General features: G+C 35.2%; 55 protein-coding genes, 6 pseudogenes and 2 riboswitches (1 of these 63 running past the window's edge). Of the genes and pseudogenes, 24 read left to right on the forward strand and 37 right to left on the reverse strand.

Annotated elements, in window-relative coordinates; all coding sequences use genetic code 11:
* Positions 1 to 113 precede the first annotated feature (113 nt).
* The 7 genes from ACQKNC_RS00005 to dacB all read right to left on the reverse strand — a co-directional run bounded on the left by ACQKNC_RS00005 (position 114) and on the right by dacB (position 10167).
* Positions 114 to 2720 carry a cation-translocating P-type ATPase gene (locus ACQKNC_RS00005; protein ID WP_427422870.1) on the reverse strand — a complete coding sequence of 869 codons (2607 nt, stop codon included), beginning with the start codon at positions 2718 to 2720 and terminating at the stop codon, positions 114 to 116.
* A 767-nt stretch (positions 2721 to 3487) separates the two neighbouring features.
* Positions 3488 to 3745, reverse strand: coding sequence for a hypothetical protein (locus ACQKNC_RS00010; RefSeq protein WP_427422871.1), 258 nt, complete (start codon positions 3743 to 3745; stop codon positions 3488 to 3490).
* A gap of 593 nt (positions 3746 to 4338) precedes the next feature.
* A complete protein-coding gene (locus ACQKNC_RS00015; RefSeq protein WP_427422872.1) occupies positions 4339 to 5529 on the reverse strand; it encodes an MFS transporter in 1191 nt (396 codons plus the stop codon).
* 66 nt (positions 5530 to 5595) lie between these two features.
* A riboswitch (purine riboswitch) is annotated at positions 5596 to 5695 on the reverse strand.
* A 476-nt stretch (positions 5696 to 6171) separates the two neighbouring features.
* Positions 6172 to 6729, reverse strand: a complete 558-nt coding sequence (gene lepB / locus ACQKNC_RS00020; RefSeq protein ID WP_427422873.1) for a signal peptidase I — start codon at positions 6727 to 6729, stop codon at positions 6172 to 6174.
* Positions 6730 to 6876: 147 nt separating this feature from the next.
* The gene (locus ACQKNC_RS00025) at positions 6877 to 6987 is read right to left on the reverse strand and encodes a transcriptional regulator (RefSeq protein ID WP_427422874.1); all 111 of its coding nucleotides are present in this window, start codon (positions 6985 to 6987) and stop codon (positions 6877 to 6879) included.
* Between the two features lie 340 nt (positions 6988 to 7327).
* Positions 7328 to 8263 (reverse strand): LCP family protein, encoded by a 936-nt coding sequence (locus ACQKNC_RS00030; RefSeq protein ID WP_427422875.1) that lies wholly within the window; start codon positions 8261 to 8263, stop codon positions 7328 to 7330.
* 470 nt (positions 8264 to 8733) lie between these two features.
* Positions 8734 to 10167, reverse strand: a complete 1434-nt coding sequence (dacB, locus tag ACQKNC_RS00035; protein ID WP_427422876.1) for a D-alanyl-D-alanine carboxypeptidase/D-alanyl-D-alanine endopeptidase — start codon at positions 10165 to 10167, stop codon at positions 8734 to 8736.
* A gap of 174 nt (positions 10168 to 10341) precedes the next feature.
* Here dacB and ACQKNC_RS00040 point away from each other — a divergent pair, with 174 nt between their 5' ends.
* Positions 10342 to 10713 (forward strand): hypothetical protein, encoded by a 372-nt coding sequence (locus ACQKNC_RS00040; protein WP_349658265.1) that lies wholly within the window; start codon positions 10342 to 10344, stop codon positions 10711 to 10713.
* 71 nt (positions 10714 to 10784) lie between these two features.
* Here ACQKNC_RS00040 and ACQKNC_RS00045 read toward each other — a convergent pair whose 3' ends face one another.
* Together ACQKNC_RS00045 and ACQKNC_RS00050 are read right to left on the reverse strand one after the other, a co-directional pair.
* Positions 10785 to 12518 (reverse strand): ABC transporter ATP-binding protein, encoded by a 1734-nt coding sequence (locus ACQKNC_RS00045; RefSeq protein ID WP_427422877.1) that lies wholly within the window; start codon positions 12516 to 12518, stop codon positions 10785 to 10787.
* Positions 12515 to 14257, reverse strand: a complete 1743-nt coding sequence (locus ACQKNC_RS00050) for an ABC transporter ATP-binding protein (RefSeq protein WP_427422878.1) — start codon at positions 14255 to 14257, stop codon at positions 12515 to 12517. The genes ACQKNC_RS00045 and ACQKNC_RS00050 overlap by 4 nt, the downstream gene beginning before the upstream one ends.
* Positions 14258 to 15771: 1514 nt before the next feature.
* Between ACQKNC_RS00050 and crcB (ACQKNC_RS00055) the strand changes: the two genes are divergently transcribed.
* From crcB (ACQKNC_RS00055) to ACQKNC_RS00080, 6 genes are all read left to right on the forward strand, one after another.
* Entirely contained in the window at positions 15772 to 16134 is a 363-nt protein-coding gene (crcB, locus tag ACQKNC_RS00055) for a fluoride efflux transporter CrcB (protein ID WP_427422879.1), read from the forward strand.
* Entirely contained in the window at positions 16131 to 16460 is a 330-nt protein-coding gene (gene crcB, locus ACQKNC_RS00060) for a fluoride efflux transporter CrcB (protein ID WP_427422880.1), read from the forward strand. The genes crcB (ACQKNC_RS00055) and crcB (ACQKNC_RS00060) overlap by 4 nt, the downstream gene beginning before the upstream one ends.
* Before the next feature lie 29 nt (positions 16461 to 16489).
* Positions 16490 to 16837, forward strand: coding sequence for a hypothetical protein (locus ACQKNC_RS00065; protein ID WP_427422881.1), 348 nt, complete (start codon positions 16490 to 16492; stop codon positions 16835 to 16837).
* An 808-nt stretch (positions 16838 to 17645) separates the two neighbouring features.
* Positions 17646 to 18107, forward strand: a complete 462-nt coding sequence (locus ACQKNC_RS00070; RefSeq protein ID WP_427422882.1) for a hypothetical protein — start codon at positions 17646 to 17648, stop codon at positions 18105 to 18107.
* Between the two features lie 666 nt (positions 18108 to 18773).
* On the forward strand, positions 18774 to 19271 hold the full coding sequence (locus ACQKNC_RS00075) for a hypothetical protein (RefSeq protein ID WP_427422883.1): 498 nt from the start codon (positions 18774 to 18776) through the stop codon (positions 19269 to 19271).
* Between the two features lie 130 nt (positions 19272 to 19401).
* Positions 19402 to 19510: riboswitch (SAM riboswitch) on the forward strand.
* 109 nt (positions 19511 to 19619) lie between these two features.
* Complete coding sequence (locus ACQKNC_RS00080) at positions 19620 to 20903, forward strand: Na+/H+ antiporter NhaC family protein (protein ID WP_427422884.1); 1284 nt, start codon at positions 19620 to 19622, stop codon at positions 20901 to 20903.
* 406 nt (positions 20904 to 21309) lie between these two features.
* Here the strand turns inward: ACQKNC_RS00080 and ACQKNC_RS00085 are convergent, their stop codons facing one another.
* The 6 genes from ACQKNC_RS00085 to ACQKNC_RS00110 all read right to left on the reverse strand — a co-directional run bounded on the left by ACQKNC_RS00085 (position 21310) and on the right by ACQKNC_RS00110 (position 24013).
* A complete protein-coding gene (locus tag ACQKNC_RS00085; protein WP_427422885.1) occupies positions 21310 to 21780 on the reverse strand; it encodes a peptide-methionine (S)-S-oxide reductase in 471 nt (156 codons plus the stop codon).
* 229 nt (positions 21781 to 22009) lie between these two features.
* On the reverse strand, positions 22010 to 22243 hold the full coding sequence (locus tag ACQKNC_RS00090) for a hypothetical protein (protein WP_427422886.1): 234 nt from the start codon (positions 22241 to 22243) through the stop codon (positions 22010 to 22012).
* A 17-nt stretch (positions 22244 to 22260) separates the two neighbouring features.
* The gene (locus ACQKNC_RS00095) at positions 22261 to 22425 is read right to left on the reverse strand and encodes a hypothetical protein (protein WP_427422887.1); all 165 of its coding nucleotides are present in this window, start codon (positions 22423 to 22425) and stop codon (positions 22261 to 22263) included.
* Between the two features lie 245 nt (positions 22426 to 22670).
* A complete protein-coding gene (locus ACQKNC_RS00100; protein ID WP_427422888.1) occupies positions 22671 to 23216 on the reverse strand; it encodes a DUF2812 domain-containing protein in 546 nt (181 codons plus the stop codon).
* Positions 23206 to 23532 (reverse strand): PadR family transcriptional regulator, encoded by a 327-nt coding sequence (locus ACQKNC_RS00105; protein ID WP_427422889.1) that lies wholly within the window; start codon positions 23530 to 23532, stop codon positions 23206 to 23208. The genes ACQKNC_RS00100 and ACQKNC_RS00105 overlap by 11 nt, the downstream gene beginning before the upstream one ends.
* A gap of 172 nt (positions 23533 to 23704) precedes the next feature.
* Positions 23705 to 24013 (reverse strand): antibiotic biosynthesis monooxygenase family protein, encoded by a 309-nt coding sequence (locus tag ACQKNC_RS00110; protein ID WP_427422890.1) that lies wholly within the window; start codon positions 24011 to 24013, stop codon positions 23705 to 23707.
* 91 nt (positions 24014 to 24104) lie between these two features.
* Between ACQKNC_RS00110 and ACQKNC_RS00115 the strand changes: the two are divergent.
* Positions 24105 to 24789, forward strand: a pseudogene (locus tag ACQKNC_RS00115) (ArsR/SmtB family transcription factor).
* 38 nt (positions 24790 to 24827) lie between these two features.
* Here the strand turns inward: ACQKNC_RS00115 and ACQKNC_RS00120 are convergent.
* Positions 24828 to 25022: pseudogene (locus ACQKNC_RS00120) on the reverse strand (IS5/IS1182 family transposase); the annotation flags it as partial.
* A gap of 235 nt (positions 25023 to 25257) precedes the next feature.
* A pseudogene (locus ACQKNC_RS00125) lies at positions 25258 to 25884 on the reverse strand (DMT family transporter); the annotation flags it as partial.
* 134 nt (positions 25885 to 26018) lie between these two features.
* On the opposite strand from ACQKNC_RS00125, the gene ACQKNC_RS00130 reads away from it, so the two are divergent.
* Together ACQKNC_RS00130 and ACQKNC_RS00135 are read left to right on the forward strand one after the other, a co-directional pair.
* Positions 26019 to 26690 (forward strand): response regulator transcription factor, encoded by a 672-nt coding sequence (locus ACQKNC_RS00130; RefSeq protein ID WP_427422891.1) that lies wholly within the window; start codon positions 26019 to 26021, stop codon positions 26688 to 26690.
* Complete coding sequence (locus ACQKNC_RS00135) at positions 26690 to 27925, forward strand: sensor histidine kinase (protein ID WP_427422892.1); 1236 nt, start codon at positions 26690 to 26692, stop codon at positions 27923 to 27925. The genes ACQKNC_RS00130 and ACQKNC_RS00135 overlap by 1 nt, the downstream gene beginning before the upstream one ends.
* Positions 27926 to 27961: 36 nt before the next feature.
* Here ACQKNC_RS00135 and ACQKNC_RS00140 read toward each other — a convergent pair whose 3' ends face one another.
* Genes ACQKNC_RS00140 through ACQKNC_RS00155 form a run of 4 tightly spaced genes read right to left on the reverse strand, consistent with a single transcriptional unit; the run spans position 27962 to position 30337 of the window.
* Positions 27962 to 28516, reverse strand: a complete 555-nt coding sequence (locus tag ACQKNC_RS00140) for a ferric reductase-like transmembrane domain-containing protein (protein ID WP_427422893.1) — start codon at positions 28514 to 28516, stop codon at positions 27962 to 27964.
* Positions 28517 to 29416, reverse strand: coding sequence for an FAD:protein FMN transferase (locus tag ACQKNC_RS00145; RefSeq protein ID WP_427422894.1), 900 nt, complete (start codon positions 29414 to 29416; stop codon positions 28517 to 28519).
* Between the two features lie 13 nt (positions 29417 to 29429).
* Positions 29430 to 29672 (reverse strand): hypothetical protein, encoded by a 243-nt coding sequence (locus ACQKNC_RS00150; RefSeq protein ID WP_427422895.1) that lies wholly within the window; start codon positions 29670 to 29672, stop codon positions 29430 to 29432.
* 11 nt (positions 29673 to 29683) lie between these two features.
* On the reverse strand, positions 29684 to 30337 hold the full coding sequence (locus tag ACQKNC_RS00155; RefSeq protein WP_427422896.1) for a copper amine oxidase N-terminal domain-containing protein: 654 nt from the start codon (positions 30335 to 30337) through the stop codon (positions 29684 to 29686).
* A gap of 301 nt (positions 30338 to 30638) precedes the next feature.
* Between ACQKNC_RS00155 and ACQKNC_RS00160 the strand changes: the two genes are divergently transcribed.
* The 6 genes from ACQKNC_RS00160 to ACQKNC_RS00185 all read left to right on the forward strand — a co-directional run bounded on the left by ACQKNC_RS00160 (position 30639) and on the right by ACQKNC_RS00185 (position 35017).
* The gene (locus tag ACQKNC_RS00160; protein WP_427422897.1) at positions 30639 to 31106 is read left to right on the forward strand and encodes a LytTR family DNA-binding domain-containing protein; all 468 of its coding nucleotides are present in this window, start codon (positions 30639 to 30641) and stop codon (positions 31104 to 31106) included.
* Positions 31107 to 31187: 81 nt separating this feature from the next.
* The gene (locus tag ACQKNC_RS00165; RefSeq protein ID WP_427422898.1) at positions 31188 to 31706 is read left to right on the forward strand and encodes a hypothetical protein; all 519 of its coding nucleotides are present in this window, start codon (positions 31188 to 31190) and stop codon (positions 31704 to 31706) included.
* Between the two features lie 24 nt (positions 31707 to 31730).
* A complete protein-coding gene (locus tag ACQKNC_RS00170) occupies positions 31731 to 32117 on the forward strand; it encodes a DUF3021 family protein (protein WP_427422899.1) in 387 nt (128 codons plus the stop codon).
* A gap of 519 nt (positions 32118 to 32636) precedes the next feature.
* Positions 32637 to 33074, forward strand: coding sequence for a LytTR family DNA-binding domain-containing protein (locus ACQKNC_RS00175; protein WP_427422900.1), 438 nt, complete (start codon positions 32637 to 32639; stop codon positions 33072 to 33074).
* 12 nt (positions 33075 to 33086) lie between these two features.
* On the forward strand, positions 33087 to 33527 hold the full coding sequence (locus ACQKNC_RS00180; RefSeq protein WP_427422901.1) for a DUF3021 family protein: 441 nt from the start codon (positions 33087 to 33089) through the stop codon (positions 33525 to 33527).
* 185 nt (positions 33528 to 33712) lie between these two features.
* Positions 33713 to 35017 (forward strand): alpha/beta hydrolase family protein, encoded by a 1305-nt coding sequence (locus ACQKNC_RS00185; protein WP_427422902.1) that lies wholly within the window; start codon positions 33713 to 33715, stop codon positions 35015 to 35017.
* Positions 35018 to 35290: 273 nt separating this feature from the next.
* Here the strand turns inward: ACQKNC_RS00185 and ACQKNC_RS00190 are convergent, their stop codons facing one another.
* Both ACQKNC_RS00190 and ACQKNC_RS00195 read right to left on the reverse strand, forming a co-directional pair.
* Complete coding sequence (locus ACQKNC_RS00190) at positions 35291 to 37243, reverse strand: LTA synthase family protein (protein ID WP_427422903.1); 1953 nt, start codon at positions 37241 to 37243, stop codon at positions 35291 to 35293.
* Between the two features lie 741 nt (positions 37244 to 37984).
* The gene (locus ACQKNC_RS00195) at positions 37985 to 38299 is read right to left on the reverse strand and encodes a hypothetical protein (RefSeq protein WP_427422904.1); all 315 of its coding nucleotides are present in this window, start codon (positions 38297 to 38299) and stop codon (positions 37985 to 37987) included.
* Between the two features lie 593 nt (positions 38300 to 38892).
* Here ACQKNC_RS00195 and ACQKNC_RS00200 point away from each other — a divergent pair.
* From ACQKNC_RS00200 to ACQKNC_RS00210, 3 pseudogenes are all read left to right on the forward strand, one after another.
* Positions 38893 to 39189 (forward strand): annotated as a pseudogene (locus ACQKNC_RS00200) (transposase); the annotation flags it as partial.
* Positions 39173 to 39488, forward strand: a pseudogene (locus ACQKNC_RS00205) (transposase); the annotation flags it as partial. The pseudogenes ACQKNC_RS00200 and ACQKNC_RS00205, both read left to right, overlap by 17 nt.
* 211 nt (positions 39489 to 39699) lie before the next feature.
* Positions 39700 to 39820: pseudogene (locus tag ACQKNC_RS00210) on the forward strand (transposase domain-containing protein); the annotation flags it as partial.
* A gap of 22 nt (positions 39821 to 39842) precedes the next feature.
* Here the strand turns inward: ACQKNC_RS00210 and ACQKNC_RS00215 are convergent.
* From ACQKNC_RS00215 to ACQKNC_RS00240, 6 genes are all read right to left on the reverse strand, one after another.
* Positions 39843 to 41111 carry an MFS transporter gene (locus ACQKNC_RS00215; RefSeq protein ID WP_427422905.1) on the reverse strand — a complete coding sequence of 423 codons (1269 nt, stop codon included), beginning with the start codon at positions 41109 to 41111 and terminating at the stop codon, positions 39843 to 39845.
* 31 nt (positions 41112 to 41142) lie between these two features.
* Positions 41143 to 41463 carry a DsrE/DsrF/TusD sulfur relay family protein gene (locus ACQKNC_RS00220; protein ID WP_427422906.1) on the reverse strand — a complete coding sequence of 107 codons (321 nt, stop codon included), beginning with the start codon at positions 41461 to 41463 and terminating at the stop codon, positions 41143 to 41145.
* Between the two features lie 20 nt (positions 41464 to 41483).
* Positions 41484 to 42134, reverse strand: a complete 651-nt coding sequence (locus ACQKNC_RS00225; RefSeq protein WP_427422907.1) for an ArsR/SmtB family transcription factor — start codon at positions 42132 to 42134, stop codon at positions 41484 to 41486.
* Between the two features lie 145 nt (positions 42135 to 42279).
* The gene (locus ACQKNC_RS00230; RefSeq protein ID WP_427422908.1) at positions 42280 to 43467 is read right to left on the reverse strand and encodes an MFS transporter; all 1188 of its coding nucleotides are present in this window, start codon (positions 43465 to 43467) and stop codon (positions 42280 to 42282) included.
* Positions 43468 to 43807: 340 nt separating this feature from the next.
* Entirely contained in the window at positions 43808 to 43963 is a 156-nt protein-coding gene (locus tag ACQKNC_RS00235; RefSeq protein ID WP_198516273.1) for a hypothetical protein, read from the reverse strand.
* 449 nt (positions 43964 to 44412) lie between these two features.
* On the reverse strand, positions 44413 to 45360 hold the full coding sequence (locus ACQKNC_RS00240) for a bile acid:sodium symporter family protein (RefSeq protein ID WP_427422909.1): 948 nt from the start codon (positions 45358 to 45360) through the stop codon (positions 44413 to 44415).
* A 134-nt stretch (positions 45361 to 45494) separates the two neighbouring features.
* Between ACQKNC_RS00240 and ACQKNC_RS00245 the strand changes: the two genes are divergently transcribed.
* Positions 45495 to 46520: an S-layer homology domain-containing protein gene (locus tag ACQKNC_RS00245; protein WP_427422910.1), complete on the forward strand. Its 1026-nt coding sequence runs from the start codon at positions 45495 to 45497 to the stop codon at positions 46518 to 46520.
* A gap of 400 nt (positions 46521 to 46920) precedes the next feature.
* Here ACQKNC_RS00245 and ACQKNC_RS00250 read toward each other — a convergent pair whose 3' ends face one another.
* A complete protein-coding gene (locus tag ACQKNC_RS00250) occupies positions 46921 to 47811 on the reverse strand; it encodes a LysR family transcriptional regulator (protein WP_427422911.1) in 891 nt (296 codons plus the stop codon).
* 114 nt (positions 47812 to 47925) lie between these two features.
* Between ACQKNC_RS00250 and ACQKNC_RS00255 the strand changes: the two genes are divergently transcribed.
* Positions 47926 to 48483 (forward strand): flavodoxin family protein, encoded by a 558-nt coding sequence (locus tag ACQKNC_RS00255; protein WP_427422912.1) that lies wholly within the window; start codon positions 47926 to 47928, stop codon positions 48481 to 48483.
* A gap of 474 nt (positions 48484 to 48957) precedes the next feature.
* On the opposite strand, the gene ACQKNC_RS00260 is transcribed toward ACQKNC_RS00255, so the two are convergent.
* Positions 48958 to 49380, reverse strand: coding sequence for a pyridoxamine 5'-phosphate oxidase family protein (locus ACQKNC_RS00260; protein ID WP_427422913.1), 423 nt, complete (start codon positions 49378 to 49380; stop codon positions 48958 to 48960).
* Between the two features lie 161 nt (positions 49381 to 49541).
* On the opposite strand from ACQKNC_RS00260, the gene ACQKNC_RS00265 reads away from it, so the two are divergent.
* The gene (locus tag ACQKNC_RS00265; RefSeq protein WP_427423494.1) at positions 49542 to 50168 is read left to right on the forward strand and encodes a YczE/YyaS/YitT family protein; all 627 of its coding nucleotides are present in this window, start codon (positions 49542 to 49544) and stop codon (positions 50166 to 50168) included.
* Positions 50169 to 50292: 124 nt separating this feature from the next.
* Here the strand turns inward: ACQKNC_RS00265 and ACQKNC_RS00270 are convergent, their stop codons facing one another.
* The 3 genes from ACQKNC_RS00270 to ACQKNC_RS00280 all read right to left on the reverse strand — a co-directional run bounded on the left by ACQKNC_RS00270 (position 50293) and on the right by ACQKNC_RS00280 (position 52920).
* On the reverse strand, positions 50293 to 50925 hold the full coding sequence (locus ACQKNC_RS00270) for a 50S ribosomal protein L25/general stress protein Ctc (protein ID WP_427422914.1): 633 nt from the start codon (positions 50923 to 50925) through the stop codon (positions 50293 to 50295).
* 238 nt (positions 50926 to 51163) lie between these two features.
* Complete coding sequence (locus ACQKNC_RS00275) at positions 51164 to 52081, reverse strand: S-layer homology domain-containing protein (RefSeq protein WP_427422915.1); 918 nt, start codon at positions 52079 to 52081, stop codon at positions 51164 to 51166.
* 134 nt (positions 52082 to 52215) lie between these two features.
* The gene (locus ACQKNC_RS00280) at positions 52216 to 52920 is read right to left on the reverse strand and encodes a YjjG family noncanonical pyrimidine nucleotidase (protein WP_427422916.1); all 705 of its coding nucleotides are present in this window, start codon (positions 52918 to 52920) and stop codon (positions 52216 to 52218) included.
* Between the two features lie 265 nt (positions 52921 to 53185).
* On the opposite strand from ACQKNC_RS00280, the gene yfkAB reads away from it, so the two are divergent.
* On the forward strand, positions 53186 to 54298 hold the full coding sequence (yfkAB, locus tag ACQKNC_RS00285) for a radical SAM/CxCxxxxC motif protein YfkAB (protein WP_427422917.1): 1113 nt from the start codon (positions 53186 to 53188) through the stop codon (positions 54296 to 54298).
* 207 nt (positions 54299 to 54505) lie between these two features.
* On the opposite strand, the gene ACQKNC_RS00290 is transcribed toward yfkAB, so the two are convergent.
* The 3 genes from ACQKNC_RS00290 to ACQKNC_RS00300 form a co-directional block, all read right to left on the reverse strand.
* A complete protein-coding gene (locus tag ACQKNC_RS00290; protein WP_427422918.1) occupies positions 54506 to 55525 on the reverse strand; it encodes an Rpn family recombination-promoting nuclease/putative transposase in 1020 nt (339 codons plus the stop codon).
* Positions 55526 to 55847: 322 nt separating this feature from the next.
* Positions 55848 to 56855, reverse strand: coding sequence for an LLM class flavin-dependent oxidoreductase (locus ACQKNC_RS00295; RefSeq protein WP_427422919.1), 1008 nt, complete (start codon positions 56853 to 56855; stop codon positions 55848 to 55850).
* A gap of 75 nt (positions 56856 to 56930) precedes the next feature.
* On the reverse strand, positions 56931 to 57356 hold the full coding sequence (locus ACQKNC_RS00300; protein WP_427422920.1) for a hypothetical protein: 426 nt from the start codon (positions 57354 to 57356) through the stop codon (positions 56931 to 56933).
* 215 nt (positions 57357 to 57571) lie between these two features.
* Between ACQKNC_RS00300 and ACQKNC_RS00305 the strand changes: the two genes are divergently transcribed.
* A protein-coding gene (locus tag ACQKNC_RS00305) for a TSUP family transporter (RefSeq protein ID WP_427422921.1) crosses the window boundary here: on the forward strand, positions 57572 to 57671 show its beginning. Its footprint extends 668 nt past the window's final position; the window shows 100 of its 768 coding nt (coding positions 1–100); it begins with the start codon at positions 57572 to 57574; the stop codon falls past the right edge of the window.

The raw sequence follows: 57671 nt of genomic DNA on the forward strand, positions 1-57671 counted from the left end.
CTATCTGGAGACAACATAAAAAATAGAGAAATCCGAATTTGAATGAATTCAAATTCGGATTTCTCACTAATTGAAGCTAGTTATGTCCCAGCCTCTTCAATGTTTTTTCCTCATTATCGTCTTCTCACGAACAACAGCTTGTACCACTGATTCACGATGAACGGTAGCACAGACAAGCTATAAATAAAGCCTAATTGTGCGGTACTTAATGTTGCCACTTCAAACACACCTGTAAGCATTGGAATAAACAATACTGCGTGTAAACTTAAAAAACCGATTAAGAATGCAAGCCAAGTATATTTATTCGAAAATATCCCAATGGCGAAGATTGACTCTTTAGCTCTGGAGTTGAAGCCATGCACTAATCGTGACAAGCATAAAGTTGTAAATGCCATAGTGCTCGCCGTTAAAGTGTCTCCCGTTGACAATCCGATTTCAAAGGCAACCGTTGTAGAAATTGCAATTAGTAATCCTTCGAGGACCACTTGAGTAGTAAATGCTTTATTTAATAATGGTGTATGAATATTTCGAGGCTTGTCCTTCATTGTTTTTTTGTTATTCGGCTCTAGGCCGATTGCAATCGCCGGTAAACTATCCGTTAGTAAGTTAATAAATAATAGATGCACAGGCGCAAAAGGAACTGGCAAACCTAATATTGTTGCATATAAAACAACAAAAATAGCACCCGCATTCCCAGATAATAAAAACAAAATAGCGTTTTTAATATTCGTATAGATACTCCTACCGTTTGCAATAGCCTTAACAATCGTTGAAAAATTATCATCCGTTAATATCATAGAGGAGGCATCCTTGGCTACCTCTGTGCCGGTAACTCCCATTGCCACACCAATGTCGGCCTGTTTTAGGGCAGGGCCATCATTAACACCATCCCCTGTCATGGCGACGACATGCCCTTTTTCTTGCCACGCTTTCACGATACGAATCTTTTGAGCGGGTGTTACGCGGGCATAAACAGAAAAATCTTTAACCTTTTCTTGAAGCTGTTGATCTGTTAGGCCTTCTATTTCATGCCCTTCAATCGCTTCAGAGGGATCATTTAAAATCCCGATCTGATTGGCAATAGCCGTTGCCGTAATTTTATGATCCCCTGTAATCATCACCGGTTTGATACCAGCTTTTATACATTTTTCAACAGCACCTTTAGATTCTTTTCTTGGAGGATCCATCATCGCGACTAACCCAACAAAGATTAAATCTTTTTCAGCCCTTACATCGATTGTTTGATTTCCCTTTACCTCTTTGTAGGCAACTGCTAGCACCCTTAACCCATTCATAGAAAAATTGCGATTTACCGCTTCGATTTTTTGGCGTTGTTGTTTTGTAATATTAAATATACCATGTGAAGTTTCTATTTTCACAATTTTAGGAAGAAGGACATCTAGTGCTCCTTTTGTAATCATGATAGATTGCTGATTGATATTATTTACAGTACTCATGAGCTTTCTATCTGAATCAAAAGGGATTTCGGCCACTCTTGGATAATGATCTCTTACCAGTAATTCATCAAAACCATATTGCTTCCCTAATTTTACAAGTGCAACCTCAGTAGGATCCCCGATTTCCTTACCGTCCCGTTCCACAGCATCACTACATAGTATTGCCTTTAACATAAGATCTTTCTCAACAGTATTTCTAGTGTGTAGCTGATCATGTGGAATAACTTTTTCATCCACATATACCTCTTGTACAACCATTTTATTTTCAGTTAATGTTCCTGTTTTATCTGAACAAATGACAGATACACTTCCAAGACTTTCAACAGCATATAGCTTTCGAATAATGGCATTTTGCTTTGCCATTTTTTGTGTCCCAAAAGCTAGCACAATGGTAACAATTGAGCTTAATGCTTCTGGAATTGCTGCAACGGCAAGTGAAACAGCAAACATAAACGATTCTACAAGCGCACGTCCTCTAATAAGGTCAATCACGAAAATAGCTAAACAGATTAACGTAATCCCTAAAGCTAATTTTTCTCCGAAATGATCCAAACTTACTTGTAAGGGTGTTTTCTTCTCTTTCGCAGTATCTAGTAAATTTGCAATTTTGCCGATTTCAGTTTGCATTCCGATAGCTGTAACCATGACAATACCACGACCAGTTGTCACGAAGCTTCCAGAGTATACCATGTTCTTTTTATCAGCAACAGTTACATTGCTTTCCTTGATAGCATCGATACTTTTCGCTACAGCGATTGATTCACCTGTTAGCGAGCTTTCATTGATATGCAAATTATGACTTTCTAATAATCTCCCATCTGCATTGATATAATCGCCAGCCTCCAAATAAAGAAGATCTCCAACGACTATATCTTCCGAAGAAATCTCTATTAACTGATTATTTCGCATTACCTTGGCAATTGGAGAGGTTAAGGCTTTTAAATTATCCAAAGACTGTTCTGCCTTAACATGCTGTACAGTGCCTAGGATAGCGTTTAATATAACGACAATCATAATCACAACCGTGCTTCCTACTTCCCCTAATAGAAATGAAACGAAAGCAGCGATGAGTAAAATAATGACTAATAAATCTTTAAACTGTCCAAAAAAAACGGCAAATGCACTTGTTTTTTTCCCTTCCTCTAATACATTATAGCCGTATACTTCTTGCCTCTTTTGAACGTCAAAATCACTCAATCCTTGATCTGTCACGTTCAAAGTTCTCATAACTTCAGCTGATGATTGTTGATGATATTCTGACATTCGATTCCCCCTCCATTTGAAATTATTAGACAATCATGCCAATTAAGTAACTCACAGCAACCACTCTATACTGAATTCCTTCTCACTGACTAAATTCAGGAGAAAATGCTGTTATTAGGTTCATCACCAAAAGTTGAGAATACATTCGATCACTTATGCCTCGGCATAAGTGCGTCCGGAATCGGCGTCACAGATGAGCCTCCTCGTGCCGGTAGAGAAACACATCCTGTGATAATACCTTCGAGACCAACATCCTTTTAGCCCAAGAGCTTAAAGGAACGCACCTATGAAAGCGCCCAGTAGGCACGGAAATCAACCTACTTTATGGTGATGAGCCGGTTATTAGTTAATAAGTTAGATTCCCATCAGTAGACCCCTTTGAAATATCTATCTTAGGCGGAGTAAAAATTATATGTCCTAAAAATAGTATTGAATCATCAGACTCTCTATCTACTCGAGCCCCTAAAATACTTTAACTACAACAATCTATTCCTTGCCCTATTCCAGTATGATAATAATCGATATAGAAATTAAATATTTGTTTAATAGGTGAACATATAAGATAAAATGAAACTTTAATCAGTGGGGTTTTTTCATCCTTACTGACCTTCACCAGATAAATTCGCGATGACAATGAAGCCCTATTGGACAAAAGAACCTCCTCTTACTAGCTATGTGAGCACTAAAAAAAGACATTTGGAATATGACTATTCCAAATGTCCTTCGTCCCATGCATAGACTCCTTATAGGCAAGCCTTGCAATTATTTTATTGTTCTAGTTGTCTCTCTTTATTCGTGACTAATAAATAATCGAGTGCACTCATTCTAGTAAGCTTATGAGTAAACTTTATAGCATCTGCTTGAGAGTCAAACATAAAGTTTTCGAGTTCGTCTGTTGGTATATATTGATCAGAGATTTTTCGTTTTAGTTTTCGTACAGATAAAGTATGTGAATCCTCTTCATATAAAATAATAGCACCCACATTTCGGTAAAGCGTCTGGTCAATCGTTGCAACAATTTTCACATTTGATCCTTTAAATTCTGATCAATTATGCCTCGGCATAATTGCGTCCGGAATCGGCTTTGTGCTTGCACAAAGAACTCCTTTCCGATTCCGTGACATCCGCCGGAGGATTTACCAACCTCCTCTAAACTTACATTCTATATATATATATATATATATATATATATCATTGTCCTTCTTTTTCAGCAGTATTTTCTGGATATTCCATCCAAAAAATCCACTCTAAAAGTTCAACACCTTAACGTGTGGTTGATTTCCGTTCCGGCTGGGCGCTTTTATCGCTGCCGCTTCGCTTTCGCACAGATAAAACATTTGTTGCTGTCGCTTCGCTTTCGCACAGATAAAACATTTGTTGCTGTCGCTTCGCTTTCGCACAGATAAAACATTTGCCGCTGACGCTTCGCTTTCGCGCAGAGCAGAGCTTCCTGGGGGCGTCCGATGAGCCGCTTAAGCAGCAGGTTCCACCCTCTGAAAGAGAACCACATCCTCATTCATTTCACTCCCTTAGAGGTAAGAGCCTTCTACTGAATGAAGATAAATGACATACGTTTGAACAAATGTCATCACAACTTTTGGTGATGAGCCACTCTAAACTATAAATTGTTGTGAACCGATTTCAACCCTAGCTCAGTCTCCTGTAAACCTGGCGCTCTTTTTAGAGAGAAAATGGCACAGCCTAGAGCACATAAAACTAAAATGGCACCGAAGCTAGCTAAATGCGTAGCTGATCCTGTAACAGCATACATAGCTCCACCAACAGCTGAACCTATGGATATACCAAGTTGTAATGCAGCTGTATTTAAGCTTTGTTGAATATCAGATGTTTTTGGATCAGTTTCTATTAAATAATTTTGTAATGGAGGCGTAAGTGCCCAGCTAAGCGCACCCCATAAAATTGTCATAACTAAAAAGAGCGGTAAAGCAACAATCGTGTATGGAAGAATAAATAATACAACGGCAAATGTAGATACAATAATTAAAATGGCTTTCCCAGTACCAATTTTGTCACTTAGCCAACCACCTAGAGCGTTCCCACTGACAGATGCTATTCCAAAGATTAGATAACAAATACTAATCCAAGAGGCACTCATATCAAATGATTCTACTAAAAATGGTGTTAAATAAGCATAAAGCATATAATGACCAGCCAGCATAAACAGTGTTGTTAATTGTGCACTAAAGATTTTTAAATTTGCTAATGATTTAATTTGAGCCTTTAATGGGACAACTTCCACAACTGGCATTTTTTCAAGCAGTAACGCAATAAGAATCATAGATGCAGTGGAAAGAAGCGCTATTCCTAAGAACACAGTCCGCCAACCAAATGCTTCTGACACAAATATCCCCATTGGCACACCGATGACAAGTGCCGAACTTACACCTATGAAAACAAGTCCTAAGGCTCTTGCACGATGTCTTGGTTCAACAATTTTTGTTGCAATCGTTAAGGATAAGACGATGACCAATGCAGTACTCATCGCTGTGAAAATTCTAGCAATCATGACGATCAAGAATGTCGTACTAAAATACGTCATAAGATTACCTAAAGTAAAAATAAATAAAGAAATAAGATAAAGGCGCTTCCTTTCCACTTTTGCGGTTAATGATAAAAGGACAGGCGCTGATATTGCGTAGACAAGAGCAAATATTGTAATTAATTGTCCCGCTGTTGCTAAGGACACATTTAAATCTTTTGCAATTGTTGGTAATATACCACCAACAATCAGTTCCACCAATCCTACTGCAAAGGTAGTAGCGGCAAGAATATATACTCTCCAATTCATAATAATCACCCTTCATTTACACTTTCATTTTTGTAGGGAGATTTAAATAAAAAAAATCCTGACTACAAAAATAAAGCAAATTTTTGTAGTCAGGATTTTATGGTTCCTGGTAGAGACCCTCAATCCATATCATTGAGGTTATACAGATCAAATATTCACGTTAGCTATATTAGCATATCGAATTTTCCATGACAACAATTTTTTTATTATTATTTTCATCTCTCTTATCCTTGTCACCCACAAAGTCGATCCACTATAGCACTTTCAATCATTGAAATGCAAACGCTTACGTAATAAAAAATCATTTCAAAAAGAGAAATTTTAGATTTTACTTATATTTTTTAAAGTTTGACCATACATACTAATATAACAGAACATTGTGAGGTGATTGTTTGCGTATATTAGGTTTAGTATGCTATTTTTTAATGTTGTTTTATGGTGTAGAACCAGTAATAGAAGAGCTCTCAATCGATAAGCCAGCAATCATTTCTCCTAGTCTGAGCAAACAGCAAATCCCCATAAAAGAAACTGTTGAAAATTCAACAGTTTGTGTCTATTACCCCTCTTATAAAGTTTGCAAAGTAATAAATTAACAAAGAGGCTACCAACGTAGCCTCTTATCACTGAAGGACCAAATTTATTTTATTTTGGACCGATATGGAAACGATTAAACGGATATATTGTTAATTTAGCTTCACCATAGATGGCATCTTTAGAAATTAAGCCATAATGGCGACTATCGGAGCTTTTTAAACGGTTGTCCCCAAGTACAAAATACTTACCCTCAGGTACCTTTTTTTCATTAAGTAATTGCTCTAACGTGAAATTTTCTGTAATACGTAATTGATTAGGATCATCTGTTTGACGATTCACATAATCTTCCTTGTAAGCTTTGCCATTTACATACAAAACATCGTCCTTCATCTCAACTGTATCACCTGGTAAACCAATCACACGTTTAATATATAGTTCATCTTCTGTTGGTGATTGAAAGACAATTTGATCAAAGCGATCAATTTTACTCATTTTACTTACAATTATAATATCCTTATCGTGATAAGTTGGGTACATAGAAGCGCCTTGCACTTTAATCGGTGCAAATAAAAATTGCTTACAGCCTAAAACAACTATAGCTGTAATCACAATAATTTTAAGATAGGATATTAATTCTTTTTTGAAACTTGTTTTCTCTTCTTGCATGCTCATTCCCCGATACTGTTTTTTTATAGTATAACATTTTCTACAGTATATTGACGAATTAATCACATAATTTGTTTCAAGTCCACAAAAAATAGACAAAGCTATTTTATAACTTTGTCTAGATCATTCTATACTTTTGTTTTTCGATTAAGAATGGCTACTTTGCGTAGAAGAGTGATGCTGCTCAGTAAACAAGTCTACTGCTAAAACAATACCGGTATGTAGTGCAACTACTAATAAAATTGTGCCTATAATCATCACAATCACTCCCTCAACCATTTCTAATATAATTATACACCAAATTTTCTGATATTTCAAACATTTGATGAAATAAAAAAAACCATTCAACTAGGCATGCACCCTACCTGAATGATTTTTTATGTTTTACATGAAAATTTTTAAGCACAATAGTTGTAAATGTCGCATAGTTGAATTGACTGGATTTTTTTGAACTTTACGCTTAGGTACATAGCTTTGCATGCAATTATTTAGAGCTGTATACCTAAGCACCTGGGTCCTCCCATTCATTTTTGTCCCTCCTTTCATTGTCAAAAGATTTACAGCTACCATATTCATTTAAATTTTCACTCCTTAGAATTTATTGCAAATGGGCTTTTAATTCCGATTTTATTTTTTCTAGTTCTGTATCTTCAGGGATGAAATACCAAATGTGGTCAATCTTTTTGCCATTTCCCTCTTTAAATGATAACTGCTCAATTTTACCATCCATTTTTTTATAAATACTTTGTAGTTGGATTAAGTCCTTCATTGTGAAATTCATACGAACATTCTCTCCTACTACATCAAGCATATCTGTAGCCTTTAATAATATAGAAGGTGTCGTCGAGGCTTTCTTCAGAACCGCCTCAATAATTTGTCGTTGGCGAATTTGACGACCAAAATCACCACGGGGATCTTCATAACGAATACGTGAAAAAATCAGTGCCTTATCACCGTCTAACGTTATCTCCCCCTTAGGGTAATGATAAGAGTCATAGGTTAAATCCATGTCATTATCAATTGTTACGCCACCAATCGTGTCGATAATTTGCAGGAAGCCCTCCATATTAATAAACACATAATAATCAATTGGTATATCTAAAAAATGCTTCACTGTATTCACCGCCATTGGGACGCCTCCAAATGCATAGGCATGGTTGATTTTATCGACGGAATCATGACCAATAATTTCTGTACGAGTATCTCGAGGTATACTGAGCATCTTCATCGTGTGTTTTTCAGGATTCACTGTAATAACAATCATCGTGTCTGAACGTCCACTATCATTTTTACGTTGATCTACTCCAAGCAATAACACAGAAAAAGGGTCTTTCTTCGTAACTATTTTTTGTTCTTTATTGTCATCACCTGTCGTTTCAATTAGTGGTGTATTTATTTTATTCATTGTTTTTTGGATAGTGTAATAAGCAGTACCTATAAAAATTAAAAATATTGATAATAAGCTACCTACTATCCAAAGCCAAATTTTCTTTTTGCTCTTTTTTCCCTTAGAGCGTGTCTTGTTTTTTTCCATACATAAGTCCTCTCTTGCAAAATTTGCCCCTCTTTTTGACGTTTTAAGTTGGAAAAAAGTTAATATGCCTAATTATATGCATATTGGACGAAAAAAAGACGTACACTAGTATTTACTAAATGTACGACAAAGTATTCCTCTATTTGTAAATTATCCCTCATTCAATAGTGTCAGCTAAATTTATGAAAAAGCGCCTTACATAATCCCACTATGTTTTATACGAAATTAGCAATCTTCATCCCCATTCATCTCACGACCAATTAAGGCTGCAGATTAGCTGACGCATTTGCTTTGTAAATAACAGTAGAAAAAGGCTCAAGACAGCTTTAACAGTGTCTTGAGCCTTTTTGCAGACGTCATTATAAGATTAATCATCATACACTTTTGCACATGCTTGTACAAAGTAGAATAATAATATTCATTTACTGTAACCTTAAACCAATTGTCGCTAAACAAATTGTTCAGCATCCTTACATTTCGTTTGCAATCTGCTTAACAATTTCATCAATGGTTGGGATAGCTGAAGTTTTATTGGCCTGTGTCAAAATACTAAAGATATACCACTTGCCACTTTTTCCTTTTACATAGCCACTCAAAGAATATGTTCCAGTAATATAGCCTGTTTTAGCAGAAACACTATAGCCCTTCATACGATTTTCTAAAGTCGCACCAACAAGACTGCCCTTTCTTCCTGCATGCGGTAATGCATCTAAATAAGAGTTATACCAGGATTTACTTCGAACTTTATATAATAATAGACTTTCTTGCATACTGTTTACTCGATTTTTGTGACTTAAACCTGAACCATCTTCAAAATACCACTGCTCCATATCAAGCCCAATATCACTACCATATGTACGAATCGCTTGAATGCCAGCCGACCAGCTTCCTTCCCCAAGTAACTCTCGTCCAAGTTGTTTAGTAAACATATCACCCATGCCATTAATGCTTAGCTTTAAATACTTAAAGTTAATATCCTGTAATGGTTTTGAATATGAATTACCTACACGCTGTGCATTCTCAGGTACTTTCCCTGTTTCAAGAGGCATTGTTTGGATACCTTTTGCTACTAATTTTTCTCGAAATACATCAAGTGTATATAGAGTTGGATTATAGACAGTTACATATGTACTTTTCTGTGAACCTGCTGGTAAGTTACCAGTTACAACGATACGCTCTGTACCGTATTCTCTTGTAATTTTCACAGTACTTTTCTCGCCCTTTTTAACAACTTTTGTTTTGTTAACAACCGGAATAGTACTTGCAAACGGAACAAGCTGAACATTAGCCGCAGTGCCGGCCTTTGAGCCTGTCACTTTCACTTGCACAGTTGAAATATCATATTGATCATTTGGCGAAATCGTTAATGCCGAAATACGCGAAGCATAAGGTTGATCCTCTTCTTGAGGTACAATTCCCTTCGGTAAACGATCTGCATCAAACCAAGTATCATCCCCGATTAAGGAACCTGTAATTTTCGAGATACCCATTTTTTTCAACCCATTGGCAAACGATTCTAAATGACTAGGTAAAAGCGTTGGATCTCCCCCACCTTGTAAATAAATATTACCCTGAAGAACACCATCTTCAATTGGTCCATCAACATATGTCGTTGTAGCAAAGCGATAATCAGGTCCTAGTAAATCCAATGTAGCGGCGCTAACTAAAAGTTTATGCGTAGAAGCAGGGCGTATCATCTTATCACCATTTTTATTGTAAAGGACATTCCCTGTTTCTATATCTCGTACAGTAATGCTATACTCGTTGTTCTTCCAATTTTTAGAAATTACACTATTCACTTTCGTTGTCATTGTTTGCTCACTAGCACTTGCCTTCACAACAAAGGTGATTGGCGTACAACAGACCATTAAAATAATCATTAAAAAAAATTTTTTCTTTTTCATAGACCCTCCAGTTTGCAAATTTCTACTTTTCATGCCTTAATTCTACGGAAAAATTTAGCATTTTACAATAAAACACTTTTTTATTTTACAAAGAATAATATGTCATCTTTTTTATTCGACAAGAATAAACTGTAGTAGCTAGCTAAATCATTTCGGGAAAGGAGTTGTTTATAAATGGGTGCTAAATGGATAAAGATTTCAGTCTTATATTTAGTGATTGTTTTGGCGTTTGGACTGTTTATGCATTATACAATTCAACTCGAATGGACGGCGACACACGCACACATCGGTGTAGTAGGTTGGCTGACAACTGGTTTAATCGGTTTAATTTATTCAATATATAAAGATGCAGCCGAGACAGGACTGGCCAAAGCACAATTTTGGTTCTACAATCTTGGATTACCGTTCCTCTTGGTCGGTATGATGATGGTTCATATAGATGTACCGAGCTGGTTATTTGAGCTCTTTGTATCTGGTGGCGGTATCGCAGTGGCAATTTCAGTGCTGTTCTTTTTTGTCAATGTCTTTAAAAATGTAAAATCTTAAATAGAAAGCCCCGCTTTTTCCAAAAAAGCGGGGCTTTATTTATACCATTATCCCTATAACCATTTAAATTATTATTGCAATGAATTCGCCTGCATTTGATACATTTTTTCGTAAATGCCGCCCTGTTCTAATAGCTCATCATGTGTGCCACGCTCAACAATCTTACCTCGATCTAAGACAAGAATACGATCTGCATTTTTAATAGTAGAAAGTCGGTGAGCGATAATGAATGTTGTACGTCCTTTTTTCAGGACATCCATCGCATGCTGAATAATCTCCTCTGTTTCCGTATCTATATTAGAAGTAGCCTCATCTAAAATTAAAATAGCTGGGTCAAAGGCAAGCGCACGCGCAAAGGAAATTAACTGACGCTGTCCAGATGACAGTGTGCTCCCCTTCTCAATAACAGGCTCATCATAGCCATTTGGCAAGTTCGCCAAAACACGTTCCCCACCAACAGCCTTTAATGAGGTTTCTATTTTTTCACGTGAAATTTTAGGATTATTCAGGCTGACGTTCGAAGCGATAGTACCTGTAAATAAGTATGGGTCCTGCAGAACAATACCCATATGTTCACGCATTGTTTGACGAGGAACCGAGGTGATATCAATTCCATCAATCGTAATTTTTCCTTTAGATGGGTCATAGAAACGGAACAATAAGTTCATAATAGAACTTTTCCCGGACCCTGTATGACCTACTAAGGCAATTGTTTCACCTTGGTGTGCTTCAAATGATAGATTTTTTAATACATATTCATCATTTTTATAAGCAAAGGAAACATCTTCGAACACCACATTTCCTTTATATCTAGGTAAACTTTTTTCAGATACCGGCTCCCCGTTAATATCTAACACTTCAAAGACACGCTTTCCTGCAACAAGTGAGCGCTCAAGCTGAGAGAATTGATTGACGATATTCGTTATCGGATTAAATAATCTCGTTAAATAATCGACAAAGGCATATAATGTCCCCGCAGAAATAACTTCCGTTGCCGTAAATGACTGTGTACCAAAGTAGAAAATAAAGATCGTAAACATAAGAAGTCTTAATGTATTAACAAGGTTGAAAGATGTTGCAGAATCAAGGAAGAGCAGCTTACGTTCATAAGCATAATGCTCATTATTCATGTCATCAAATTCCTTCGTCATTTGCTGCTCACGACGGAATGCTTGAATAATCGTCATCCCTTGAATCGATTCATTAATCATTGCGTTAATATCGGCAATTTTCGTTCTAATAACATCATTATATTTCGAAGCAACTTTACGGTATAAAATCATCCATAAATAAACGACTGGTACCATAGCCAATGCTAGGAACGCCATTTTCCAATTTAAAATGAAGAGTGCGATATAAACACCCACAATAGAAATTAAACTCGTAACGAAGTTTGAAAGTACTTGAACATATAAATTTCTAACAGCCTCAGTATCATTCGTTACACGGGCTACAATTTTCCCTGCTGGTAAATTATCGAAGTATTGAATTGGCAAGGTTTGAATATGCTCAAATACATCCTTACGTAATTTTTGTACAACACGGTTGGCACCCATTTGTAAATAGATATACATAAAATAGCGTAAAACAGCTGTAGCTATTGCTAAAAGTAAATATACAACTAATAGCCACGCAATTGGTTTTAATTCAATGCGGCCAATTGTCATGTAATTATCAATGATATGCTTCGCAATAAACGGCCCAACAAGCTCCGTAAAAACGGCAATTGTTAAGAAAAATAGTCCAAGTAGTATTGGTTTTTTAAAATACATTGCATAGCGTGTTAAACGTTGACTCGTACTCATGAGGCACCTCCTTCTAGCTGCTGACGGTCAAATTGCTCTTTATACCATCCTTGTTGTGAAAGAAGCTGCTCATGTGTTCCCTGCTCTACAATTTGGCCTTCATCTAGCACGATAATTAAATCGGCGTGCTGAATTCCTGATAAACGATGCGTAGTAATAATCGTCGTTTTGTCTTGTCGTTCTCGCTGTATATTTTCAATAATTCGTGCCTCTGTTTTGGCATCTACAGCAGAAAGCGAGTCATCAAGCATTAAGATTTCAGGGTCTTTAATAAGAGCACGCGCAATTGAAACACGTTGCTTTTGACCACCTGAAAGAGATACACCCTTTTCACCAACAAGTGTCTCAAGACCCATTGGTAAATTTTTTAAATCCTTTTCAAAATATGCTGCACGAATCGCCTGATGCAATTCAGCCTGTGTAGCATCTTCTTTCCCAAATAAAATATTTTCACGAATGGTACGTGAGAATAGAACATGATCCTGTGGAACATAACCAATCCAGTCGAGTAACTGTTCCTTCGTTTGTGCAGTAATATCTACTCCATCAATCGATAGCTGTCCTTCGCCGATTGGATACTCGCGTAATAATTGCCGCAGGAAGGTCGTTTTTCCCGCTCCTGTTTTACCAACAATTCCAAGAGTTTGCCCCTTTTTCAATGACAGCGAAATTTGCTGGAGATTTTTCACCTGACTCATTGGATATTGGAATGTTAAATCTTCAAACCCAATCGCATTTGGTGTCATAATCATTTGTGGATTCGCAATATTCCGAACATCCGCCTCATAGTTTAGCGTTTCCTGTACACGATCAAGAGAAGCGTTACCTTGCTGCATCACATTTATTAGTTCACCAATTGCAAATATTGGCCAAACTGCTAGCCCCAAGTAAACATTGAACGTTACAAGCTGCCCAACTGTCATAGCATCTGCCGCTACTAGATGAGCACCATAGCCAAGCGCTACAACATAACTAATCCCAGTACCGACCTTTGTAATCGGTCCGAATAATGCGTTAATTTTTGCAGTATGCATATTTTTTTCATACACAACCTCGCTCATCTCCGCAAAATTTGTTTCGTCCTTTTTTTCTTGTACGTATGCCCGTACAACTCGCACACCTGCAACCGACTCTAGAACACTATCATTCAACTCTCCAAAAACATCCTGCGCCTTCATATAGCGTTCATGCACAATCTTCCCTAAATATTGAATTAAGATGGCCATGATCGGCACTGGCAGCATTGCAAAAAAAGTAAGCTTCCACGAAATCATAAAACCCATGGCAAAAATAATAAAGCCCATGTAGATTGTGGAATCAATCAGTGTCATAATCCCAAAGCCAGCAGTCAACGACACTGCGTTTAAATCATTCGTCGCACGTGCCATTAAATCTCCGGTACGGTTTTTCTCATAAAAAGTTGGTGTCATGCGCAAAAAATGCTGCATAAGGTTTCGACGTAAAATTTTCTCTAGGTTAATAGCCCCTTCAAATAATCTGAATTGCCACACAAAATTAAGGACATAACCCCCAATCATGATACACACAAAAATCAAAATATACTTCGTTAAAAGAGCTGGCGTCATTTCTCCAGCAGTCAATATATCAATTATTGACCCTAGTAAATACGGTGGAACAACTTCTAAGCCACTTGCTATCATTAATAGCACGACCGCTATTGTATATTGCTTCCAGTATTTCTTAAAAAACCAGCTTAATTTACTTAAAACATCAAACATACTTTATAACCTTCTTTCTCTAGTGCTGTTAAAGCTGTGCTACCCACTATCCAGAAATACCTTGATGAAAATCATTTTTTGTACTTCGTTTCGCATACACATACACTCCTTTTTTATTGTCACTACAACCCTTTTTTGCAACAAAAAAGACACATACCCAAAAAAAGAGCATGTGTCTCTTCATAAAAGGCCAGGAGTTACCCATGCCCTTTATTTGCAACGCAAAATAAAAAGTTAGAAGACATGGACAATGTATGCAGTTGTACTTTGATATGATACTGATAAAATTAACATCGTCATGCCCTCCTTTACTTAAGATTGTTATAGTGTTCTTGAAGATTATCACACTTTAGAAATATTTGTCAACCAACTTACTGTTATTTTTTAGGTTTTTCAGGAAATAATTAACGCTTTAAAGTAACGAATTGCTAAATTTACAATCTAGAAACAAGAAGTAAATCCAGAAATTTAGAATTAAATACTACGATTTCAGCGGATGTTTGGACACCTGCTGAAAAGTTCTGGAAGGCCCTAGCGAACAAAGCCAGTTCGATAGGGTCCAAATCGATTTATCGGAACAATCTTGAGATTTATCGGAACAAATTTTTGATTTATCGGAACAATTCCACGATTTATAGGAACAAGTTCAAGATTTATCGGAACAATTCTGTGATTTGTCGCATAACTTTAATTTATTGCTCAACTTTTTTAATTTATCGCCCAACTTTCTAAATTTATCGCCCAACTTTCTAAATTTATCAACCAACTTTCTAAATTTATCACCTAACTTTAATTTATCGCCCACTTCACAAAAAAAACAAAGAACCGCTAACCGTTGCGAGCCAGAAAAGGGAGTTGAGTACAAGCGGCAGCCTGTAATCTAACTAGTCTTTCCCCTCTCGAATAGCAAATATAGAGATTTTTGCTCACTATAACATCTATCGGTGTACTAGTAATATGCCAATGCCACAAACTCCGTCCTTAGCAAGTTGAATATAAGAGACACTAACACTAAGCTGAAATGTCGTTTACTGTTTTGAATTTTACGGTGTGCTTTCTAAGCCCCCAGCCCTATAACAATTACAACAACAATAATTATTTAGTAATTTATTATTTAGTAATTAATTATTAATTAGTAGTGACGGGTTTTCCCCTCATGGATTTTCCGTCAACGGATTAACCGTTATCGGATTTTCAGTCAACGGTGTAATTAGTGTTTGAATCCTAATAATTATGCCTCCTTGTTAGTTATATACATATTAAGAGATGATATAGGGACATTAACTACGGCGTATTTTGGCAGAAATTATAAGAATCTTAATCGGCGATATAATAAAATAATATTCAAGAAGTCAAAATAAACTATAGAACGAAAACATTTGAACCAAAGTTGGTAAAACAGTATAAGCTATAATGTTTGAGATCTCTTTGATATTTTTGAACTGAAACATATCTAAAATAATTATCACGTGATACACTTTTCCATATAGACATTTTAATAAGGAGTCTTTACGTTGAAATCATTTTTAGCTGTTGGGATTGGCGGATTTTTGGGTGCCATCTGTCGATATAGCCTCGGTTTAGCACTTTCAAATAACGGTAGTTTTCCATTTGCGACACTTTGCATAAACTTAATCGGCTGCTTTTGTTTAGCATGGCTATTTACTACGTTTACAAAGCGTACGCCTGTTATTTTAGGAATTGGGACCGGCTTTTTTGGAGCCTTTACGACCTTTTCGACTTTTTCTTTAGAAACGCTATTACTTTTGCAGGATAGTAAGTGGCTACAAGCTGTTCTTTATATTTTAATGAGTGTTTTTGGCGGTTTAGCTTGTGCATGGCTAGGATTTAAGCTAGCAAAGGGGCGCATCGTATGATAGTTGTTGGTATCGGTGGATTTTTGGGTGCACTAACGAGATTTTATCTAGGTAAATTGATTGTCCATACATACCCATGGGCAACATTTTTGATCAATATAACGGGTTCTTTTGCCCTTGGCTTTCTATTTGCATTACATCCAAGTGATTGGATATGGCATTTTATAGGGCTTGGTTTTTTAGGAGCTTATACGACTTTTTCAACATTCGGTTTTGAATGTTTGACGCTTTTGGAGCGGAAAAAATGGAGACAAGCGATTATTTATATATGCACTACAGTTTTATTCGGTTTACTTTTCGCGGCACTTGGCTTTTTCCTTGTGTAGCAGCATTTTAAGAAGCTAGAGGTGATTTTTTGACACAGCCATCCATTGAACAATTACAAGCACTCGAAGCTGAAATTGAACAAACACTTTATACTTTAATCGACCTAGAACTCGAAGAAAACTTTCCAGAAATGAATACACGCTTTGCACAATTGCTTGCAAAGGTTCAAGCAGCTCAATTAATTGATTATAAGCTTGATGTCCTCGTTGATCCTCAAGCATTTGCAACAGAAACTTGTATTCTACTGCAAAGTTTAATAGAGACAAAGAATAGACCACATAAAAGGCAACGCCTTCTAACACATCGTATGATTTTAAAAATATGGCTACGTAAAAATCAACGCTTTATGACTGAATTTTTACCTCAAATGTTTTAGGCTTTTTTTCAGAAGATCGCGCTCTTTGGTAAAATAAATTCCTTTTTGAAAAGCTTCAATAGATTGGTCAAAGTAGTATTGTATTTAGGGGCTTCCTTTGAAAAAAGGAGTCCTTTCGTTATGTAGCTAAAGGAGCAACATTCTACATAAAAGAGTTTCAGGGTTCAACGGTAGTTCCTCCAAGCTCTAATCAAATCGTAAATGATTCACTATGATCAATTACATGTGCAATGACTTCATCACCAGGTTTTCGAAGCCATTCATCGACCAACTCTTCATCTGTATCTAAATCCGTATCATTTTTAGGTAAAAAGCAAATCTTCTTTTTAAATACTCGTCCATCTTTTTTAACAATTTCAAAAGTAATATAATTTAATATAGTATGGAAAAACTACTGTTCTTCGGTAACAATAACTTTCAATAAATCTCGGGTTTTTCTTACTTCCAATATGCAACTAATCATTATTTAACCTCCTTCTTCTACTTGTTAAAGCGATGCTGATGAAGTTACGGCTAACTCTACATTCACACACATGAGTAATAATTACTCGCTCCATTTTTTCATTAAATATTTCTGCTTTGTAGCTATTCTCAAAGTGAACCACCCTCTATTAACTCAACTAACAACCTGTCCGTTCTGCAATACTTCAAGATCTATTCCTCAATCTGTGATTTCAAGCTCCAAGAAGAGTATTTTTTCTGAATTTTATCAATTTTTGTTCAATTATAAACAAAAGTTGATTTTTAAATTTTTACAGCTAATGGTATGTTAATAACATACCCGGGGAAAAAGTAAAGGAGAATGATTATGAAAACAAAAAGATTAATAATGACAATTATTTTCACATTACTATTAGTCCCTATTAGTTTTACTCACACTGTTGAAGCAACATACGAACCTAGTCAACAGGAAATTGATCAATTAGCAAAGGAACTAGAATTCATGTTTGAAGAAGCTGCATATAAAAATAGTAATGGTGACTTTGTTGACTTTAATTTTAAATTATTAAAAGAAAAATACGGTTCTGATGATCAAGTTATACTTGAATTAGAAGAACTTGTTAAACCTAATTCTTCAGTAATCCAAGCAAGAACTGCTGCAGTTGATCGTTGTATAGAAAGGAAAATTAAGGCGGCTTATCAAGAATATTTTAGTGTTACAGCAATGGTTACAATTGTTAACTATATAAAAGAAAAGAATTATAAAAGTGCTGCTGAGAGAATACTTAAAGCCGGAGTAAGGGGTAATATCGTTGGAATAACGGCTTAAATAACATATTGGCTAGTTACTTGTATCTATGAGGAAGAAGGCTGGTTTTAAAAAGGAGCTTCAGTGAAAAAAATTACATTTTATTTAATATTTTTCTTAATTGCATTTTGTATATTGTTAATTACAAACTACTTTATTTTTGGAGATTGGTTGATTATTGATAAATTATTTCACAGTTTTATACTTACTATAATATTAATGTTTTTCGATTGGGCATTTGATAAACCTAGAAAAACAAAATAGTAATTTAAAAACTAAAAAAGATAATACAAGTATTTGATAATTTTTCATTAATTATCAAAACACACCCTAAGTATTGTCTAGCTACAGCTCTCTAACAAAAACTCACATTTCATCAAAAGGTGCCAGTATGGATCAAATTAATACTTCCGAAGCACCAAAACATTTTCCAATAATATGTAAATTAGTAATTGTATAATTCAGTTTTTCATTTGAGGTGACTTATATGGAGTTTATCAGAAAACACATATATATTATTCATTTCATATTACTATTTATAACTTTACCGGTCTGGGATTATTTCAGACATGGTAGTTGGAATTTTCGTTATAACTTTTTCTTTTCCATATGGGTTGTAATTGTTTTTACGTTTTTTAATTCACTATTCAGTTTTAAAAAAAATGAAAACAAAAAGGAGAAAAAAGAATGAAGAATCTTCTAACTAAAGTAATAGCGTCTCTACTTGTATTCTCTTTAGTAATATCAGCCTTTTCACCAACAACATTGGCGAAAAACAAAAAGGCAAACACAGAAGTTGATGAACAGCAAGTACAAGAATTAGCTGAAGCACTTGAATTTGTATTTGAACAAGCGATAGTGATGAATGAATTTGGACAAGCTGTAGGTCTGGATTTTGACAAAATTGAAGGAAAGTATGGTATAAGTCCCGATTTAGAAAAAGCTATTGATGAAAATGAAGTTGTAACCAAAACTCGAACAGCTGCAGTGGACCGTTGTTTAAGTAACAAAATAAAAAATTATTTCACTGCTGAAGATTTTCTTCCTACAGCTGTTATTAATTCTGTAATAGCTTTAATTCTGGAGAAAAATTACACTTCCGCTGCGTTAAAAATAATTAAAGCTGGTGAAATGACCCTCTCCATTCTCCACCAATACGCTCAAATCTCAATACCCATAATTTAGCACTTTACTCTTTGGTCGCCTTAACGCTGACTTTTCCGAGAGTTTTTTATACTTTGATTAAAAATATGTTGCAAATATTGATTTTTTATTTTATTCTAATATTATTGTGAAAAAAATATAATATTTTTGCTTCTTATCAAGAGAGATGGAGGGACTGGCCCGATGATATCTCGGCAGCGGAACTTAGTGATTTAAGTTACTGTGCCAAATCCAGCAAGCAATGGCTTGATAGATAAGAGGAGCGTTTTATAGATATAAGGCCTCTTCTTGTTGTTTCAAGATGAGGTCTTTTTTATGTAAAAAAATGGGCTAAGGACGTGTCCCTTTTTAATTTTTGGAGGTAGAACAATGAAGAATGAGAATCCATGGGCACTGATCCCATTTGTTGTTTTTTTGATTTTATTTATTGGCTCAGGGGTTATTACAGGTGATTTTTATGCCTTTCCTGTCATTGTAGCCATTGCCATTTCGGGCGCTGTGGCTCTGGCGATGAATCGAAAAGAATCGTTTTCGCGAAAGGTTGATATTTTTTGCAAAGGCGCAGGAAATTTAAATGTCATGCTGATGGTTGTTATTTTTCTCTTGGCTGGGGCCTTTTCAGAGGTAGCAAAAGGTATGGGGGCAGTGGACTCCACTGTTAACTTTGCTTTGTCGGTCATTCCGGAAAACCTGCTTGTCGTAGGCTTGTTCATCATTGCCTGCTTTATCTCCCTATCAATGGGTACATCGGTAGGAACAATTGTTGCACTGGCGCCAATTGGAGTTGGGATAAGCGAGCATACAGAGTTTTCCATGGCTTTAGTAATGGCGGCGATTGTTGGAGGTTCGATGTTTGGCGATAATTTATCCTTTATTTCAGATACAACAATTACTGCCGTTCGTTCACAAGGCGCACAAATGAAGGATAAATTTAAGGTGAATTTTTGGATTGTGTTACCGGCAGCTATTGTAACGAGCATTATTTTAGGGTTAATCACAATGGGTGAAACGACAGCACAAGTAGAGCATTTAAGCTATAGTTGGGTAAAAATTGTTCCCTATGTGTTAGTTATTATCTTTGCGTTAGTTGGAATGAATGTTTTCCTTGTTCTAGCATTTGGGATTGTTCTCGCCGGGGCTGTTGGTTTAGCAGATGGTAGCTATCATTTAATGAGCCTTTTGCAAAAGATTGGCGAAGGAATGTCAGGCATGTATGAAATGGCATTTCTTGCGATATTAATAGCTGGAATGGTGGAGATTATTAAGTTTAACGGAGGAATTGACTTTCTGCTTCACCTTGCGACACGAAGAATAAAATCGAAAAAGGGTGCTGAATTTGGGATTGCCGGCCTTGTGGGCCTAACTAATTTATCTACAGCCAATAATACGATTGCTATTTTAATTGCTGGTCCACTTGCAAAAAATATTGCTGAACAGTATGAGATTGAGCCAAGAAAGTCCGCAAGTATATTAGATATTTTCTCTTGTACGATTCAAGGCCTTCTACCATACGGAGCCCAATTCCTAGCAGCCGCAAGCGTAGCTGGAATATCGCCAGTGAGCATGCTGCAATACTCTTTCTATCCAATCCTTATAGGAATCTGCGGGAGCATCGCGATCCTTATCGGATACCCGGCAAAAAAGAAAGCCTGAATTTCACCACTATCAATTATACCTCGGCATAATTGCGTCTGGAATAGGCTTTGTGCTTAGGCTAACATCCCATGCAAACTACTTTCCGATTCAGGTGATATCCGCCGTCATTTTACATTGAAATATTCCAATCGTTTTGAAAAAATAATTAAAACGATTGGTTTTTTTATTGGCTGTTTTCTTATAGATTGTTGCTGTTAATACATAAAGACCAAGTTCATTCTACGCATTTAGTAGATGAACTTGGTCTTTAGTAAATCCTTCTTTAGTTTAATAAGAACAGAGACGCTAATTAAACAATCGCGCCCGAACGTTGAAAATGATTAAACAGTTCTGTTCCCCTTATAATAAGGTAAAGCATTTCTGAAAACTATAGATCCCATAAACCATCTTTTAATAATCTCCCCTACTTATACCTACTTAATATTTCTTCTGGAATATGACAATAATCATTTGGACATCTAGCTAACCTATCTTGATGTTCTTCTGCACTTCTTATATAGTTTGTAAGAGGTAATACTTCAACAACAATAAGGTCGTAATCATTTCTCTCACAAAGAAACGCCTTTGCCTCTTCTAAGTGTTCAGGATTTTCACTATATACTCCTGTTCTGTATTTCTCGCCAACATCCTGTCCTTGTTTATTCAAACTGTATGGGTCAATGATTTCAAATAAATACCCCATTAATTCCCTGATTGTTACAACTGTCGGATCAAATCCTGTTTTTACACATTCGGCATACCCATCATAATCACCCTCAAGTGTATGACTTGTTCCATTAGCTCTTCCTGCTTCTGTAAACTTAACCCCAGGTAAAGTTTTTATAAAAGCTTGTACTCCCCATAAACATCCACCTGCAAAATATACTACTTCCATATTGACTCTCCTCTTTGTTTAAAAAAATTCATTCCAAGTAAATTGGAGGAAAAAAATGTAATTACTAAGTCTACTACACATTAAAATAATGACAAATTTTATTATTCCACATTATGACCCGATTGTTGAACACAAATTAAACAATGCTCTTCAACAAACTTGCACCGTTAGTACAATAATAAAAAAGAGCTGTCTAAGCAGCTCAACGTTCATCGAGTAAAGCACCAAGTTATTTCAATAACTGCAATCTTATAACATCTTGTTTATCTTTGAATTTTATTTTGATTTTATATTCATCCTCTTTATATGTTTCGTTATTAACAGTACCAACTAAAAATGAAATAACGTTCCCTTTAATTTTTGTTACCATATCTCCAACATTACCTGTAATTAGCCCATCTCTACCTTCAAACTTAATGTCAATATTATGTAAATCCCCCTGCGATAGTTCTAAATCTTTCAATTCGATTTCAACCCAATTTACTTTTTTTTATCATACAATTCAGGATTGTAAATATACTTTACATCCCAATGTTCTCCCTCACCATAGAAGATAACCTCATCTGCAATATCAGTTTGTTTGGTTGATGAACAAGCTGTCAAACTAATTATAAGAAAAATACCAAACAACACTCTCAGCTTCATTTTCAAACCACCTCTTTAGTAATTAGTAACCTACGCATAAAATCATTTCTACGTTCACTAACCTGCTCCGTTAATTGAAATAGCAACAACCTTTAAGAAAACAGCTTGGTAAGCGCCAAGTCGGAACGGAAATCAATCCCCTTGTTTTGCCGAACACCCTTACTTTATTTAATAGCATATTTTCATTGACATAATAATTTTCCACAACATGAAAAAAACAGCTAATAAGCTTCAGCTGTTCGTTCTTATATATGCTTGGATTTTAATCGAAGGTTTTTCCACATATGATAGTAAACTCCACCAGATGTCATCACTGCTGGAACAGTAAAAACAAAGGAATATGTAAATCCTTGCTCTGCAATGTGTTGAATTGTCCCAGTGGTAAATGTCATAAATACCCACAAAACCATCGTTATGACAAGAGCAATGGATGCTGCTAGGTTTACAGGCTTTGCAAGACGCGCTAATTTATCAATAGAAGACTCGGTGTCACTATAAATGGGTGTAGTTTCTGGTGCTGCCTTAAAAATATGCATATCTGCACTAGAACAAACATGTGTCCAGCCACCGAAAGCAAATAGCTCAAAATACTCCTCTTCTTCATCCTTCCGTAATTTACGATAATCAATACTAAAAATAACGTCTTCTGGTTCACACTTCTCTAGCCCATAGCCCGCAAATCGAAATCTTTTTAAATGCCAGCCCTTTGCCGCCTTTTCGCTTAATTTTTTCATATCGCGCTCCTCAAAAAAAGCTAAACCATATGATGCCATATATCTCTTATTTCTCATTATTTTTACCTCCTTTTAGTCCCTGCTCTGCCAGCTGAATCATGATCTTTCTTCGTTCAATATCTTCGAGCAATACTTCTCGACCTTTATCTGTTAAGACATAGACCTTTCTACGAGAATCCGAATCATCGTGTAGCTGAATAAGCTGTTCAGCTAATAGTTTTTTAATAATTGTATAAAGGGATGCTGGACCAACTACGAAAGTACCCTTTGTTGTCTCCTCTATTAAACTCATGACCGCATAGCCATGTCGAGGCTCCGTGAAGACAGCCATAATATAAAAAACAGAATCTGTTAACTGCTCTAATGATTTCATTGTCTACACCTCCAGTATATCATAAAACGATATATCATTAATTAATATATCACTTTATGATATATCGAGCAACTGTATAAAAAAATCCTCGCCAAGCCGTTACTTGGAGAGGATAAATAATAGCACGCTCTTTAATTTTCACGAAACTGGGCGATTCCAATGCCTCGATTAATTACATTGTAAAAGAATAATCATTTATAACTTTACAAATTTCCACATTATATTGCATGTACCATTTTTCTTTTCCGAATTTCTGTGCAACCAGATGTTTTGAATTTTCTTTCCATGCCTGAATAGCCTCTAACGATTCCCAATAGGATACAGTAATGCCCTTCCCTTCAGCATTTCTAGCACTTTCTACACGAAGAAAACCAGGCTGCTTTTGTGCTAGTTCGTCCATCACTTCTGCCATCTTGGCATAGCCTTCTCCATCCTCGTCTGTTCTTTGTGATGTAAAAATTACGGCATAATATGTTTTCATAACTATTTACTCCCACCTTTTTATGTATTATTGTAAACGATAAATACTTTTACGAAAATCGAAATATGGAATGCAGAAAGGATTGTGACAAATGGGTATTAATCCAAACATGGCTGAAATCGCTTCTCTTCTTGGAGAAACTTCAAGAGCTACAATGCTTGCTAGTATGATGGATGGTCGTTTTCATACTGCCAGTGAATTAGCTTATATGGCAGCCATTAAGCCCCAGACTGCTAGCTTTCATCTTGTAAAGTTAGTAGATGGTAAACTTGTTAAAGTAGAGAAACAAGGTCGTCATCGATATTTTCAATTAGCAGACGAAGAAATTGCTCATTTACTCGAATCCTTCTTAGTGATTTCTCCACCCCCTGAAGTACGTTCTTTAAAACAATCAAGCCAAATGAAATTATTACAAGGTGCAAGAACTTGCTATGACCATTTAGCTGGTAAACTAGGTGTTCAATTAACAGATTCATTGCTTAACGCGGGCTATTTAAAACTAGAGGAAAAACAGTTTCTCATAACATCTGAAGGCACACAATTTTCCACAGAATTCGGCCTTGATTTAGATGATTTAAAAAGAAAGCGTCGATCATTTTCCCCTGCATGTTTGGATTGGAGTGAACGACGTTATCTCTAGCTGGAGCTCTTGGTCAGGGATACTTGCACATTTATTAAATTTGGGTTGGGTGACTCGTGTCCCGTCTATTCGTGCCATTAAAGTTACCGAAAAAGGGAGAACTGGCTTGAAAGAAGTTTTTCAGTTAGATGTATAAACTGGCACAGTGCTCTGTCTACTTTCCACGGCTCGACTCTCCGCGGATATTTTTTTAGTGTTAGTTTTTGCGGAGAATCTATCTTTCATCGATTCGTCAATTTTGTAGGCAGCTTTTCGAGCGTTTTTTGATTTCTCTTGTAAAAATTGTTTAGGCGTTTTTTTGTTGTAACGTGCTTTTGTATGTGTGGCATCCACAATAATCGTTTGACTGTTGATGATTTTTTTCTCCATTTCATCGGGGGCACCACCTGCACATTAATTTTTTATTATAAAGGAAAGCATGACTAAAATAATAGGTTGATACATTGCGTTGTTTGGAGAAGCATCGCTCGACTCCTGCGGGAAAGCGAGACAGACGAGACCACGCACGAAGCGAAGCGTAGGAGGAGGCTCGGCGCTCGCCCGCGGAAAGCGAGCGGAATGCTTCGGAAAACAACAGTAGTTTCACAGTGCCGAATGAAAAAAGCTAGGTATTCAACAATTTAATCGTTGAATACCTAGCAATGTGAGATGATATGGACTTTTTCAGTGCCCCCGTTTTACAAGGATCACTATTTTGTAAAAGATAATACCAGCCTGCAAATTGAACAATTGACGAGAAAATGCTAAGCCATAATAAAATGAATACCGAATGAACATTCATAGTAAAAAATGGTTGTTCTAACACAAAACTCGCCAATAAAAGTAGTAAACCACCAAAAAGCATTTGATAGGCAGATAGCACCCATATATCAAATAAAACTCCCCATTTTTTAGCCAGCAGTGTCGCAATTGCCAAAAAAACAGCTGAAAGAATACCAAAAAGAATGCCGATTTTCCCTTCAATCTGTATACCCATTGTAATCGTAACACCAATTAACCCCAAGAAAACACCACACCATTGATACAATCGGTAACGAGCTTTCGTAAATAGTGTAGCGAAGATGACTACAAGCAAAGGATTCGTAAACGTTAGAATAGAGGATTCACTTGCTGTAATTGTCCGTAAGCTTAAAAAGATACAGCCCATCACACCTGCAGTTTGAAATGCTCCAATCGTTAAAATTTTCATCCAGCCTTCTTTTGAAATCGGATGACTATTGCTATATTTAAGAACATTATAGATAGGAAAAACTTCAACTCTTATCGAAGTATGGAATACATATAGTGGAGGAAGGAACTTTTTCAGTTTCATTTCATTTTATTATGCGTATACTTAGTTGAATATAGGTAATAGGAGGAAGCGCCTTGAAAATATTACTAGCAGAAGATGATGCACGATTAAGAAGAAATATCGTTCATATTTTAAAGAAAGAATTTCACAATGTGACAGAAGCGGAGAATGGAAAGGAAGCGCTAGACCACACGCTTACAGAGCAATATGATCTTATTATTTTAGATTGGATGATGCCATACCTTAGTGGAATTCAAGTGTGCCAGCAGCTACGAAACACTGGATTCAATGGTAGTATTTTAATGCTAACAGCGAAGGACGACACAGAGGACATCATTAAAGGACTTGATAGTGGCGCAGATGATTACATAGTAAAGCCATTTAAAATTGAGGAACTGTTAGCAAGAGTTCGCGCATTACTACGAAGAAAAGATAAAGTGATAGAACAGGTCATACAGATAGATCAATTACAGCTGAATATAGATTCTCGCGTGTTTTTGTACAATAATGAAGTCGTTGATCTAACAAAAAATGAATTTCTACTGTTGGAATATTTATTTATCAATAAAGGTCGTGTACTAACTAGAGAACAAATTTGTATTTATATATGGGGCTATGATTACGATGTTTCAAATAATTCCTTAGATGCTTTAGTCAAGCTTGTTAGAAAAAAAATTGATGATGGTCAATCCAAATCACGTATTCAAAATGTTAGAGGGATTGGCTATAAACTGAGGGAAGACTAATGTTTCATAAAACGAAAAAAAAATTATCCTTATTATATGCAACGCTTTACTTTTTGCTATTTTCACTATTCGTTATTGTGCTATACTTTTCTCTTATGAAATTAATGGAAAATCAACAAATAAACGAATTAGAAGACTTTTATGGTAGGCAAGAGCACGATTTCTTTGAACATGCTCATGCCAACACTAAAACTTTAAATTATGACCCAAATCGCAGTTTTTTTTACTATATTTACACAAAGGATCATAAGTTTGTCCATGGTGATGAATCTTTTAAGGGACTGAAGAATCCGCTCGAAAAAGCGTTTGGCAATAGGAACCCAAATGAGGAACTCATACAGCATTATGAATGGCAGGAAGAGCATTTTCTACTTCTAAAAATGCCAATTTTCAATGACGATACTGTAGCAGGCTATATTATCGTTGGTAAATCTGTGACGTCACAGCATCATTTTTTCCAAATGACAAAGTACTTACTAATATTATTAACTGGTATTTCAACGGTCTTAATCGGTTTACTGGCTTATTATATGGCTGGTAAAGCGATGATCCCTATTCAATGGTCGTTCCATAAACAAAAAAAGTTTGTATCTGATGCATCTCATGAATTACGAACACCTTTAAGTATTTTTTATAGTTCACTTGAAATTTTAGAAGCTGAGGAAGCAAAGCAATTAAGCCCTTTTGGAAAAGAATTGATTGCGGATTTAAAAGATGAGGCTGAAATAATGAAAGAGCTCATAGAGAAACTGCTGTTTTTAGCAAGACATGATCAGCAGCAGGTTTCCATTCAAAAAGAGATCATACCGTTATCAACTTTACTAAAAAAAGTGAGTACGAAATTTCAACGGATTATGCCTTCCGAAATACAGTTTTCTACTGAAATTCAAGAAAACATCGAGTTGCTTGGTGATGCTTCAAAAATACAAGAGCTGCTTTATATTCTATTAGACAATGCAATAAGATATACAAATAGTGGCGCAATAACACTGACACTTTTAAAAAATCAAGACTCTGTAAAAATTATTGTTGCTGATAGTGGAGTTGGTATAACTGAACAGGAATTGCCTTTAGTATTTGAGCGATTCTACCGTAGTGATGCTGCTCGTCAACGAAATGGCACTGGTTTAGGTCTTGCCATAGCAAAAGCAATAGTGGAGCAACATGATGGAAAAATTTATGCAACAAGTACAGTAGATAAAGGCACTACATTTCATATTGAATTCCCAATATAAAAGAATCGGGGCTTGTTACGACAGCCCCGATTTCTTTTAACTATTGTGTGTTGTTGAAACATTTACTTTTTTCACGAACTGGCTTATTGTTCTTGCTGCCAGTACTAACATAGTAATCCCTCCAGAAACTACATAAAACATCATAATCAACACATTTTCTGTATCCGTTCCTATAAGCACTCCATGAGCAAGTGATATTACCCATGCTGGCAACACAAGAAAGTGAAGTTTTTTCCATAAGGAGCGATTCATTGTTCGAATCCATAAATCCGATGTCATGATGACCATTAAAAACAAATAAAATGCTATTGTTCCAAAAGCCGATGGTATAGATTGATATTTCGCTGTGAAAGGAATTAAAATCTCTACTATGCTATAAGGCTCATAATGATCGATTAAAAGCACGAACATATGCGCGATGACGGTGATTAACCCCAGCCATCCAGCATTTTGATGTATATGATAAATTAAATTTTTATGTGATTTGACAAATGATGATTTTCTCAACAAACCAAATATAATGGAAATTGTAAAGTAAAAATACGCTAATAATCCTAATAATCGAATCCATTCCCATGTACTTATAATCATTTATTTCACCCCCGTCATCCTCCAATTTGCTACTTGCCCTTCTTTAACAATAAAGCGGGCACTTTGTTGACAATTATTTTCGAACCATTGCTGCAATTCACCCTCATCCATAAGAAAGCACAGTTTTGCACCAACCTCAGCTTCACATAAAGAGGACGTTACGACTGAAGCTTGTAATACTTCTGTATTGGCGATTTCACCTGTTTGTCCGTTTAATAAATGATGCTTCTTCATTGTTCCTTGCATCCAGCTTCGATAAACTCGATTGGATGTAGCGATGGCACCTGTTTTCATTTTAATCGAGCTAATTTCCTTGTCGATATCCCAGGCATCTGCAACACCGATTGTCCAAGTCTTTTCCCCGGAAGACCACATTTTCATATCCCCTCCCCCGTCTATTAGTCCGAATTCGGGAGATACCTCTTGCTCAAGCCAATTCGCCAATTTCTCAATGGCATACCCTTTGGCAAATCCACCTAAATCAATTTCCTGATGTGCTACCTTCATAACTTGCCCATCACCTAGAAATTGAAATGGTTGATCTGCAATAAGAGATTTGTGTTGAAATGCCTTACTTTTAGCCGCATCAAATGGGAAAGATTGATTGTAACCATGCTGTTCTAAATGGCATTTAAGGTAGGGTGAAAATAAACCATTAGAAAGTTGATAATATTGATTTGCTTGCACTAAACAATCATACAGTAACGAATTAATGCATAGCGTTTCTCCAATTTCTAAATCATTTACTTGTGATAATTCATTATTTGATTGAAATCTCGACCATTCTTTTGCCACATATTGAAGCCATTTCTCGGCTTTCTCTTTCCATACGAAATGAACACCTTTTGGCATAGCAATATAAAATTCAGTGTTCATTATTTGTAAAGTTAGTGTATCCACACGACCAACTCCATTAAGTTCTTTTCGTTTTGCGCTCGCTTTTGACAGCAGGTTGACTTGTAACTTCAAAGTTTGTCCAATCCAGCTGTACTAGCTCTTTTTCTTTATTCGTCATATTTTCCTGATCTACTTCCTGAATATTATTTGTGCGTGTAGTTTCAGCTTCTGTTGGGCTGTTAATTTGGGTTAATATCGCTGCAGATAAAAGTATCCCTGACGCCCCTAAAACCCATTTTGCCTTTTTCGGATCTTTCATAGTGCTTCCCCCTAATTCGTAATTGGCTGGCATAAAAATGTTTGATTACTTTCTTGCCACTCTGCTATATAACCTAAGCCATTCGTTATTGTACTAATAGGCACATATAACTCTTCATTTACATAAAATGCTTGTGCAGGAGATGGTGTTTTCATATTGTTAGCATAAACAACGTTAGTTCCAGCACGGTAAATTAATTCATTTGCTTGATCCTGGATATCTAAAATTTTACTTTCTTTATAAAAGGTTGCTTTTGCTCCTAGGGCCTGTGCAACAGCTTTACCCGGTACAAAAAATTCCCCGTCTTTTGGTATAACAAAAAAACTCAGCTCCTTATTTGTACTTTCTACCTTTAATGTGACCTTTTGAGAGCTTGCGAAAGGTAGCACTTCTTTATCTGCAGCAACTGTTCGTGTCCAAATATTCCAAGTACCCTTGGCACTCACAGCGTCTTGAAAGTAGTAAGTTTCACCTTCTTCTTCATCGTCATAGTAATATTTCTCATCATCATCGTCATCATCGTCGTCCTTATAGTCCTTATACTCTTTATACTTTTCATGTTTTTTATCTTCATGTTCGTGATCATCTGCATGTACAATTACGCCATCTGTTATAAAGCTTGCCAATATTAGAACTACAACAAAACTAATTTTTTTCATCTTCATCGACACTACTCCTTTCTATTGACTTCATTTTAGGTTTTAAAAATGATACAAGACTGAAATTTTCAAACAAATTTTTACATTTTTAAAAGCCATTTCTATAGACAGATTCCTCTGCACTAAGAAATGGCTTGGTTCATAAAATCTCTTATTCTTTTGTATACAGCATCTCGGTAAACTATCCTACACTATAAGCTGGGTACCCAAAATTAGCGTAACTTTTTTGATATACTCTTTACATATATCGCATAATCGTTCACATTAAAATATGAAGAAACAACTTTGAAAGGGATATATGTCTTAAATGAAAGTAAACATTAAAATTATTGAAAAACTTAAAGAAGAATCATGTACATTTAACATTCACAAAGTAACGTCCTTTATTCAAGATATCGTCTCAACTCTTGAAAAAAGCTCTGACAACTATTTACTAGCAAATTCTATATCAAAAAACGAACAAGAAAAAATACCTTATTCCAATATATTTTATTTAGAGTATCTTGAACGAAAAATATTTATTTACACAACTGATACTATTTTTGAAATAAAAAGCCCATTATATAAATTAGAACAGGATCTTCCGAATAACTTTATCAGAATCTCAAAAACTATCATTATCAATATTCATTTTTTAAATAAATTTTCGGTTAAAACTAATGGTAGTCTTGAAGCAATTCTCTCTAATGAAGAAAAAATAATTGTGTCAAGAAAATATGTATCTTCCCTAAAAAAAGGGCTAACAAGATATTCCAAAACTCCACTTATGTATTGATTTTCACCACATATGTTTAAACGTATTTCTTTATCCCCTATTTGATGCCATTATGGATAACATCAAAGGAGGAAATAAAAAATGTATAACATTATTCAAGAAGTGCTTTTAAGAACGCCATTGTGGGTATGGATATTATTATTTTTTTTAATAAAAAGAGGTATTGCTATTTCTCAGGAAAGGCCAATCAATTTATCTAAAATGTTTTTAGTTCCTTTCATATTTATGATATGGGGATTTGAAAAAATGATCACTCAATTTTCGCACTTAGAATTTTGTTTAATTAGCTATTTCTTTTTCATATTTCCTGGGACTTTAATTGGTTATTTATTGTATAAAAAATATCAAAACTTTTTCAAATTGGAATCAGTTATTATCAGGAAGAAGTGTTATCTTCCATTAATCATTATCCTGATAAATTTTTTGGTGAAGTATCTTTTAAATGTAACTTTGGGCATCTCTCCATCATTTTATAATGACACTTCAATTAATATCATTTATTCTGCAGTAAGTGGACTATCTATAGGACTTTTCTTCGGGGGAATTCTTTATACATATAATGTACAAAAAGAATTAAACAAGCCTATCTTACAATCATAAAAATTTTGAGGGGAAGACATTTCATTGCAATTAAAAAATAGATTATTTTCAGGGTTAGGCACTGGTGCATTTATATATATGCTAGTTTTACTATCGAGAAAAAACATCATCTCTTCAGAAGCTGAGATTATTGGTGTGTTAATAATCTCAGCTTGCGCAGGTATTTTTACAATCATTTTTGAAATTGAAAAAATTAACTATTTATTTGCTTTAAGCATCCATTTTATCGTGATGTTTCTAGTCGTCTTTTCTATATCTTTATATAACAAGTGGACAGATAATTTTCTAAGTGCAGATTTTCTTGGTGGTTTTTTATTAATATATATATTTGCATGGATTATAACAATTATAAAGACAAAAAAAGATGCAAATGAACTCAATACATTACTAAAACAGATAAGAAATTTTTAAATTAAAAGAGTATTTAAATAGACCAAATCATATTTACCGATACTAATCGGCAACGTCTAATATCCTCTCTGGAGGATTAAATGGTAAGATGATTGGAAGAATTTTCATTAACAAAAAACTTGCGAAACTACTATCTGTAATTAATTGCGCTCCCTACATGGATATTGCATTGTTGACCTGGTGTGATTCCCCCTGCTTGTAGTGGTTCTAATGATAGTACTATTTGTAATTTCTAAGCTTTCACATTAGTAAAGGGGGTTAAAGAAATAACGAGTGAAAAATAGTCACTCGCTATTTCTTTTTCTTTATATTTCCTGTATTGCTCCCTTTCTCCTTCACTTGACTTAGCAGATTATGGATAATATTATAGTATAAAATCCAAACGGTTAATCAGATATAAAAAAAGGATATGGAGGTGTTATCATTAGAATAAACAAACCAAATTAGTTATGCTTCATTTGCAAATTTATATAGAATTCAAGTGAAACTGAAATAATTTGAATTTTCGTGGGTGATGATTTGAAAATTTCAATAGAAAAAATAAGCCAAGAATTAGAAGAAGAGATTATTATTAGGTGTCATGAGGTTGATGACGAAATATATGACATCATCGACAAGCTGAAAACCGAGAACCTCATTTTACTTGGCCATCAAAATGAAAGTATTCACCGCATTAACCTTGGTGATATCTATTATTTCGAGGCAGTCGAGGGAAAAGTTTTTATGTACTGCAAGGATAACGTTTTTGAGGTAAAACAAAAACTATACGAATTAGAAGAATTATGTACGGGAAAAAACTGTTTTCGCGCGTCGAAATCAACAATTTTGAACATCACGAAAATTTCATCTGTTTATCCGACCATTAGTGGCCGATTCGAAGCGGTGTTGGATAACGGAGAACGTGCTGTTATATCAAGGCAATATGTGCCTATCCTAAAAAATATGCTTGGTTTGTAAAGAGGGATACATATGAATTTTTTTGAATTTGTGCAAAAGATAATTAAGAATTTCTTTATCATCTTCGCATCTATAATCATGATGATTACTTTGTTGCGACAAATGTTTTATCCTGACATGGCCTTTGCCTTTGATTTGAAGTCGATTTATATCATAATGGCAATTTCATTTTTAAGTGCATTAACCGGATTTATTTTATATTCTCCTAAAGATCTAAGCGAGAAGGAAATGCGAATAAGGATTATTATTCATTTCTTCACTTTGGAGATTTTATTGATTGTCCTTGGCAGCGCTCTGAATCTTGTAACTGATCCAACAGGTGTAATCCTTCTTGCATTGCAAATTGCCGTAATCTATCTCATAGTTCGTGTACTGTCATGGCAAAATGATAAAAAAGATGCAAAAAAAATTAATGAAAAACTAAAGGCATTAAAGAAAGACTTTGGTGAGTGATCAAAAAAATTAATAAGCAGTAGTTATCTGTAACAAATTAATTTACGGTAAGCATTAGAGCTTACCGTTTTTTTTGCATCTTATCGGCCTGTGGATACAACTTACCGTTTTCCCATATACATCCTCCCTTCCGTTTAATATGATGATTTTACAAAAAATTTTTCCAATGAGGTGGAGTTATGAATATGGGAATTTCCCTTTTATTAGTCGCTTTGATTTTTGAGATTACCTTTGACATCTATTGCATAGTAACAAAGAAAAACCATAAAAAAATAAAGAGTTGGATTAGAATTGCTATATTTATTGTATTTGCAATACTTACTGTTTCATCAGTGATTGTCTGGAGTTTTCGCTGGGTAATGCTTGCTATACTACTTTTCTTATTAGCTTTAAATGGTACAGTATCTCTTATCCATAAGAAAACGAATAGTAAACCATACAAAACTTCTAGCATTGTTTGGAAGTCCATTATGATGATATTGACATTTGTATTTGCACTTTCACCTGCCATTATCTTTCCACAGCATCCATCACCAAAAGTGACAGGAGAATATAAAGTTGCAACTGCTCCTTACACATATCTTGACAAGAATCGTATTGAGGAATTTACGGACAAAGGGGACAACAGATTTGTTAATGTAGAATTTTGGTATCCCAAAAACGCAGATGGAACATACCCTCTATTAGTGTTCTCACATGGGGCATATGGTATCAAGACAAGCAACAGATCTACCTATACTGAGCTGGCAAGCCACGGTTATGTAGTCGTATCTATCGACCATCCCTATCACTCCTTCTTTACTCGTTCAGAGGATGGAACAGTAACTATGATCAATTCGGATTTTCGCCATGAATTCGAAAAAAATATGAATAAAGGCATTTACTCGAATGAAGAACGGTACAATATCATTCAAAAATGGATGAAACTACGAACAGACGATATGAATTTTGTCATTGATACGATACTTACAAAAGTCAAAAGTGACAATGACCCGATTTATCAACATATCAATACAGAAAAAATTGGTGTGTTTGGACACTCAATGGGCGGTGCAGCGAGTGTTTGGTTAGACAGAGAGCGTAATGATATAAGTGCAGTTGTAAATATTGATGCCCCATTCTTAAGTGAGCTTGTTTATAAGAAAGAAATTGATGATTTTGTAGCAAGCAGCAAAGACTTTACGACCCCACTTCTTAACATTTATTCTGACGATGTTTGGGGACAGCTCGAAAACAACTCCATTTATATAGCGAACAAACCTAATAATGAACACTTCAAAGAAGCATATACTGTTCATTTTCAAGGGGCAAAACATTTAAGTTTGACCGATTTGCCGCTTTTCTCTCCAATACTGACAAATATTTTACAAGGAGGAAAAGCTGATATTGATCAATCTTACTGCATTGAAAACGAAAATGAACTAATTCTTAAATTTTTTGACTTTGAATTAAAGGGAATCGGCCATTTTGCTCCCAAAGAGACATATTGAATAAAGTTTCTGCCGTAATTTGCACTTGTCATCGATATTTTGGATACGGCGACCATGTCCTGTCAAATTTATAGCAAAGTATTATTGAGTCTTCTCTATTAAAGAACTTTTCTTTCATTTAAACATCTAAAAAGGCTTAGGAATAATCCCTAAGCCTTTCAATCTTTCTATCTAAAAAACAATTCAAGATAACGGTAGATACCAAAAGCAATCGGATAATAAACGCTTTGATATCAAACACATCATCTTGAACTGCCCAGCAAATTGCAACAATTATTTAGATTCTACATTCGCATCTTTCGAGTAATTATACTTAGAAGGATCCACTGGAGTATAACCTTTTGGCGTATAGAATCTCAACAAGTCACCATTCACCACTTTGTCAGATAATTCTAATTTACGATCTACATTATTTTTAAGAGTTTTCGCATACTCTAATTGACTATCATCTAGTAGTAAACCTGTTTTATTATCATAAAATTTCCCATTCACCGAATAAATAGTAGGACTGACAAAACCGCCATTTCTAAATGGTACAACTTCATCATGGTCTTTTGATAATAAGTCGGAACCAAATTGAACAAATTTTTGCGTATCAATTCCTAGTAAATGTAATAACGTTGGAAGAAGGTCTGTTTGGCCACCATAAGCATGGTTAGTTCCACCTTGCATTCCTGGAACATGTATAAATAATGGTACGCGTTGCAAATTAGCATTTTCATACGGTGTAATTTCTTTTCCAATGACTTGTTCCATCGCATCATTATGATTATCTGAAATACCGTAATGGTCACCATAAAGAACAATCATCGTATTATCATATAAGCCTAATTCTTTTAATTGATTGAACATTTGTTTGATTGCTTCATCTGCATAACGTGCTGTTTGGAAATAATTATCTACACTTGCATCTCCAGTATTAGCTTTATTAATTGTTACTAAGTCTTGATTCATTGTATACGGGAAGTGGTTCCCTACCGTAATAAATTTCGTATAAAAAGGTTGTGGTAACGATTTTAATAGACTTTCAGATTGTTTAAAGAATGGTTTATCTAACAAACCATATTCAGCCATGTTTTCTGAAGAATTCGTGTCATAGTAGCTAGCATCGTAGAAATGCTCAAATCCAAATGATTTATAAATCTCATTACGATTCCAGAAGCTTCCGTTATTACCATGGAATACAGCAGATGTATAACCATAATCTTTTAAAATACTAGGAGCTGCTTGGTACGTATTTTGTGCTTTTGTAATATAAGCAGATCCTTGTGGTAACCCAAACATAGAATTTTCCAGCATAAATTCTGCATCGGAAGTTTTACCCTGACCTGTTTGATGGAAGAAATTATCAAAATACATTGTATTCTTATCTTTTGTTAATGAATTTAAAAATGGTGTAACTTCTTCACCGTTTAATTTATAGTTGATAAGAAAGTTTTGGAATGATTCTAAATGTAAATAGATGACGTTCATTCCTTTTGCTTTACCAAAATATTCTGCATTCGGTTTGGCGTAGTTAGATTTTGTATAGTTCATCACTTCTGTAATATCACTACTATCCGCCAAAGCTCTCTGTGAAGATGCTTTCATAGTTTCTACTGAATCATAAATCGTATAGTTATACATTCCTAGATATTTCACAATATAGTTTCTATCAAAACCTCGAGATAATAGTTGCGGACGATCTGCTTCAGCTAATCCTAAATTTAGGAATGATATTGCTAATGCAAAAGTAATGATTGCCGTTGCTTTTTTATATCCAAAACGATTGTTTTCCTTTGGTATTCTTCTTGAGAATCGTAGGTAAAACATTACAAATACATCCACAAAGAACAAAATATCAAAAGGCTTTATTAAAGTAAGAACACTACCACCTAAATCTCCGAAGTTCTGCGTTTGGATAACTGTAGGTAATGTAATGAAATCACTGAAAAATCGATAATAAACAACATTGGCATATAAAAGAATAGACATCAGAGTGTAAACTACAACTAGTGATGTATATTTTCTCTTTCCTCTAAATAAAAATGATATTCCTAGAAACAGCATTGCTGAACCTAGTGGATTTATTAGTAAAAGGAAATGTTGAAGGAATCCTTCTACTCCTAGTTTAAATTGTGTTGTTTGAGTGATGTATGTTTTAATCCATAACATTAAAACAGCTAGTATATATATCCCTAAAAAGTTCTTTAACAGGGCATCTTTTTTACTTAATAAATTTTTCATTTTTGCACCTACCTTTTACTTACTTAAATTAAATTCTAGTTGTATATTAACTTAGATAATAAGTATATATTGCATTTTTAAAATTGTTACTTCACAATAGCTTTTTCCGCAACTATTGTATACTACTCCCCTTATAGACTTCTGTCAAGTTGTTAATATAATTGAAGATTACGGGGGATTTTAAACCATTGGAATACCTCATTGTTTATTCATTTTTCCCACTTAAAATCAACAATAGCAATTCTAAAACAGAATTTTAGTTTTTACAATTAAATTTTGTGACATGAAACTTATAATTTTGTAAGGTTTAATTTCATTGAACTACTCCCACTTTCGCTTCGCTTAGAAGTTGGAAATTCCTAAGAACACCTTCGTAACTGAAAGTTTGAATTTTATGTACATCAATACCCATAATATTACAGCACCAATAAAAATACCAGCACAGCACAATAATACAATAAACGTTCTCTCAAAAAAATTTTGAAATATATAAACCTCTATCTAACTACTTCTTATATAGAAAGAATTAATGGCTTCTCATCAAACCATAAGTTAAAAAACCCTGTTTGATTCTTTAACTAAACTGCGCCATAAGTAAAAAAGCATTTCAATTTTTTATAGAAACGTACCCGTAAAATTAAATCGTTTGAGTGAATACTAAAATATGTAGAATCAATTGCTATGAATACCTATTCCATCAAAACCGTCTCATTCATAGCAATTGCTCATTTGTTTACATTATTATTTTGATGAACTACCAGTTGATCGATTAATGGCTGTATTTTGTACTGATTGATTCATTTGTTGTGAAGACTGGTTTGTTTGTTCTTGAGGTTGCTTCGTTTGTTGTGAAGATTGGTTCATTTGTTGTAAAGGCTGAGACATTTGCTGCAATGGTTGTGCCATTTGTTGTATTGGCTGCATCATTTGTTGGGCACTCTGTAGATTTAATTTATTCGAAATATTTTTTGTAAACTGTTGAAGGGTACCATTTTGCAATACTCTAGCAACACCTATAATAACAGCTCCTATTACACTCCATGTAAGAAATCTCACTAATACACCTCCTTCCTAAAAAAATTTGAAACAGGTTTAGTATTGGAAATCAGGCTAATACTATACTGAACATTTTTTGGGTTATTAATGTTTTGATACTAACCAAAAAAAGGTACTAAAACATCTATACATAAAAAAAGATGTTACATGTATTCAGTCAATTATATTTAATCATTTGGTAATAAACGTACTCCTGAAGATGTAGTTAACACCACTTTTAAAGGTTTAACGAGGGGGAAGTTTCTATAGTTGATGGAATTAACAATATATTTACTAGTATTGTTCTACGATTAACAGAAAAGAGAGATGCTATCTCATTTTGTGAATGGCTTCCCTCATGATAAAGTTTTAGAATTGCTATTTTTTAAATATTTACTTTTACACATAAAAATATTCCCCATTAAATAAAGAGGGCACTGAAAAAGTCCATATCTTCTCACATTGCGAGGTATTCAACGATTTAATCGTTGAATACCTCGCTTTTTTCATTTGGCACTGTGACTCTACTGTTGTTTTCCGAAGCATTCCGCTCGCTTTCCGCGGGCGAGCGCCGAGCCTCCTCCTACGCTTCGCTTCGTGCGGGGATCTAAGATATTGTTGTGCCAAAAGATAATATACTTCGCCAAATCAATGAACTTGTTGATTTTTCATTCATTTTAGAAGAGTTAAAAACAAAATATTGTTTAGACAATGGACGTAATGCCATTCCTCCAATTCGTATGTTTAAGTACTTATTATTAAAAGCAATTTATGATGTATCAGACGTCGACCTTGTAGAGCGTTCAAAGTACGATGTGTCATTCAAATATTTCTTCGATATGGCGCCAGAAGATCCAGTCATTGATTCAAGTTCGCTTACAAAATTTCGTCGGCTTCGTCTTCGAAAAATGCAAAGTATGTCCAATGAGAGAGGGCTGTTATAAAGAAGGCGCAAAAAGTAAAACATATTCTGTCACAATTAAGTCGGATACACATGCCGAACAAGAGGCATTTCAAAATACGGAAGCATTTTATCAATTAGCCGCAAATCGCTACAAAGTAGAAGCGAAGAATAGCGAATTTAAAAAACGGACACGGGTACGATACGGCATCGACTGCGGGACTATTTGGCATGGAAAATCAAGGTGCTACAACGATATTCGCTGTCAATTTGAAACGGATATTAAAGCTACTAAACGAAAATGAATAAGAAATAATGACGAAATAAGGCACCTCCTGTTCAAAATTGAACAAGAAGTGCCTTATTTTTATCTGAAAAAGGTTCGCTTTTATGAAAACGTAAGTTTTTCAGTGCCCTCTTAAATAAACAGATTTTATTTTTTCATCTGTCTACCTAATGAGGAGCATATCAAAAATCGGAGGTGCAGTTTTTATATGACCAAAAATAGTGAAGAACTATAATGTTTAGTAACCCGAGATGTGCTAGAGGAGGTACCATCATGTATAGTGTGGTTGGAACCGCAAAAGAGAACAATTTAAGCCCCTATCATTATCTTTCTATATTTGTTTGAAACGCTCCCACTTTAGTGTTATATAACTTACCTCAAGCTTTTCTAGACCAAATAACAACTGGAATAAGAATTAAGGATAAAAGACCCCCTGCTAAAGATAGAGTTGCATAACTTGCATTAGCTACTACCATGCCTGAGAGAGCACCACCAGAAGCTCCTGCTAATGCAACTAAAACATCTATTTTCCCTTGTGTTTTTGCACGTGTGGAAGGTTCAGTCGAATCAACTATTTGAGCAGTACCACTAATTAAGCCAAAGTTCCAGCCCAATCCTAGTAAAGAAAGCGCTACGATTAATAGAACCATAGAATCGCTCGGTGCGAATGCTGCTAATAAACCTGCACATAACAGAGTCACTCCTGAAGCAATACTCATGGCTGTTCGTCCGATTTTATCAACAAGAACGCCTGTTACGAGCGATGGAAGATACATGGAACCTACATGAAAACCTATAACAATCCCAACCTCCGATAAACCATGACCATGATGTTTCATATGTACTGGTGTCATCGTCATTATAGCAACCATTACGATTTGAGTAAGTACCATAACCGTTGCACCGACTGTCAAACCTCTTTTATTGATAGCTTTTTGACTAAAGGATTCAACCTTATTTCCATATTCATTCTCACGTCTATCCGCTTCTATCATTTTTGCAATTTCTAATGGATCGGGACGTAACATAATAAATAGGACAAGACCTGCTAAGATAAATGCTGTTGCTGATAAGATAAATGGACCTGCAAGCGCCGGAACACCAATGGAAACAGCAAATTTACCCATAATATCTACTAAATTTGGCCCCGCCACAGCCCCAAATGTTGTCATCATCATTGTTGTGCTGATAGCCGTTGCTCGTTGTTTATTATTGGCTAAATCTGTCCCTGCATAGCGAGCCTGTAAATTTGTTGCAGTCCCAGCGCCATAGATTAATAGAGAAGCAAATAACAAAATGACACTATTCATCATGGCCGCAATGACTACACCAATTGCGCCGAGTCCACCGACTATAAAACCTGTTGATAAACCTGTACGACGCCCATAACGTTGTGATAGTTTCCCTACAATTAAAGCTGCACCTGCCGACCCTAAAGTAAATAAAGCGGATGGTACTCCTGCATAAGCATCCGTTCCTAGCATTTGCTGAGCTAAAAGTGCCCCTACAGTAATACCTGCTGCAAGCCCTGCCCCACCAAAAACTTGTGAGAGACTAACAACGATTAACACTCGCTTATATAAGCTCTTTAACTTTTCGGGTGAATTTATATAAGTCTCTGTGGTTTCTTGTGCATTTCCAAGCATCTTTCAACACCTTCTTTCTACTTTTCAAGAATTAAAACGTCACCATTTTGTCAGCCCATTCAACAACTTCAACACAGTCATCCATTGTAGAAATTGGACAAGTAGTTGTTTTATCTAGTAATCTCGATTTTAAACATGTTCCACAAGCTAAAAGGTCACCTTTTAATTCTTCAAATTTATTCATTTGATCTTTTACATTAAAACTTGGATGTTCAATGTTTTCACATTCTACAGCTTCACCCATTAAAAATAGCTTAACTTCATGTTCTTTCATTAATGCAGCGTTCGCGAACCTAAATGCATTCCACGCTTTCTCAGGTTCTTTTGTCTCCAAAATAATTCCTAGCTTCATTCTTAGTTCCTCCGCTCTAATTATTTTACGAATTGTAGCCATTCTTTAACGCCCTGTTCCATACGAAATGCATTAATTCCTTTTGATTTTAGAATCTTCACCGCTTCTGCTGACATTAAACAATAAGGTCCTCTACAATAAGCAACAACATCGCAATTTGTTGGCAAAGACGAAATCCTCTCTCCCAACTCTTCGATAGGAATAGAAACAGCACCAGGAATATGTGCCTCTTCATATTCTTCTTTCGGTCTTACATCCAAAAGTAAAACCTCACCTTTTTCCATTCGAGAAAGAAGTTCTGAAAATGTTATTCCCTCTAACCCAAGCTGATCATTTAAAAATTCTTCTTTTATTTGTTGAACTTGAATTAATTGCTTTTCTGATAAAGCATGCAATGCAATTAAAAAGTCAGAAATAACTTCATCCGCAAGTTCGTAAATGACGTAATTTCCTTCTTTTTTAAATTTAACCAATCTCGAATTAAAAAGGGTTTTCAAATGTTGCGAAACATTAGCAACTGACATTTCTGTATTTTTTGCTATAGCATCTACAGACTTTGGACCTTGTGATAAAAGATCAAGAATTTCCAATCGTTTAGGGCTTGATAAACTTTTCCCTATTCTTCCAAACTCTTGATATAACAAATCCTTTAAATTTCGTTCGTTAAGCATATAACCCCACCAATCTATTCAATTGATTAATTGAATAGTTGAATTATACTTCAACAAACCTGACCTCGTAAAATGTAAACTTAAATAAGTAGGAAGAACTGCCAAAAACAGTTTACAGATTTGACAGTCCTTTTTTTGTTTATGTTTAATGAGCATGCATAACAACACTCTTTTTCTTTGAATAAAGTAAAAAAGTTATGGTTAAACTTAAGCTAATAATACCAAAAACAAGTCCCAATCCACTTAAACCAACTAAATCTAGCATCATGCCTGTTGACAATAAGACGACCTGAAAGATGACAGAATCAATCATATTACGGAATGAGAAAAATCGCCCATGAAAATCTTTTGGCACTTGCTTTTGAAAAATAACCATCGTCGTCGGGAAAAAACAGCCTACTGAAAAACCAAAAACTCCAAAAGCCATTAATGCCAAAAATTTTATTTCAGAGAATATTAGCATTAGCTCCATCGAACCGATGATAAATGCTAATGTAAAAAGTAGTGTTCTAGTGTTCAGCCGTTCTGTAATCAATTTCAAACCAGCTGCACCTAGCATAAAACCTATACCCTCAACTGTATATAATAATCCTGATATTGTCGTTGAATGATGAATCTCAGAAATTTTCATAATAACTAAATTAAAGGAACCTAAAAATAATGTTGGAATTAACATTAAAACAAGTGTCATTAATACAACAGGGTGCTCTCTCACCATCGGTAACACTTCTTTAAAGTCTCCCTTTTCTTTAGCTGCTGATGATTGATTTGCAGTTTCATCTAATTGTAGGAAGTTCGTAATAACAAACATCATCATATAGACAATAAATGAAATAATGTACAACCATTTCAGCTCAAAGAAACTTAGCATGAATCCTGCTGCAGCAGTACCAATAATCCTTGAAATCGTTCGAGCATTCATTTGCCAAGCATTTAATGTAATTAAATCCTTTTCCTTAACAATCATTGGAATAATAGATTGTAGGGCAGGCATATAAAAGGCGGCTGCTATTTGCAACGTAATTAAAAAAAGAATCATCCAAATAACCGAATTTGTATAAAGAGCCATAAACATAAATAAAACACTAATAATTCGTCCTACACTAGCCCACTGTACAACTGTTTTCTTCATTGATCTGTCAATAATACGCCCTGCCAACGGACCTACTACTAAGCCCGCCAATATACCACAAGAAATGATTAATGATTTGTGAAAGTCAGAGGGTACAACCTCTTGCATAAAAGCAAGATTCCCTATAATCCCAGCCCACAAGCCAAGACCTACAACAAATTCACCTAATAAAATTATCCATACATTTCGATTACGCCACATGCTGTATCTCCTTGTTGTTTCATTTATTAATTAATAAATCGTAACAAAATTACAAATATTAGTACATAGTCAATTTACAATAATTTCATTCTTTATATGCATTAGGAATATTTTCTATTTATGTATTTATGAAATCTTGCTTAATAGTTATTTAATTATGAAATATCGCCTTTTCGAATCACATCCAAAAAAACACCGTTTGACTCCATTATCAAACGATGTCTATTGTAAACAAACGCTACTTTGTTTGTATAAAGCTGTTTAGTAAATTTTAATCGACAGACCCGCCATTTAGCATTTTGTGAGGAGCCTTAAAACTGACACTACGCAAGCTTTCAATTTATAATAATTTTCTTACAAGGCGGCGCCAGCCTATCCAGAAAATAATAACCACCATCCCTGCTCCAACCGACTCGGTCAGTTTCCATAAAAGTATAAGAATAAGCAAAATAATTAACGGAAGAATCGTTAGCTTCAAATCATCTAACTCTTTCATTCACGCATCCTTCTTTCTCATTCAACATTTGCTTTCTTTAAGGAAAAATAAGCTTAAACTTTATAAATTTTAACTATTTATTGATATTTTTTGAGAAAAATCATTACCCAAAATACTTTCAATAGCGCAAAGCCCAGCATTTCTAGTATAAAAACTGTTGGTGTTTACTCTCAAATATATATTTTTGTATAATTTTTAAGATGCAAAATCTCCCCCATCCCCCAATTAAATAACATGGCTATCGCTTATCTTCATCATATTCTGAAGGTAGCATAATGGAAACCTCATATTTTGTTATTTTCAATGATGGTAATGCATCAAAATTTTCAGTGTTTTTTTGTAACAGCTTCATCATCATGATGTAGCGTTCTAATAACAGCCGATAGCTACTGCACTGTGAGTCTTACAAAAAACATTCGCTTTCTCTCAAACAATCGTTCATCATATATTTAACCTTCCGCATATTTCAGCTGATACTTTTCCATTACTCGACTAAAGAACGAGGCTAGAACTTGCTGAAATAACATACCAAACACTACAGGCATAACCGTTTTTGCAGGGAAGTATGTAGTCGCTATTACAACCCCTACAGCAATATTACGCATCCCTCCTGTAAAAACGAACATCGTAACAATGCTTTTATCCTTCCAAAGTATATGCCCTAATACTAAACAAAAAGCATATCCTGATACAGCTAGTAGAAATACGACCAAAATAACACTAACAAGCTCCAAGTTAATATTTTTAATAAATGGAGCAATTGCACTACTATTTATCATTACAATACTAAATAAGCTAAGTTTTGAAAAAGGGGCTAATTTCTTTCCTAAAGTAAGCTCAATTTTACCTTTAGTAAACTCATTTAACGCTACACCTATAAGAGAAGGCACCACAATCATCCAAAGTAAATCTAGAACGAGACCAACAGTATCAATTTCAATTGTTTGCCCTACAACAATATGAAGTAATGCTGGAATAACAATGGGCGAAATGAGTGTATCGATTAAGATAATTGCAAGACATAATGCAAGATGCCCCCTACAAATACTGACCCAAATAAAACTCGTTACCCCTGTTGGTATAGCGACTGCTAAAACAAAACCAATTGTCAGTAGATGATCGTGAAAGATGATGTTTGATACTAAATAAGCCCAAATTGGCATGAGTAGGTGTAAAAATGCGATAACAATTAAAATAACTGTTGGGTATTTTTTAAGATTTTTTATTCCTTCAAAATTCATGCTTAAACTACCTGCAAATGTCATAAAAGCAAACAGCCACGGCACTAAAAATAATAGCTGATGCCCTACGTTCTCAAACAACACACCAACCACTAAACTAAGCGGTGTTAAAATAGGCATCCATTTTTGGAGGTATTTATTTAAACTATTCAACATCCCTTTTTATTCCTTCTTTCATTAAAGAATAATTTTCTATAAACTTATAGTAAAATAAACTAGAAAAATTTGCAGTTTTTATCCATATCCTTCAAACTATTAACATGATTAGAAAGAAAGGATGACTGAGACAAATGAAAAAATTAGTGTGCGCTTTATTGCTTCCCATACTTGTTGTGGTAAGTGGATACACTGTACAAGCTGCTGGCTTTAAAGATGTGCCAGAAGATCATTATGCTTATGAAGCTATCATGTGGGCAGAGGAATATGATATCGTTAATGGCTATGCAGATGGTACATTTAAGCCCAATGCAACAATCACAGAGCAACAATTCGCAAAACTACTTGCTAACTTTTATGAGCTTGAATCACCATATGATGAGGTAAAAAAGCAAACCCCTGCAGCAAACTGGTCTGATGAATTTTACAATCGACTTGCAAGCTATGGTGCTCCTTTAAACGGCTATTTCGATAACAATATTCGAGCAGCTAATGTGAAGCGCGGAGTTGTGGCACAGGCCATTACACATTTAACTAAAGGTAAAAGTGGGTTAGATCAATCCATTCAGTTTTTACTCGATTATTACATTTCCACTGGTCAAAACTTTCAGTATGAAAATCGCAATTTACAGAAGTTTTTTGGCGTAACAAATAATATGACACGAGCTCAAGTCGTTACAATGCTCCACCGTATGGATGAAAGAAATTTTTATGAAATTTCAGAGGACGCACAAGCAATTCATGAAAATACGAGTAATGCTTCTTTAAATACACGAGCGAAAAATGGCCAAAATCAGCTAGATAAAACAATGCAGCTGACAACACCTTCTAAAAGTGCTTGGGACGGTACCTATTCGTATTACTATAAGTGGGGTACAGGCTCAACAGATTTTAATCGCCGTGATGCCTATATTTCAAACGCAACAAGCAAAAACTTTAATATATTCATTACTTCAAATGATGGTACTGCTACAGGGAGTGTCGATGGGACAGCTACGATTACTTCTAGCACTAAGGCCGTGATGAACAAATCCTCAAACGGCAATCGTTGTGTATTAGAGTTTGAACGCCTTAATAATGCGCTTAAAATTACCGAGGTAGATTGTCGTACAGAGCATGATGAAGGCACTAATTTTTCTGGGACTTTAAAGAAACAATAGGTTTTCTATAAGTCCGACTGGAATTCAAAGGAACACCCTTGAGGTACTTTCATAAGTCACCATAATACCCTTCCATAGTGAAAAGAACTAAAAAGTGCGAAATGGATTAAAATATTCATTCGCACTTTTTTCATGCTCCTACAACTTCCTCAATATTTGCTTTAACAAGCAGTTAAATACTCTTAATTTAAAAGGTGAAAAAAAAGCAGCCTCAAGTTAGATATTACTAAAATGTGGTTTTAGCTTTATAAAATAATATTTAGGATTTACTTTTTCAAAACGATACGACATTGTGAAATCAAAAATATTCGCTCTCCTATTAGTAAATGGAGCTCTCTTTCCTACGGTGCTTCCTATTTCAGTAGCCAGTACCTTTTTATCCTCAGGTATAATAATGCTCCTAAAACTTCTTATATCCCTCCATGGCAATCTCTATAAAATCAGCGAGATACGGAGATATATGTTTATCCTTATGCCAAGCTATATCCGTAAAAATCTCTGCTAAATTCATTGATGTAGTCAGTTCTTTTAAACGGTGGTTTTCTAACTCCTGCTCCACCACCATTTTGGGTAAGAATGTAATGCCTAAGCCTGCCATCACACATTGCTTAATGGCCTCAATACTTGCAAACTCAATCATTTGTATTGGTTGCGCACCTTCCTTTTGCAGCTGTACTTCCAATTGATTACGGTAGGAGCAACCACTTTCCGTCAGAAGCATCGTTTCATTTGATAGTTGCTGTAAAGAAAATACATCTCTCCCCTCATCGCTGTTAGGAGGTGCACTAACAAATACTAATTGCTCTTGAATAAGTCGCTTTCGATGTAGCATAGGTGTTTCCTTATATGCATCTGTAATTAATGCTACATCGAGCTTGCCTGACTGTAATAAATCTTTGGCGATTTCAGTTGTATGTACAGGCTTAAAAATGATTTTGACTTGTGGATGAGATTTCTGAAATTGTTGTAAAATACTCGGCAGACGGTACACACACTGACTTTCCTGTGCACCTATTTTTAACACCGCTTGTGTTTGTTCATTTAATACAGCTTTTTTCATCTCCACGTTTAAATCTAGCATTTTTTGGGAATACTGTTGTAATCGCTTGCCCTCCTCCGTAAGGGTTATGCGTTTTCCGAGCCTTTCAAAAAGGACAACACCAAGCTCTTCTTCAAGAGATTTAATTTGTGCTGTAATACTCGACTGAGCATAATCTAGTAACTGTGCAGTCTGCGTAAAACTTAACGTTTCTGAAGCTGTTAAAAACGTTTGTAGCTGTTTCATATCCATCTTTTTCACCTCTAAATCGTTTTTTTTGATTCATCACATCGAAACATTCAGCTTTATCGATAATAAAAATAAGTTTACACTAGTTATAACCTAAAATGATAGAGGAGGATTCTTATGAACATTACCGCATTTATTGGTAGCTCTAGAGCCGATAGTAATAGTGAACAACTAGCTGACTATGTGTTAGAGGGCATTAGACATGAAAAAATAGATCTAAAAAATTTAACGATTGACCCCATCAACGATTTGCGTCATGATGACAATGGCTTTCAGTTTGTAGATGATGATTATGATCAAATTATCAATGCGTTTTTAACAAGTGATATCGTTATTTTTGCGACACCGATATATTGGTATAGCATGTCAGGAATAATGAAGAACATGGTGGATCGTCTGAGTCAAGCTATTCGAGATGAGCGTTTTCCACAGCTAAAAGAAAAACTACAAACTACCGAGGCCATTGTTCTTGCTGTCGGTGGTGACGACCCATATATAAAGGGCCTACCAATGATTCAACAATTCCAATATATCTTTGACTTCTTAAAGATGCCGTTCTCCTCTTATATTATTGGAGAGGCAAACAAACCTGGTGAGATTAGTCATGATGCACAGGCAATAGCACAGGCATCCATTTTAAATAAGAAGTTAAAATCACGTATCTATCCCATTTAAAAAAACGACCTAAAAGCATATCTGCTTTTAGGTCGTTTCATTATATTGAAAACAAAATGGTCGAGCAAATCTTGGTGAATTTTAAGGTATCCTATGAATTAATATACCTCTTCGGCAAAACGGGGGGTTGATTTCCGTTCCGACTGAGCGCTTTTATCGCTGACGCTTCGCTTTCGCACAGAGCTTCCTGGGGGCGTCCGATGAGCCTCTTCACTTAGCATGTTCTTCTGACATGTTAGCCCTATTTAAAGGAATAAAAACGAAACTTCAGTAATGTTTTATCTGTGAGAAAGCGAGTAACCTAGAAAAGAAATCACCCCCATTGCAAGCTGTTGTAATTTATTTGTCATTATTTGCACTCCTTTTTCTTTATGAAATAGCATTCATGAACACTCGTCTAATTTCAAGTAACAATTTATCATTAGAAAAATATAATCTTTATTTTTTCCATAAGTAATAAAAAAACGACCTCTTTTAATGGTCGTTTGTAAATTCGAGTTCTTTAGGTGGTTCCCCTTTTTTATTCATCAAACGCATACGAATTGGTTCGATTTTTAGTGTAACCATTTCATCATGATTACCAACGAAAATGCTTGTAAAAAATTCAGCTAACTTATTTTTTATTCCTTCCTCTAGAATTTCGGTTAGCTTTCCTTCAATCTCAACATACGTATCACCAAAGCCTTTGTTTTCGTATCCATATAATATATGTGTATACGGGTTTTTGCGAAGTTCTTCCATTTTTTCAGAATGTTTATTTGTCACTGTGTATAATACAAAGTCTTCATTTTGGAACGTCATATATCTCGAATAAGGTTTACCGTTCTCAACTGTTGCCATCGTTCCTATTTTTTCTCGATTTAAAACCTCTAATATTTCATCGCGTACAGAGCTCATGTTATTCCATCCTTTCTTATACCATTATATTTTGTCCTTATTTAGCTAATCTAACCGTATTTTTTGAAAAATAAGAAATGTCAATCTTCAAGGATTATTCTTAATCTATTGTTATAATAACTTTTTAGACAACATGAATTTTTAGAATGAGGGTTATAATGATGAAGGAAGCTTTTTTCACACGATGTCTGTTCTTCCTTACAGGCATTTTGGTTTTATCCTTAGGTATAACGTTGACTATTAAAGGGCAAATTTTTGGTGTTGGTTCGTGGGATGTTTTACATATCGGGCTAACTAAAACGTTCGGGTTAACGATCGGTACTTGGTCAATTTTAATTGGTCTAGCCATTTTAGCTATTGATATGGTAGTAACAAAGAAGTTTCCACTGCCAGGCACATTTATAGATATGTTTTTAGCAGGTATTTTTATTGATATTTTCAACTATTTACTTCCTGATATAGATGGCTTTTGGATGCAACTACTAGCTTATGTATGTGGCTTAGTATTACTTGGTTGGGGCTGTGGTATGTATATGGTGGCGAATTTAGGCATTGGTCCTCGGGATTCATTAATGCTTCTTATGGTCCATAAGTTTGGCTGGAGTGTTACACGCGCTCGTACAACGATGGAAGTATCAGTAGCTATACTTGGTTTTTTACTAGGCGGACCTATTGGGGTTGGAACAGCTCTAATGGCCTTTGGGCTTGGGCCAATTGTACAATTTGCTTTAACTTTTAACGAAAAATTATTTATGAGATTGACTGGCGTGAAAAGCGCTGTGGTATAAGCATTTAGCAACTTGCAGTATGTACGTAGTGATGTATTTCCGTTATCGCAAATCTATACAGCAGTTTATACAATAAACAACAAGGAGCCACTTACCAAGTGTAAGATAGCTCCTTTTTTTGTTTCTATTTTTCTGAATCAGATGGATTCTTCCCAGTAGCCTCGATTACTTCAGGGGTCCCATCCACCGTGTCCTCCTGCACATTTTCAGCGGCAGGTGGTGTGATCGTCACTAATGTATAGTCATCTTCCTGTAAAATTTCAAAGGAAAACTTTTGACGAATATTTCCTACATAAAGTGATGTTCCGATGGCTACATCAGTCACATCAACCTCTATTGTTTCTGGAATTTCAGTTGGATTTACTTTTATTCGAATTTCACGATTAGGCTGCAATAGGAATCCACCATCTGCAACTCCAATAGCTTTGCCGGTAACAATTACTGGAATATCAACCTCCAGTTCCTCTGCCATATTAATGGACTTGAAATCTACATGCTTAACATTGCCCCTTAACGCACAGCGTTGTACTTCTGTTAGTACTGCGTTAATCCGTTTACCGTCTACATCTAATTGAAAGACATTTTTATTACCAAATTGAGCTAATATTTTCGCAAATTGTCTGGCATCCAGTGATACTGCTGTTGATTCCATTTGATAGCCATATACAACGCCCGGAATAGCACCGTTCTGTCTAAGCTGAGTTAATGATGAATTACGTCCTTTATCGCGTTTTTTTACAGTTAAAACAGTATTCATCGTATTTTCCCCTTTCATGGAAACTAGTCTCATAAAAGGTTTTGCCCGTTCTATTGATTTTTATACATTTTATTACGGATCTTCAGATAAACATTTGTTTCTACATTAAATGTTGGGTTGAGCACAATATCTAGTTTTTTTCTGACGTTCTAGTGACTATCCAGAGATTCTTTCTGTCACTTTATGTATATACCTTAACAAAAAAAGCCGAGACGTTATGCTCGGCTAATTTATAATACTATAATCTTCCAGCTGCGTTCAAAGTCACTGCTAGCATTTTAGCAAACTCTCCACGGGTAATAAATTGATTTGGTAATAAATTTGTATTGATGTTTAGAGCACCAATTGCATACAAAGTCTCAGTATGACGCAATGCTTCCCCCTGAAGAGAGTAGCCATCCTGATAAGGTAATATTACATATTCCTCCTCTTGGACAAAATCCACAGCATCTAATGTTCGGCCAAGCATTAATATTGCCTGCTGGCGTGTGATTTTTCCATTTGGATCAAATGTAGTTGGCGATTTGCCGTTTATGATTCCTAAAGAATTTAAGGCACCAACATAGCCACTATACCAAGATTTTTTGGCATCAATGTCTTTGAATTGATTTGTCGGTATTTGTTGAAAGCTGAATGCACGAGTTAATAATGCACTAACTTGAGCACGGGTTAAGGATTCATTGACACCAAAATTATCAGCTGTTTTGCCTTGAATAATGCCCCTATTCGATAAAGTAGTAATGTACGAACTATATGATGATCTTCCTATATCACGAAAATATTTTGGCGGTGAATTATCAAATTTTAATTCTGCATTATTGTGAATAGTTGCAATTACTCGGTCATTTAAATCTCGATAAGCAACCGGCTCCATAATGCCTTTTTTAACAACTTGTTTTAAGACCCCATCCTTACCATTTTTAAAAATTTCCACTTCTAAAGGCTGACGGTTATTGACAATATTTGCCTTAATACTAAAAATATCTCCTTTTTCTGATGCATTAATTGTGGCACCATATGCAGAGTATACCGTCATATTTGGCGTTTTCATATGTACATAATTGGTTGGCTCTTGATAGGCATATGCCTGCATTGGAATGACCAATGATATACCTAATAATCCTACTAATACACCCTTTGAGATTTTTCCTTTCATCTTATTTCTCCCTTCTTTCCATCTAACATTATCATACTGGATTTAACTATCTAAAAGTATAGTATTTTTAGTGAAAAAACTATACTTCATTTATTCGGGCTTATGAACGGTTGAAGCGTAGTTCTATCATATACTTACAAAATTGTTACTTTATTATCTAGCAATAAGTGTAAATCATGAAGTTTTTTAATTTCATAATGTGGTTGAATATCGCTTGTATTTTCAATATTACGTATATTAAACCAGCATGTATCAATACCGGCTTGTAGTCCGCCTTTAACATCAGATGTTAAGGAATCACCAATAATCAGGGTTTTATCCTTATTTATATTATCGATGCGTTCAAAAACATAATCGAAAAAAGCTGGCATTGGTTTTTGATAGCCTGTTTGCTCCGAGATAAAAATGCCTTTGAAAAATTGTGCTAAATTGGCATCCACTAGTCGTTTATTTTGAGTAATTGTTTTACCATTTGAAACGACATATAAATCATGGTTTTCTGCAAGCTGTTCGATTACTTCGTAGGCACCGTCTACATAATGATGTGCCTCTTTCAAATATTTTTGAAAAATCGCTTCAAAATACTCCCCATCTACATCTAAATCAAATTCCTTTAAAGCAATCGAAAATCGAGTGTTATGTAATGTCTCTTTAGTCACCTCACCACGTTCAAAAGCACGCCACATAGATTCATTAATCTCTTTATAACGTGCAATCATAGCTCCGGTTGTTGCAATATTTTCCTGTTTAAATAAACGATCAAGTGCTGCATTTTCAGCTAAGTCAAAATCTAATAATGTGTCATCCACGTCAAACAATAATGTTTCATACTTAGTCATGTCATTTCCTACTTTCTTTGGTGCTGTATTACCATTTCACTCTTTCTATCATAACGTTTTTTCAGAAAAATAACAGTAAATTTCCCTATGCCTCTTCTTTACAGAATTTTGGGAAATATCATATGAAGAAAGGTGTGAAAATATTTCCTTAATTGAGCAATAAAAATGATCATCTTGCCTAAAAATTGCCCTTTCGATAATTTCATATTTGAAAATAACAGCGAATATGAGACAATAGATTGCTAGAAAGGAAGATGTACCAATTATGAAGATCCTACAAAAAATTACGCCCGCCTTTGATCCATGGGAAGCGTATTTAGATGTTGAACAACATGGGCATATGACCCTATCTAATATTGAATTCACAACAACAACTTTATGTAATATGCGCTGTGCACACTGCGCAGTCGGCTATACATTACAAACTAAAGACCCGGATGCTTTACCAATTGAGCTAATCATAAAGCGTCTTGATGAAATTCCACACCTTAAAACAATCTCGATTACTGGTGGCGAACCGATGATGTCTAAGAAATCCGTTCAAAACTATGTATTGCCTTTATTGAAATATGCACATGGACGTGGCGTGCGAACACAAATCAACTCCAACCTAACATTGGAGCCCGAACGTTATTTACTGATTGCACCGTATTTAGATGTACTACATATTTCACATAACTGGGGTACTATCGATGAATTCGTTGAAACAGGCTTTGCCATGATGGAGCGAAAACCGACTTATGAACAACGTGCAGCTTTGTTCCAACGCATGATTGATAACTCAAAAATGCTAGCAGAACATGGTGTAATGGTATCTGCGGAAACAATGTTAAATAAGAAAACTTTACCGTACTTAGAGCATATCCACAATCAAATCATCAATGAAATGAAATGCGCACGGCATGAGGTGCACCCGATGTACCCTTCAGATTTCGCAAGTTCCCTTACATCTCTATCACTTGAGGAAACTCGTGATGCGATTCATCATCTACTTGATATTCGAGATGAAAACACCTGGATGCTATTCGGTACGCTACCCTTCTATCCATGCAGTATGAATGAAGAAGATCAAAAGCTCCTAAAACGACTAAGAGAAGAAAAAAACGTGACGATGCGTAATGATCCAGATGGTCGCTCTCGCTTAAATGTTAATATCTTTACAGGTGATGTCATTGTGACAGACTTTGGCGACACACCTGCACTTGGCAATATTGCAAACGATGAATTACCCGCAATTTTTGATAAATGGATGGCAACAGATTTAGCTAAATCACTAAACTGTCACTGTCCAGCAGTAAAATGCTTAGGTCCTAACGTTCTTGTTCAAAATATGTATTATAAAGATACGAAGTTTGTTAGTGGCTCTGCTAAAGTGTAAAGAGAAAATGTCCAATGCATATATTTGCATTGGACATTTTTTTAGAATGTTCTATTAAGCCCTGATGTCAGTTGCTTTTCTTTGCCAACAACTATAAAACAAAGTGATACTGTATATGTGAGTTTTTTTATATCCTTATATAATTACAGCATTCCATTGAAAAGAATCATTTAAACTTGCTAATTTTCTTTTAATGGTTTTCTGTGCTTATTCTTGAGCTGAATTTAAACTTTTTATTCTTTCAATTTCTTCTCTCGATAAGCCTATTAAATCCATTATTTCTTCAATCGGCTCATGACGTTTAAGTAATTTTTTCACTAACTCTATTTGCTCTTGTTTACGCCCTTGCTCTAATCCTTGCTCTAATCCTTGCTCTAATCCTTGCTCCAGCCCTTCTTTCATACCCTCTACTTTTCCTTGTTCTCTCCCCTTATTGATTCCATCAATGTATCGAGCTTCTTCATCTAGGATATACTTTAACCGGGACTGATAAGCAAGAATTGTTTCAGGGGATTGGCTAATTTCTTCCCACGTATCAAATGCTGCACGTAAGTTTTCATCTTTCATTGCTAACTCCTCCAATTCACGATATATCTCTGCATATACTTTCTTTTTACGACCATCGACCATACCAAGTAGTAGCAACCATCGAATTAATATATCATCGAGAGCATTTAACTTTTCTTCTTGCCAAAGAGTAATAAACTTGTTCATCTCTATAAAGTGAATTTCCAACACATCTTCTTCTGGCATTAGCCTTGATAATATTCTGTCTTCATACAGATGATAAGTACTATGATAATCTTTGTTGTCTTTAAACATTGTAAAATTACATATATTGATCGTAATGGTTGGGCGTAATTCACTGTATCCCATACCTCTAACTAGTTGGGTTTCATACATTTTTGCCCAATAATATAGTGTTCTCTTTGTCATATCTTGCTGATTGGACAGTTGAATTTCCACATTGATAAAATCAGCATTTTGTGTTTTTACAAGAATATCGAGCAGTGATTGTTTATCGTCCTGATATTCACCGCCCAATTCTTGCTGAATAAATGTTACTTCTTTAATAGTATCTCGCCCTGTTAGCTTTAATACCGCATTCAAAAAGACAATCGTAATCTTTTTATTCTTATCGTTTCCGAACAATTGCTTGAAGGCAAAATCAACCTTCAAATCAAAAAACTTATCTAACGGAATTCGTCGTATTGCTTTTCGATTCATCAGGGATCACCTCTTCTTTATTACTATTATTATAGCACGGTCGAATTACTAAACCTCTTTAAAACATCAAAATCGTATTATTAATAAAATCTTAATTACTTATAGACCTAAACCCTTAATTTTATAAGTATAAATCAAAAAGCTATGTTCACTAAACTGATGAACATAGCTTCTCTTTTATTATTTTTACAACTTGATTATTTGCTGTACATCCTATTTCAACGATTGATAGTTTTCCCTAGCAAATTTGGAGCCGCTCTTGTTGTTTAGTAGATTAAATATTACACTTAAGCAATTCTCTTTTGTGCTAGTACTCACGTCGCTATTGCTGTGGTGTTCTTATTAATTCCTTTGCAATTAACTTAAACGTATTCAAGCGACTTTCTAGTGCGTATTGATTGCAGTTTAGCATCACTTCGTCAAATCCATAATGCTCTTGTTCTGTTACTAAAAATTCAGCGATTTCCTTAGGAGTTCCGACAAGATTGGCTTTTCGATTATTGACGATTGTCATTTTATCCAACTCCGTAAGTGGAAAATCCTTTGCTTCCTCAGGTGACATCGCTTGGATGATTTGTCCCTTCATGAGATGCAGACGTGTAATATCAATCGGCTTTGCCAAATATTCCGCTTCCTCTAGCGTATTTGCAACTGTCGCCGCATAAGTAACGATAATTTGAGGCTTCTCCATGTAATAGGAAGGTATAAAGTAATCTCTATACGTATCAAAAATATCCTTTGACATATTGCCAGTGAAAAACTGCGCATATGAATAACCCACACCGAGTCGTCCTGCCTGCATAGCGCTTTGACCGCTAGACCCAAGTAACCAAGCCTCAGGTAATTGGATATTAACTGGTGCCGCTATCACTTGATCATAGACGTGCTCGCCTGTTTTTTGATTATTCATCAGCTTTAATGTTATTTCGAGCTTATCGTATTGCTCTGTAAAATGTTGTCTTCGACCCTCTGCTAATGCATAAATAGAGGCATGATCACCACCAGGGGCTCTGCCGACGCCAAAATCTATACGATTCGGTGCCAAACCACTTAATGTTTTAAAAACCTCTGCCAGCTTATATGGAGAATAGTGCATCATCATAACGCCCCCAGTACCGATACGAAGACGTTTTGTTTTCGCCGCTAAGAAAGCAGCTGTAACTTCCGGAGCTGAACTTGCCAGTGAATGACTATTATGGTGCTCCGCTAACCACATACGATGATAGCCAAGTTCTTCACCTAAAAGCGCTATTTGTTCTGTACGCTGAAAGGCTTCCTCAGCGGTATGACCTTTTGGTATAGGCATTTGATCTAAAATACTTAATCTCATTGAAAACACCCTCTCTGACTCTTAGCACTCCCCTCTACTTTAATATAGGCAGTTTTTTAAACAAAGCAAAAGGCCTTACTCATAGGCGAGACGATTTGTATGCCATGTTTCATAAACCATGCCAATAAGTAACCGTTTTTGTTCGGGATTCAATACGACATCATTAAATTTCATTGCAAAAGCAGTAAATTGGTTCGTTTGTTCATCCACTACGAACTGTAAAATTGCATGCCCTTTTTCACCTTCAAATGTAATATCACCTGATAATTCGACAACATGCTCGCCTGTTTTTGCCTGGTAATATCGCCAATATGGTTCAAAAAAAGCATAATTAAATGCATTACGAACAGATACATCTGAAAAATCCCCCAAATACCCTTCTTTTACTGTATCGATATACTCATTATCGGTAATATCTTTTTTGGCATTATAAACACATCCAACAAGTAGCCCCATAAACACAACACAAATAAATACTCTTATATGATTCCCTAAACTCAAATGTCATCACGTCCCCTTTACGCAAAAAACATAATCACCTACATAATACACCAAAATATACACACAAAGTAGAATATTTTTGATTTTTATAGAATTTTAAAATATTTAAAGATATTTAATTCTCGAAATTAATAGAGAAATACTATTTAAGCTATTTACAGTCACTATTCATTTCGCTACTATCAGATTATTATTATAGAAAAGAGATGACTGCTGTGCCTTTTGATTTAGATGTAAATATTTTACTCATCCTTATTTTTTTTGGCTTTCTAGCCGCATTTATCGATTCTGTTGTGGGAGGCGGCGGGCTTATCT

This window comes from Lysinibacillus sp. NPDC094177 (genome assembly GCF_050279145.1).
Lineage (GTDB): Bacteria > Bacillota > Bacilli > Bacillales_A > Planococcaceae > Lysinibacillus.

Coding starts and splice junctions, on each gene's coding strand:
- ACQKNC_RS00275 (WP_427422915.1), bottom strand. CDS start 52,081: ATGAAAGGAAAAATCTCAAAGGGTGTATTAGTAGGATTATTAGGTATA.
- ACQKNC_RS00005 (WP_427422870.1), bottom strand. CDS start 2,720: ATGTCAGAATATCATCAACAATCATCAGCTGAAGTTATGAGAACTTTG.
- ACQKNC_RS00260 (WP_427422913.1), bottom strand. CDS start 49,380: ATGAGCTCTGTACGCGATGAAATATTAGAGGTTTTAAATCGAGAAAAA.
- ACQKNC_RS00075 (WP_427422883.1), top strand. CDS start 18,774: ATGAAGAATCTTCTAACTAAAGTAATAGCGTCTCTACTTGTATTCTCT.
- ACQKNC_RS00155 (WP_427422896.1), bottom strand. CDS start 30,337: ATGAAGATGAAAAAAATTAGTTTTGTTGTAGTTCTAATATTGGCAAGC.
- ACQKNC_RS00180 (WP_427422901.1), top strand. CDS start 33,087: ATGAATTTTTTTGAATTTGTGCAAAAGATAATTAAGAATTTCTTTATC.
- ACQKNC_RS00240 (WP_427422909.1), bottom strand. CDS start 45,360: ATGTTGAATAGTTTAAATAAATACCTCCAAAAATGGATGCCTATTTTA.
- ACQKNC_RS00215 (WP_427422905.1), bottom strand. CDS start 41,111: ATGCTTGGAAATGCACAAGAAACCACAGAGACTTATATAAATTCACCC.
- ACQKNC_RS00105 (WP_427422889.1), bottom strand. CDS start 23,532: ATGAAATCATTAGAGCAGTTAACAGATTCTGTTTTTTATATTATGGCT.
- ACQKNC_RS00030 (WP_427422875.1), bottom strand. CDS start 8,263: ATGGAAAAAAACAAGACACGCTCTAAGGGAAAAAAGAGCAAAAAGAAA.
- lepB (WP_427422873.1), bottom strand. CDS start 6,729: ATGCAAGAAGAGAAAACAAGTTTCAAAAAAGAATTAATATCCTATCTT.
- ACQKNC_RS00290 (WP_427422918.1), bottom strand. CDS start 55,525: ATGAATCGAAAAGCAATACGACGAATTCCGTTAGATAAGTTTTTTGAT.
- ACQKNC_RS00095 (WP_427422887.1), bottom strand. CDS start 22,425: ATGAAGCTGAGAGTGTTGTTTGGTATTTTTCTTATAATTAGTTTGACA.
- dacB (WP_427422876.1), bottom strand. CDS start 10,167: ATGAAAAAGAAAAAATTTTTTTTAATGATTATTTTAATGGTCTGTTGT.
- ACQKNC_RS00220 (WP_427422906.1), bottom strand. CDS start 41,463: ATGAAGCTAGGAATTATTTTGGAGACAAAAGAACCTGAGAAAGCGTGG.
- ACQKNC_RS00255 (WP_427422912.1), top strand. CDS start 47,926: ATGAACATTACCGCATTTATTGGTAGCTCTAGAGCCGATAGTAATAGT.
- ACQKNC_RS00165 (WP_427422898.1), top strand. CDS start 31,188: ATGTATAACATTATTCAAGAAGTGCTTTTAAGAACGCCATTGTGGGTA.
- ACQKNC_RS00140 (WP_427422893.1), bottom strand. CDS start 28,516: ATGATTATAAGTACATGGGAATGGATTCGATTATTAGGATTATTAGCG.
- crcB (WP_427422880.1), top strand. CDS start 16,131: ATGATAGTTGTTGGTATCGGTGGATTTTTGGGTGCACTAACGAGATTT.
- ACQKNC_RS00225 (WP_427422907.1), bottom strand. CDS start 42,134: ATGCTTAACGAACGAAATTTAAAGGATTTGTTATATCAAGAGTTTGGA.
- ACQKNC_RS00110 (WP_427422890.1), bottom strand. CDS start 24,013: ATGAAAACATATTATGCCGTAATTTTTACATCACAAAGAACAGACGAG.
- ACQKNC_RS00280 (WP_427422916.1), bottom strand. CDS start 52,920: ATGACTAAGTATGAAACATTATTGTTTGACGTGGATGACACATTATTA.
- ACQKNC_RS00190 (WP_427422903.1), bottom strand. CDS start 37,243: ATGAAAAATTTATTAAGTAAAAAAGATGCCCTGTTAAAGAACTTTTTA.
- ACQKNC_RS00135 (WP_427422892.1), top strand. CDS start 26,690: ATGTTTCATAAAACGAAAAAAAAATTATCCTTATTATATGCAACGCTT.
- ACQKNC_RS00150 (WP_427422895.1), bottom strand. CDS start 29,672: ATGAAAGATCCGAAAAAGGCAAAATGGGTTTTAGGGGCGTCAGGGATA.
- ACQKNC_RS00100 (WP_427422888.1), bottom strand. CDS start 23,216: ATGAGAAATAAGAGATATATGGCATCATATGGTTTAGCTTTTTTTGAG.
- ACQKNC_RS00040 (WP_349658265.1), top strand. CDS start 10,342: ATGGGTGCTAAATGGATAAAGATTTCAGTCTTATATTTAGTGATTGTT.
- ACQKNC_RS00160 (WP_427422897.1), top strand. CDS start 30,639: ATGAAAGTAAACATTAAAATTATTGAAAAACTTAAAGAAGAATCATGT.
- ACQKNC_RS00050 (WP_427422878.1), bottom strand. CDS start 14,257: ATGTTTGATGTTTTAAGTAAATTAAGCTGGTTTTTTAAGAAATACTGG.
- ACQKNC_RS00265 (WP_427423494.1), top strand. CDS start 49,542: ATGAAGGAAGCTTTTTTCACACGATGTCTGTTCTTCCTTACAGGCATT.
- ACQKNC_RS00045 (WP_427422877.1), bottom strand. CDS start 12,518: ATGAGTACGAGTCAACGTTTAACACGCTATGCAATGTATTTTAAAAAA.
- ACQKNC_RS00250 (WP_427422911.1), bottom strand. CDS start 47,811: ATGGATATGAAACAGCTACAAACGTTTTTAACAGCTTCAGAAACGTTA.
- ACQKNC_RS00235 (WP_198516273.1), bottom strand. CDS start 43,963: ATGAAAGAGTTAGATGATTTGAAGCTAACGATTCTTCCGTTAATTATT.
- ACQKNC_RS00085 (WP_427422885.1), bottom strand. CDS start 21,780: ATGGAAGTAGTATATTTTGCAGGTGGATGTTTATGGGGAGTACAAGCT.
- ACQKNC_RS00230 (WP_427422908.1), bottom strand. CDS start 43,467: ATGTGGCGTAATCGAAATGTATGGATAATTTTATTAGGTGAATTTGTT.
- ACQKNC_RS00270 (WP_427422914.1), bottom strand. CDS start 50,925: ATGAATACTGTTTTAACTGTAAAAAAACGCGATAAAGGACGTAATTCA.
- ACQKNC_RS00185 (WP_427422902.1), top strand. CDS start 33,713: ATGGGAATTTCCCTTTTATTAGTCGCTTTGATTTTTGAGATTACCTTT.
- ACQKNC_RS00025 (WP_427422874.1), bottom strand. CDS start 6,987: ATGATTATAGGCACAATTTTATTAGTAGTTGCACTACATACCGGTATT.
- ACQKNC_RS00015 (WP_427422872.1), bottom strand. CDS start 5,529: ATGAATTGGAGAGTATATATTCTTGCCGCTACTACCTTTGCAGTAGGA.
- yfkAB (WP_427422917.1), top strand. CDS start 53,186: ATGAAGATCCTACAAAAAATTACGCCCGCCTTTGATCCATGGGAAGCG.
- ACQKNC_RS00070 (WP_427422882.1), top strand. CDS start 17,646: ATGAAAACAAAAAGATTAATAATGACAATTATTTTCACATTACTATTA.
- ACQKNC_RS00080 (WP_427422884.1), top strand. CDS start 19,620: ATGAAGAATGAGAATCCATGGGCACTGATCCCATTTGTTGTTTTTTTG.
- ACQKNC_RS00295 (WP_427422919.1), bottom strand. CDS start 56,855: ATGAGATTAAGTATTTTAGATCAAATGCCTATACCAAAAGGTCATACC.
- ACQKNC_RS00245 (WP_427422910.1), top strand. CDS start 45,495: ATGAAAAAATTAGTGTGCGCTTTATTGCTTCCCATACTTGTTGTGGTA.